Here is a 52,655-nt window from a genome sequence, read left to right on the forward strand (position 1 = left end):
TCGTACCTCGCCGCCACGGCCGCCATCGGCAATGGCTATAGCATTGCGCGATTTTGACGTATCGATTCCGACAAAGAACTCGGTATGATGACCCACGACTCGCCCTCCTTGTTTGAGGCTCTACCCGGTCCATCCGGGCAACCCTCGTCGCAACATCGAGGGTGAGTCGCCTCATTTTGTGGGGGGACATACAGTCTAGCAGACTCAAACGAGCGCTCACTTCGTGCCCGGTTCATCGGATCTGAAGCTTTTAAGCAATCGCCGCAACCAAAGCTAAACCAAACACGTAAGCGAGAAATTCACTCGCTCCTTCTACCCAAGGTCGCGGTCAAGGCGGGAGAAGTCGGCGTGGGTTGGAAGCTCTTTGCACTGCTAATTGTCGTGCTCACGGGTTGGAGTTTTGCGGACTCAGAACCTTACACTTCGACAGGACTTATCCACCTGATGATGAGCGCGCTATCGGCGGCCGGTCTTGTACTTATGGCATTTGAGATTGACTTTTTGCCGCGCAAATTCTGGCGCGCATTTTCCGTGGCATATGCAGCGTATAGCGTTGGCCTGATGGCCTTTTCCAGTCAGAACCTTTACAAGCAATATGCCGTTGATGGGCGGTCTCTGTCGGCAGTCGTCAGCGCATTCCTCATAATGGCCACCCTCCAGATCGCCATCAACATCGGACTTTGGGTAAACGCCTCTTCGCGTTTTTCAGCGCGAGGCAATGCCTGATGTACTTCCTCACTGCCTGCTTGATCGTAGGAGCCCTGAGTGCCCACGTATCGTCTCGTCGGTCCTGGAACTTGTTGCAGGACTTTCGGGTGGCCAGCGCTACTCAGCGGCTCGCGGCGCGGCGGCGTGCGCTTTTGCCGGTGCTCTGCTTGGGATTTTTTCTGCTGCTGCTGCTTCTATTAAGTCGCGTTCTAGGTTCGGAATTTACTGCCGTCACAGCGGACTGTTTGGTATTACTCGTTTCGATTTTTGCCGGGTTGTTTATCGGCGTATTTGGTGTCATCGCCGCGACGGACCGTCGTTGATATGATCCCGCGAAATCGGGCAGGCCAATGAAAGCTCATTAATGGGCACCATTTACGCGATGCTGATGATCACTACGTTCATTCTAGGGTTTATCGCAACCGTCCTGTGGGGGCCAGATTTCGAATGGCTTGGGCGAGATGTCGAGGATGCCTACATCTTCAAGATGGTTGGCATCGGACTGGTCGTGTTCTTCTTAATCGCAATTACCTTCCACCTCATCTGAGGTCCTACAAACTGGACGGTGTTGCGCCTAAACGTCAGCTTCTGGCCCATAGTCGACTCTCTAAGGTGGGCTGACCATGTCCGCTCCCAACTTGCGGCTATTCATCCAAATCGAATTTGTGAGCACCCGCTCACGGCGCCGGACACGCCGCTCCGGTCTTCACCCACGCCTCCACCAGCGCACCGGCCTGCGCTTGCGTGCCCGGCACGGGTGAGCGGCCGAAGCCGGGCTTCCAGGCCCAGCCGACGAGGGTGTCCTTGCCGATATGGTCGATCAGGTCTTCCACCTTGCGCCCGCCATTGCGCGCAGGATCCCTGATCTGCTCGCAGATCTCGCCGACGGTCTTACCCTCCCAGGCCATCTCGCGCGGGGCCAGATGCCAGTCGGGATGGCCGGGCATGCGGCCGGGCTCGAAATTGGCGCTCTGGTGGCAACTGTTGCAGCGCATCGCCTCGAGCCCATGGCCGTCGGCGCCGCGCGTGACCGGCGGCTGATGCAGGCGGGCATTGTCGCCCTGGTGCGGCCTGTCGCCGGCCGGATGACAATTGGTGCAGCGCGGATGCGTCAGTACCTTGCCGAGTTCGGTGAAGATTGCGGCCGAACGCTTCTCTGTGTCGCCGATCGAAGCAAAGCTCTCGGGTGAGGCGAGGGCGTGGCTTGCCGTCCCCGACGCCGCAAAGCCCGCAGTGAGACTGCCGGCAAGGGCGGCGACCACAGCAATCATCTTGAACCGCAGGTCGGAGATCATGATGCGCGTCACTTGGTGGCCATGAGGTAGCGCTTGGAGTCGGCGAGGATCACGTCGCGCACCGCCTCGTGATATTTGACGTAGCCGGTGCAGCGACAGAGATGACCGTCGAGCGCATCCGCGATGGTCTGCTCCAGTGCCTCGCGCGCCACCGGTGTCCGCGACAGGCGCTCCAGCAAGACCTGGCCCTCATTGAGGAAGCCGGCGGTGCAATAGCCGCACTGAAAGGCGAAATGCGCGATGAAGGCCTTTTGCAGGGTCGAGAGCTCGCCGTCCTTCGCGTGCCCCTCGACGGTGCGGATCGACTTGCCGTCGAAATTCACGGCGGGCGCGACGCAGGTCGGGCTGGTGGTGCTGGTGCCGTCGGGCGCGTCGACGATGACGGCGCAGCTCAGGCATTGCGCGGCGCCGCAGCCGAACTTGGTGCCGGTCATGCCCAGCATCTCGCGCAGAAAATCATTCATCGAGAGATCGTCGCGGACGTCCATCGGACCGTGCTTCTGACCGTTGATGGTGAGGCTGAGGGTCGTCACGCGAGCACTCCCTTCAATAGGCTTGCGGTGACCGGCAGCGCACGGAAGCGATGGCCGGTGGCGTCGTGGATGGCGTTGATCAGCGCCGGCACGATCGGGATCATCACGACCTCCGCCATGCCCTTCGGTGCTTCGTCTGCCGTCTGCGGCTTCAGCATCTCGATCTCGAGATCGCGGAGCGGCAGGTCGGAGCCGCGTGCGACCAGATAGCGCCCGAGATTCCATTCGCCGTTGCCCGGCCCGCCTTCGAACGGGGGCAGGGTTTCGAGCAACGCGTAGCCGACGCCCATGGCGAAGCCGCCCTGGGCCTGGCCCATCACCACCTCGGGCACGAGCGCGGTGCCGCATTCGAGCACGCTATAGGCCTTGGCGATGCGCAAGCTCCCGGTTGCGCGCTCGATCTCGACGCGAACGACCGTGCCGCACATCGAGGTGTAGGCGGTGCCGATCCGGTTGTTGTCGGTCGGCGGAAACTTGACGCTGGTGCGGTTGATCCGCTCGAACTTGCCGTTGCCTTTGCGGATCGCCAGTGCGTCGATATCGGCGCGGTATTGCTCGCCGGACAGCGGGAAGCGTGCCCGCGACCACGCCCAGCGCGAGAAGCTGTGCGCAACCGCACCGGTGACGAAGCCGCGCGAATGAGCTGTTGCCGAGAGCACGGAGAGGGCGAGCGGTTCGAGGCCGGGCATGGTGAGCTGGCCGTTCTTCCAGCTTGCGCTGGCCCATTGTCCCGCGCGCGGATCAGTCTTTGCGATGCGCCACAGCTCGAGCGCCGAGGGCCATAGTCCGAAGCGGAAAATGACGCGGGCGGCTTCCGCGGCGGAATGGGTGCCGACATGGGCGCCGATCGAGGAGCTTGTCGGCGAGCTGATCGCGGGCACCCAGCGCGGGTTTTTCTCCGCGGCATCCTGGGTCTTCTGGTCCATGGTGGAGGGATCGCCCGACGTGACCAGCCCGAGCACGTCATAGCTGTCGACGCGGGCGACCGAGACCTCGTCGGCGATGGCGCCGAGATGGCCGGCGACGCGGTTGGCCAGCGCCGTCCCGATGCCGTTGCCCATCTCGACATGATCGCAGAAGATCACGATCTTGCCGTCAGGTCCAAGCTCGACCCGGCCGAGCGAGCCGTCCGCGCCGGAGCCGTAGTCTTTCGTCACGCAGGCGACGCCGGTGCCGACCAGCCGATCCGACGAGGTCTGCTTGAACTGCGCCCGCTGCTGCCAGATCGGGTGCTTCTCGAGCTTTTCGAGGATTTCGGGCGTGCGCACCGAGACGATGTAGGGATTGCCCGTCATGGTCCGGCCGTTCTGGGGCAGCGCGTTGCGCCGCCGGAATTCGATCGGATCGTGCTTGAGCTCGGACGCGGCCTCGTCGATCAGGACCTCCAGCGCCGTCATGGCTTGCAGGATGCCGTAGCCGCGCATCGAACCCGCGCTTACGCCGCGCGAGTGCACCGCGACAGTCCTGACGTCGACGTTCGGAATGTCGTAGATGCCGATCGCGCCGGTGGCCGCGACGACGGCAACACTGGCCGAGAAATGGGCGATGCCGCCGCCGTCGAGCGCGTGATCGGCCGCGAACGCCTTGATCTTGCCGGTCGCGCGATCGATACCGATGCGCGAGCGCATCTTGATCGAATGGCGCTTGATGCCGGCCTGAAACTGCTGGTAGCGGTCATGCGCCAGCCGCACGGGCTTGCCGGGAAAGCAGACCGCCGCGAGCGCAACATAGAGAATGAAAGGCGTGTGATCGCGGCCACCAAAGCCGCCGCCGACATGGGCGAACTGCGCGTTGATGTGCGCCGGCTTGTAGGGCGCGCGGGCCTTGCCCAAGAGATGCGCGATCGATTCCGCCGCCTCGTAGGGCGACTGGACGCCCAACAGCAGTTCGAGATTGCCGCCCTTGCCGTCGTACCAGGCGAGCCCGCATTCCGGCTCCAGGAACATCGGGTCGACCGATTGCGTCTCGAACTCGCGGTCGAGCACAAGCATGGAGGCGTCATCCGCTGCAAGCTCGGCACGGATCTGCTCGCCATATTTCGCCGCCTTGGCGTAATCCGCGGGCATGTCCTTCGCGAGCGGCGACCACACTGGCAGCGCCGCGCTCTGGACCTTCTTGGGCGAGACCCAGCCGGCCTGGAGCGGCGAATAGACATCCGGCTTGTCAGGCGAGGGGCCTGCCACGCGGGTGAAGCGGAAGGCTCCGTAATCCGGGACGACGACAGGCCCGGTCTCTTCGCCGAAATGGACGAACGTGCCGTCGCGCAGCGCCAGACGCGCCTGGTCGAAGGCGTCGAACTTTTCGAAGATCAAAAGCGCGACCGGCTGTCCCAGATAAAGCGGCGTCTTGCCGATCGGGCAGAACAGGTCGCCCGCATAGAATTCCGGCACCTGGGTCCCGATCCGGTCGAGATCAGTCGCAGTCACCACCACCGACGGCTTGAGCGCGCCGCCGAGGCGGGCGAGGTCCAGCCCGGTATAGACGTGCGTGGCGTCGTTGGCGCGGACCAGGATGGCGTGCGAGGTGGCCTGCGGCCAGCCCGGCATGTCGTTGGCGCGGAAGTCGGAGGCGTAAAGCTTTGCGCCGGTGACCTTGGCGACGCCGTCGACACGGCCGGCGCCATTTGTCGCGGGATTGAACTTGCCGCGTCCAGGCAGCGTCTCGTGCGCTGCGAAGGGCACGCCCGCCGCGGACGCCAGATGTGACAGGCTGACCGAGATGCCTCCCGCCGACAACCACTTCACGAACTCGCGTCGCGAAGGCCCCATGATCATATCCTTGTACAGAGTTTCGAGAACATCGGGATGCGGCCAGCATGCAATGTCCGGAGGGCATAGGCCAGCGCCAGCGCGAATCCGTCACGATGCATCCTGCGACGATAGAACGGCTGAGGAGGTTTACAACCAATGAATGTGGTGCGCTTGCGCCTCGAATTGTGGTTTGGTGCTTGCTTTAGAGTCGAATCGAACGGAAGACGGTCCGGCAACAGGGGGCGCAATTCAAATGCAGCAGGATCCGAACGGTGCGTCTTCAGTCACCAGCACGATGGGCACGACGACGTTGTCGCGCCGTCAATTGCTGGATTGCGGTCTCAAAGCGGGCGCGTTGTCGCTGTTCGCAGGTGCCGCAAATGCCCAGCACGCCGTGCACGACCATGCGGGCATGTCCCACACCGCGGACATGTCGCCGAGCATGGGGATGGTCGCTGAAACGCCGGTTCCCGCCATGGACCAAGCGCTGGTCGAGCCCGAGGTGCGGCGGTCCGTCAATGGCGTGCTGAGCACGACCATGCGCGTCGGCTATGCCTATCGCCAGATCGGCGGCGTCAGGCTCTATGTCAGGTCCTATGAGGGCGGCAGCCCCGGCCCGACCTTGCGCATGAAACCCGGCGATACCCTGCGCATCAAGATGATCAACGATTTGCCGCCGAACCGCGATGGATTGCCGGCCGACATCAGCCATCCGCACCAGTTCAACAACACCAATTTCCATTTCCACGGCGCGCATACCAGCCCGAGCGGGATTTCCGACAACGTCATGCGCTCGATGGCGCCAGGCCGCAGCTACAACATCGAAATCACCCTGCCGGCCGATCACACCATGGGCACCTACTGGTATCACCCGCATCACCACGGCAGCGCCGACATCCAGATGTCCTCCGGCATGGTCGGCGCCGTCGTCATCGAGGGTGATTTCGCCGAAATTCCCGAGATCGCCACAGCCCGCGAACGGCTCATGGTGCTCACCCAGGTGGTCTACGATTCCAACGGCATGGTCGAGAATTTCGAGACGCTGTTTCCCGAGACCGCGACGCGCTTTCTCGCCATCAACGGCCAACGCCGGCCAATGATCGAGATGCGGCCCGGCGAGGTGCAGCGCTGGCGCATCCTCAATGCCGCCTATCAGGACGACATGCTGCTCGACCTGGAGAAGCACGATCTGCAAGCGATCGCCTATGACGGCATCCAGCTCGGCGCCATGCAGCCGCTCAAGCAGGTCCTGATTGCGCCCGGTCAGCGCGCGGACATTCTGGTGAAGGCAGGCAGCCCCGGCACCTACGCCTTCAACGCTACGCCCTACGATCAGGGGCATCCGTCGCCGGTCGGGCCCTTGGCGCGGGTCGTGGTGTCAGGTGCGCCGATGGACATGAAGCTGCCGCGCGCCCTGCCGCCGGCGCCGCTCGCGACCATCAAGGACTCCGAGATCACCAACCGCCGCAAGGTGGTGCTGTCGGCGACAGCGCCGGAGGCCGACGCCGCCGGCCATTGGCAGGAATTCGAGTTCTTCGTCGACGGCAAGAAGTTCGACCCCGGCCGCATCGATCAGCGGGTCAAGCTGGGCGCGGTCGAGGAGTGGACCATCGTCAACACCCATGAGCATGACGACCACGTCTTCCACATCCATACCAACCCGTTCCAGGTGATCTCGGCCAATGGCAAGGCGCTGGCGGTGCCGGAATGGCGGGATTCCGTGATCGTGGAGCGCAAGGGCGGCCAGGTCGTGTTCCGCTCGCGCTTCATCGATTTCACCGGCGTCTACATGCTCCACTGCCACATGATGAACCATGAGGAGATGGGCATGATGCAGACCGTGGAGGTCTACAAGGCCTAAGCTGCGGGTCGAATTGCGCGAATTCGGCGGCGCGCGGGGCTGATCCGGGTCCGGCCGGGCTTCCCCTGGGGGCCCGCATGGCCTATGACGCTGCAACGCAACAATCCCCCAAAAAGACCTCATGATCCGCCTCGACAACGTCAGCAAGCAAGCCGGCCACCAGATCCTGTTCATCGAAGCGTCCGCCGCTCTCAACAAGGGCGAGAAGATCGGGCTCGTCGGGCCGAACGGCGCCGGCAAGACCACGCTCTTCCGGATGATCGCCGGCGAGGAACCGCCCGATGAGGGGCAGGTCTCGACCGATCGCGGCATCACCATCGGCTATTTCAACCAGGATGTCGGCGAGATGGCCGGCCGCAGCGCCGTGGCCGAGGTCATGGACGGGGCTGGGCCGGTGAGCGCGGTGGCGGCCGAGCTGCGCGAGCTCGAGACCGCGATGGCCGATCCTGACAAGGCCGACCAGATGGACGAGATCATCGCGCGCTACGGCGAGGTGCAGCACGCGTTCGAGGAGCTCGACGGCTACGCGCTCGACGGCCGGGCGCGCGAGGCGCTGTCCGGCCTTGGCTTCAGCCAGGAGATGATGGACGGCGACGTCGGCAAGCTGTCCGGCGGCTGGAAGATGCGCGTGGCGCTGGCGCGCATTCTCCTGATGCGTCCCGATGTCATGCTGCTCGACGAGCCGAGCAACCATCTCGATCTCGAAAGCCTGATCTGGCTGGAAAAGTTCTTGCACGATTACGAAGGCACGCTGCTGATGACCTCGCACGACCGCGAGTTCATCAACCGCGTGATCTCGAAAGTGGTCGAGATCGATTCCGGCTCGCTCACCACCTACGCCGGCAATTACGAGTTCTACGAGCAGCAGCGGGCGCTAAGCGAGAAGCAGCAGCAGGCGCAGTTCGAGCGCCAGCAGGCGATGCTCGCCAAGGAGATCAAGTTCATCGAGCGGTTCAAGGCGCGCGCCTCTCACGCAGCTCAGGTGCAGAGCCGGGTGAAGAAGCTCGACAAGATCGAGCGGGTCGAGCCGCCGCGCCGCCGCCAGACGGTGGCGTTCGACTTTCCGCCGGCGCCGCGCTCCGGCGAGGACGTCGTTGCGCTCAAGAAGGTGTTCAAGGGCTACGGCAGCAAGCGGATCTATGACGGGCTCGATTTCATGATCCGCCGCAGGGAGCGCTGGTGCGTGATGGGCGTCAACGGCGCCGGCAAATCGACGCTGCTCAAGCTCGTCGCGGGCGCGAGCGAGCCGGACGATGGCACCGTGGCGGTCGGCGGCAGCGTCAAGATGGGCTATTTCGCGCAGCATGCGATGGATTTGCTGGACGGCGAGCAGACGGTGTTCGAGTCACTCGAATACGCGTTTCCGACCGCGGGGCAGGGCTCCTTGCGCGCGCTCGCCGGCTGCTTCGGCTTCTCCGGCGACGACGTCGAGAAGCGCTGCCGTGTGCTATCGGGCGGCGAGAAGGCGCGCCTCGTGATGGCGAAGATGCTGTTCGATCCCCCGAACTTTTTGGTGCTGGACGAGCCAACCAACCATCTCGACCTCGCCACCAAGGAAATGCTGATCACAGCGCTGTCGGATTTCGAGGGCACCATGCTGTTCGTCTCGCATGACCGGCATTTTCTCAGCGTCCTGTCGAACCGCGTGCTGGAGCTGACGCCCGAAGGCATCCACCAGTTCGGCGGCGGCTACACGGAATATGTCGCGCGCACGGGGCAGGAAGCGCCGGGGTTGCGGTCGTAGTGATCGGCGGTAGCCCGGATCGAGCGAAGCGCAATCCGGGGATCAATCTCCGCGTTCTCCGAAGTTGCCGCTTATCTCGCTGGATCCACCCCAATCGGGCGGCAGCACGCCTTCGCGGACGTAGCGATGGAGCGACGAATGCGGCCAGTCTATCGGTGACGCGACAAGGCCGTGCTTGACTGGATTGTAATGGATGTAGTTCGCGCAGCGTTCGAAATCGGCATCGTCGCGAATGGTGTGCTGCCAAAATCGCCGTTGCCACAACGCGAATTCGCCCCGACGTTGCGGGAGATGGGGGCACCTGAAACAGCCAGTTGATGCGTGAAGGAGCTCTTGATCCGCCACCATCGGCCGGAAAAGTCAGCGTCATTGTCCGGCAGCGTCATGATGACGTGCAGATGATCAGGGAGGACCACGATTGCATCGATCGTGAACGGCCTGTCGGCGCGCGTCATACGAAATGCGTCGCGCAGTTTGTGAACATGATCGACCAACGCGGATGATCTTCGATCATCCAGCGCCACCGTGAAGAAGAAGGTCCCGCCAGGGACGAAGTTGCGCCGGTAGCGAACCACGCGGGCACCTTCCCGGATTACGCTTCGCTTCATCCGGGCTACAACCAAATCATGTCTATTGCAATATACTCGCTCGCTTGCTCGTTTAGGATGCTCTCGCTACCCTCCCTAAAAATCGGGAGTGAAGCAGCCATGAAGCAACTGCGGATCGGCGACATCACCATCGATGCGGTGATTGAACGGGAAGGGCCGTGGCGGCGGCCGCAGGATTTTTCCCGGCCTATGACGAGGGCGTATTCAAGCGGCATTTGCCGACGATGGAGCCGGAGGTGTTCGACGCCGCGCGCGGCATGATGGTGATCACCTATCAGACCTTCGTGGTGCGCACGCCGCGCTATACCATCCTGGTCGATACCTGCACCGGCGAGGACAAGGGCCATCCGCCGCCGTTCGATTTTCCGGGCAAGGCGCGCTGGCGCAACGAGCTGTTCGCGCTCGGCATCGGCTTTGAGCAGATCGACTACGTGTTCTGCACGCACCTTCACATCGACCACACCGGCTGGAATACGAGCTTGCGCGACGGTCGTTGGGTGCCGACGTTCCCGAATGCGAAATACGTCTTCCACAAGGGTGAATATGCGACCTGGGAGGCCGAGCATGCCAAGGGCAGCAATCCGCCCGGCACCGTGTTTCGCGACAATTGCCTGCCGATCGTCGAGGCGGGACAGGCGCTGCTGGTCGATGACGACTACGCGCTCGACGACACCGTCACGCTGACGCCGACGCCGGGGCATTCGCCCTGCCATTGCTGCGTGAACATCTTCTCGAAGGGGCGCCGCGCGGTGGTCGCCGGCGACCTCATGCATCACCAGATCCAGTGCCGCGAGCCGGCCTGGTCGGCCAGACCGGATTGGGATCCGAAGCAGTCGGCGGTGTCGCGGCGAAAGTTCTTTGCTTCCGTCGCGGACACCGACACGCTGATCCTGCCGATTCATTTTCCGGCGCCGACGGTCGGGCTGATCAAGCCGCTCGGCGCCGCCTTTGATTACCGTTTCAAGCGAGAGTAGGGCTAGCTCAGTAGGTGTAGAACATCCGCTGGATTTCCTTCGTGTCGGTCGTCTTGGTCAGCGCCAGCATCAGCAGAATGCGCGCCTTTTGAGGATTGAGCGTATCCGAGACGACGAAGTCGTGCTCGTCGTCCTTGGCCTCGCCGTTGCGCGCGACGATGCCGTTGCCGACGCGGCTGCTGCGAACGATCACGACGCCCTTCTTGCGGGCCTCGTCGAGAGCTGGCTCGACCGCGGGCCTGGCCAGGCTGCCGTCGCCGACGCCGGCATGCACGATCCCCTTGGCTCCGGCGCCGACAAAAGCGTCGATCGCGACCCGGTTCATGTTGGCATAGCCGTAGACGATATCGACTTGCGGCAGGACATCGAGGCTGGAGACGTCAAATTCGGAGTCCGCCGTGTGGCGGCGCGTCGATTGACGATAGAAGTACGGCTTGTTGCCCTGCATGTAGCCGAGAAAGCCGAGTTCCGGTGTACGGAAGGTGTCTGCCGTCGAGGTGTTGTTCTTGGTGACATCGCGAGCCGCGTTGATCTGATCGTTGAGAGCAACCAGCACGCCCTTGCCGACGGCCTCGTCACTGCCCGCGAGGATCACCGCGTTGAAGAGGTTGATCGGCCCATCCGCGCTGATCGCCGTCGACGGTCGCATTGCGCCGACGACGACGACGGGCTTCTTGCTCTTGACGACGAGGTCCAGGAAATAGCTGGTTTCCTCGATCGTGTCGGTCCCGTGCGTGATCACGATGCCGTCGACGTCGTCCTGCGCGAGCAGCGTGTTGACGCGCTTGGCAAGCTTCAGCCAGTAGTCATTGTTCATGTTCTCGCTGGCGATCTGGAAAACCTGCTCGCCCTTGACATTGGCCACCGTTTTCAGTTCGGGGACGGCATTCAGGAGGGTCTCTATGCCCACCGTGGCTGCGGTGTAACCGACCACGGTGGTGCTGCTCGCCCCGCTGCCGGCGATCGTGCCGCCGGTTGCGAGCACCATGACGTTGGGCAGTCCCGGGCCCCGCGCGTTCGCGGCTTCAAGTCCGATGAGCAGCGCGAAGAGCAAGCTCATTGCCGCGATGAAGTGATGACGCACTCGAGGTTGCCACATCTTGACGTCCCTTTCCTAGAAAGCCTTGTCGATGCGCCCCGCTTCGCTCAGCACCACATGATCGGTCAGTCGAGAGCTCCTGTCTAGGGCGACGCTTTCGGATGATTTGGTCTGGAAGCCGGCACACGCAAACACACACGCGAATGGCCGGGACAAGCCCGGCCATGTGGCAGTTCGTCTGGCGATTGCTCGCTAAAGCAGCAGCGAATTCGCGGCGCCTTACGCGCCCATCTCGCACTTCTTCATAAAGCTGTTCTTGGCGGCGCCGGCGAGCGGCTTGCCCTCGGCGCTGACGGCCTTGGGCGCGCAGGCTTCGGCTTTGCACTTCTTCATGAACGAGGTCTTGGCGGCGCCAGCCAGGGCCTTGCCGTCCTTGCCGACGGCCTTGCTTTCGCAGGTGTCCTCCGCGAAGGCCGAACCCGCTGTAAACGTGGCAACGATCGCAGCCAGGAAAATCCGCTTCATCATGATTGTCTCCCTAAACCAGAAATGGCACGCGGATTGGAGCCGGGAATCGTGGCGCAATCAAGCTGGATGAGCGCCTGCCGTCCGGTCTTCCTGGCGATTTTTCGAACGCGGGTTCGACGGGGCCCACGGTCTGCTGCACTGCTCGCTGACCGGGACGGGCGATCCTGCTAGCTTCGGGCGAGTTTAGCCGAAGGGAGATCGTGATGGAGACCCTGATTGCGAACATGCCGGATGCCGCTTCTGACCGGCATTCTCACCTGGTTCGGCCGCAAGACATGGAATGGCAGAAGACGCGCTTTCCCGGCTGCGAGGCCAAGACGCTGCTGTTCGATCGCAGCAGCGGTCTGATGACGGCCTTGATGCGCTTTGCGCCGGGATCGGTGCTGCCCGATCACGAGCATGTCGGCGTCGAGCAGAGTTATGTCATAGAGGGCGCTCTCGTCGACAACCAGGGACCGGCCAAGGGGATTGCCTGCAAGGCCGGCGAATTCATCTGGCGCGAGGCGGGCAGCCGGCATGCGGCCTGGTGCCCGGAGGGCGCCCTGATCCTGGCGATCTTCCAGGTGCCGAACAAGTTCTTCGAAGCCGACGGCCGCGTCGTCGATGCCGCCGGTCAAGATTGGGACCAAACGTGGGGGCACACCAACGCGCAACGGGCGGGGAGGCCGCGATAGGCGGCTCTTCGCAGCTCAACTGCCGTCATCGATGCTTCTGACGAGCATGGTGACCTGAACGGCGATCAGCCGCCGCATCTCCTTGCCGTTCCTGGCGGTTTCGCGCAGTCCCCGCATGCCGAACACCAGGCATCGCGCCAGCACCTCCGGCTCGATCGCTATCCCGGCGGCCTTCACCTGATCGCGGATGAGGTCGGCGACCAGACACTGGAAGTTGTCGTAGACCTTCCGAACTGCGGGGAAACGGAGGTCGAACAGATCTGCCGAATCGGGATGCGCCTCGATCAGGTCGAAGCCATGCGATCCCCAGGATTTGCAGGCGTGGAGCAGCTTGGCGTGAAGGCCGTCGAGGCGCGCGATTGCGGCCCTGATCTCCCGATGCTTCTGCTCGTCCATTCGCTGGATCACCGCCGCGAACACGGCATCCTTGTCGGGGAAGAGCAAATAGAGCGCCGGCCGCGACATTCCCGCCTTGGCGGCGACGTCGCCCATCGTCGTGCGGGCATGGCCGTAGCGGGAGAAGACCTCCGTTGCAGCCTCGACGGCAAGCGCCTCTTTCGAAATGCTGGAACGAGCCATGAGCCTCACAAGCGTTGGAATTGAACGTCGGGTCATATTGACAAGATATCAATAATTGTCAATTTGACGGAAGCGGCATGAGGCCACGAGAGGTTCTGCGAGATGAACGATGAAGCGCGACTGAAGATATGGAACACCTATCAGGCGGCGTGGGGACCCATCGATGACGACGAGCGGCGTCGGCTGCTTGAGCAAAGCGTGGCCGCGGACTGCGTGTATACCGATCCGGGCTCGCAGATTGAGGGACGTGACGCCTTGATGGCGCGCATCGGTCAAACCCAGCTCAAGTTTCCCGGCGCGCATTTCAGGAATGACAGCTTCCTCGAGCACCATGATCAGGGGCTTTTTCGCTGGACGATGTACGACGGCGCCGGTCGCGTGTTCGTCACGGGCGAGAGTTTTGGCCGCTTCGGCGACGATGGCCGCCTCGTTCAGGCGACCGGCTTCTTCGACGTGCCCGCTGCCAAGGCCTGAACGCCGGCCGGCGCGGCGGTCGATCCTGCCGCTCCCGACATCGCCCTCAGGCGCCGCGCGCGAGAAGCGCTTTGAAGTCCGCGCGTGCGCGCTGTGCTTCGGCTCGCGCCACCGCGGAGGCGTCGCCGAAGCCGAAATAGCCGTGGATCAGGCCGGGGCCTTCATGATGCTTCACCGGCACACCGGCGGCTTCCAGCGCGCGTGCATAGGCTGTGCCCTCGTCGCGGAGGGGATCGAACCAGGCGGTGGTGACGATCGCGGGCGCGACGCCGGCGAGCGAGGCCGCGCGTAGCGGCGAAACGCGCCAGTCGGTGGCATGCGAGGGATCGGCGAGATAATGGCCGCAGAACCACTCCATCACGGCGCGCGAGAGGAAGTAGCCTTCGGCATTCTCGGCGCGCGAGGGGAAGTGTGCGTTCTCGCGCGCGTCCGCATAACTCCCGAGGACGTCGGTTACTGGGTAGACCAGGAGTTGTGCGGCGAGCTTGATGCCGGCGTCGCGGCAGGCGATCGCGGTGGTGGCGGCGAGATTGCCGCCGGCGCTGTCGCCGGCAACGCCGAGGCGTTTTGCATCGGCGCCAAATTCCGCGACGCGGCCAAACACGTCGCTGACCGCGGCAAAGGCGTCCTCGAACGCCCCGGGAAAGCGCGTTTCGGGCGGGCGGCGATAGTCGACGGAGACGACGACTGCGCCAGTCTCGATCGCAAGGTTGCGTGCCTGCCGGTCGTGAGTCTCGAGGTCACCCGCGACCCAGCCGCCGCCATGGAAGAACACCACGGTCGGCGCCGGCGTGGTGCCAACCCGGTAGATACGTGCATCGAGCGGTCCGGCGCCGCCTTTCACCTTGATATCCGCGACGATGTCCACCGGCGGCGGCGTTATGGCCGCGCGTGAGGCAGCCAGTGCGCGCAAGGAATCGCGTGCGCTCTGTGGCGTCATCGTCTTGGCATCGCGCATCGGCAGCAGCGGAATGATCTGGGCGATGACGGGATCGAGCGGTGCGGCCATGTTGGGATCCTCACAGGGTTCTTGGTCTTGCTTGCGGGTTAGCATAGATATGGCGCGCCGCATCGGCAACGGCTCGCAGTTGCATGCCAGGGTTTGCGATGCCATGGGATGAACGGGCAGGGAGGTCTTGAGGTGGAATTCGAAACGCTGGTCCAGTCGCGCCGCAGCGTGCGCGGCTTCAGGAACGAGCCGGTGCCGCGCGCGGTGATTGAGGCGATCATCGACAGTGCCAAACGTGCGCCGTCGTCGATGAACACCCAGCCTTGGCATGTCCACGTGCTCACAGGCGGGCCGCTGGATCAGCTGCGCCGACGCAACATGGAGGAAATGGTTGGCGGCGCCAAAGTTAAGCGCGACATCGTCAGCCATGGCGAATACCAGGGCGTGCACCGGACGCGGCAAGTCGACGTCGCCAAGAAACTGTTCGGCGCGATGGGGATCGCGCGCGACGACAAGCCGATGCGGCAGGACTGGGTGCTGCGCGGCTTCCGCCTGTTCGACGCGCCGGTCTCGCTGGTCTTGACCTATGACCGCGTGCTCGATCCCGGCGCGGTCTGCCATTTCGATCTGGGCGCGCTCTGCTACGGCATCGTGCTCGCGGCCTGGGACCGCGGTCTCGGTTCGGTGATCAACGGGCAGGGCATCATGCGTTCCGACATCGTGCGCGAGGTCGCGAACATTCCGGAGGACGAGGTGATCATGACCTGCGTCGCGATGGGCTATCCCGACGACAACTTTGCCGCGAACGCCGTTCGCTCCGATCGCGAGGGCAACGACGATTTCGTGCGTTACGTCGGATTCGCCGAGTAGCGCAGGCAGAGGAGATTATTCTCTCGCCGAATTTTTTTTGGTGCGGACCGCTTGGCGGCCTCTTGCATTCTCGATCGTGCGGGAGGAACAATGTGCGGACTGAAAGGTTTGATGCTGGCGCGAGGGAATTGACATGCGGCGGCTCGCTAGCCTGGTTCGACGGTTCTTCGGCCCGCGAGTGCGGCGTCCGATCGATGATGATCCAAGTCTTCCTTTCACCCCCGAAGAGTTCGGCCGGATGATCCGCAGCGGCCGGCACGAGGACATGAAGCTGCTGGCCGAAGGGCTGGCCTGCCGGACCGCTCCGCGCCGCACCAGACACCGCGCCGCGCACTAGGCTGGGGTCGAGACGGGTTGCTGCGCTCATCTCGTGAGTGCGACCTGTCTGAACGCGGTCAGCAGTGCCTTTTCCAGCTTTCCACTCATTCCGCAGAGAATGTTATAAGCCTCTGCCCGCGGCATCGTTGGCTTGTAGTGCCGGTGCTCGATCAGGGCAGCGTAGATGTCCGAGATCGTCAGGATGCGCACGATATCGCCGATGTTCCCGGCGCAGAGCGCATCCGGGTAGCCGCTGCCGTCGAGAAATTCGTGATGATGCCGCACGGCATCGAGGATCTCCGGCGAGATATTGTCGTGGTCTTTCAGAAAATCGTAGCCCGCCACCGGGTGCGTCTCGATTATGGCACGTTCCTCCGGATCGAGACGGCCGGGCTTGTCGAGGATGGCAAGCGGGATCCGGGCCTTGCCGATGTCGTGGAACATGGCCGCCGTGTATAGCCGCTCCAGATCTAACCTGCCGACGCCAAGGCTCAGGCCGAAATCGATGGCGACGCCGGTGACGAGGAGGCAATGCTGATAGGTCCCCTCGTGATGGCGCCGCACCGTCGTGAGCCATTCCGACAGGCCATGCTGGGTGATGCGATCGGCGATCTGGCGGCCGGCTTCTCTGGCGCCGTTGACGTCGATCGGCTGGCCCGATGTCACCGAGGTGAACATCGATTCGATCGCGGTCGCCGCGGTCTCGGCCGCATTGTCCGGCTGCGCCGCGTGACCTGAGGAACCAGACGCCTCTTCGGCGGGATCAGCCAGCGCTACCAGCAACTTGATCTTGTCGATCGTCCCGGGAAGGACGAGCGTGGCCCCGAGCGCGTAGGCCTGCGAGATACTCATGTGAGAGGGGTGTTCGACCAGGAAGATGCGCTTGGTTGCCTTCGCGAGCTTTACGCCTCGTTTCTTGATGGCCGCAATGGTGTGGACATCACGCAATTCCGCACGGATGACGATCGCGAACGGCACCTGGGACAGCTTGGCTTCCGCGTCGAGCCGTTCGCCTGCGACGGCAAACTGCTGCTCGAGCATCGAACAGACGCTCGACAATTTGTCTGAAGAATCAGCCAGCACATGCACGAACGGGCGTGCCGCTTCCTTCTCTCGGATGCCGCCGTCGCCCTTGACGCGGCGGGATATAATTCGCGCGTTCTGCACGGTTGACCTGAATTATGCTGAGTGGATGGGCTGATGAATCCTTGGGGCCTATTTGCTCTGAGCGGCAGTCTGCGCGGCGGCTGCCGGTTTCCTCTTGCCGTCTGCGGTGACGAAGTGCACGCCGGCGGTGGTGCCGTCGATCCAGACCAATTCGCAGCGCCGGTAGGCGAGCCCCGTCGACGACAGCAGCAGGAAGAATTCCTTGGCCCGCAGAACGTCGAGCGTGCCCTCGACTTCGATCTTCGCACCGCTTTGCGATATGTCGAGCAGAACGCAGCTGCGCCGCCACGTGCCGTCCGAGCCCATCAGATTGACCGGCTGCTTGTGATCCATTTTCACGCGCTGCGCTTTGCGACCGTCGAACTTCATCGGCTAACCCCCATCTTCGCGCCGCGATTTGCCGGATCGCTCGTGTTGGCGCTTGCCGCTATTTCCCCCCATCGCACTGTCCATTGGCTGGTGGACAGAAGCAGCGTCTCGAAGATCCGTTGCGCGCGCTCGCGCCCGGCATAGGAGAGCCTTTTCCCGCTGCGGTTGCTCAGGATGGTAAGGGTGGTCTGCCAGTTCAGCCGCGAGGCCCGGCACGCCATGACCAGCCCCTCGCAATCGTCGTCGCTCACGACACGCTCGATGATTCGAGCGGCGCCCCAGAAAGCACCGACAGCGCCGTGAATAGGTTGGCCGTCTCGCCGCGGATCGCAAAACGGTTCACCGTGGAATCGTTGAGCTTGCCGATGCGGTTGAGGACGACAATCTCCGGCCTCGCGCTGGCGTAGTCGGCCCTGCAAGGCCGCTTTGGCGGAGCCGGCTCCGTTTCCGGCACCGGCGACGCGGCGAGCGGGTTGGGCGTGGCCGGTGCCTTCCGGGCTGGTGGGGCGGAGAGCAGCTTGCGCACGACCAGGTCGGGCGTGCCGGGCCGGAGCACCAGCGCCTTCGCGATCTCGCCGTCCTGGTCGGCCATGGCAATCAGCGCTGCATAGGCTGCGTCGGAGAATTTCGTTCCCGGGTTCTTGATCAGGGCAAGGCAGATCGGGCCGCCGTGCTTGATCAACGCTTCGGTCACGGTCGGCGCGATGTCGCTGCGGGCGGCGATCGCGCGTCGATGCCATTCGCCACGGGAGTCAATGACAGCCTCGAGATCTGCCGCGGAAAGTGCGCGCGACTTGAGCAACACAGGACATGCCACGTCCGGATTATCGTGCGAGGCGAGACGCCACAATGTTTCGGGAGGCGCGATGTCAAGCTCGGCGAGCGCCATGCTGAGCTGAACCAGTGCGCCGGTCTCGACCCGTTCCGTCAATCGCAGCAGAACACCGTCGACCACGTTGACGAGCAATTCCCGGCACTGGCCGCGGCTACCAGTGAGCAACTGCACCATGCCGGAGAGAATGCGTGCGCAACGCTCCGCCGGGCACGTTGCGACCGTCTCTTCCAATTCAGCGAGAATATCAGCAGGCGAATTTGCCATCATGGCAGGGGCCTGACCTAAAATTAATTTGGACTATCGAACTGCTTCTATTCCGCTCGACAAACGTTAATTTGAAATTTTGATTTTGCTCGTCTAGGTATATGTGCACCGCTGGCCACACGGGAAACGCTATCGAAAATTGGCGAGATTTGATGCGCCGGCTTGTCCTTGGACTTCGACGCTCGCCAACTGGTCAACATAGTTCGAAGTGATTCTTTCAGACTTAAGGGACACCGGAACGGGGAAGTTGGGCCGGCATCGTCGCCGGACGCGCGTGTGTTGCGACGCGAAGTTTCACATTTGCCATGAACAGAACTGATGATGCGCCGACGCTAGCGCCGAAGGTATTTCGTTTCACCGACGTCGATGAATTTCGAAGTGCCATACGAGGCCTGAACTTCGAGTTCACGCCTTTCGTACGGAGGATTTCGGCCGAGCAGACCATTCTGTCGCTGCCCGGCTGCGACGTGAATTTGACGCGGGCATTTCCGCGGGTCGTCGACGCACAGCTCGTCGAGAATTGTACCGCGATCGGATTCACGATGGACGATTTGGACGTGCCGGTTCGATTCAACGGCACGCAGCGCACACGACCCGTCATCGTCATCGGCAGCGGCGGCGCAACCTACACCACCATCGAGGAAGTGCCGCGGCAAATCGGCTCGGTGGTGTTCAGGCCGGAGGTGACGGATCGCGGCTGGCCACAAGCAGCCCTCTGCTTCAACATCTTCGAAACGACCGCCGCGGGCTTGAACCGGCTCCGCGGTGTGGTTCGGGAGGTGCTGGCAGCCGCTTCGGAGCCGGTCGATGCGCCCGACGTGCCGCTGAAGGCGGCCGCCATGAAGGAGACCCTGCTGGGGACTGTGGACGCAATTTTCCAAAGTATGGGTCCCGCGCGATGGACCCTGCGCCCCAATGACGAGCGCAACTTCAAGGTCTTTCAGGACATCCGCGCGCTGCTTTCCGACGACCTCTCCCAGCCCATCTACAGCGACGAGATCGCGCGCAAGCTCGGCTTGTCCGTTCGCACCATGCACGACGTCGTCCGCCGCTATCGCGGCATGAGCCTGCACCGCTATCTACGTCTGCGGCGGCTGTGGCTGGTGCGTCAGCGGTTGCTCGCCGGTGCCGACAGCGTCAAGGCCGTCGCGCTGGCGTTCGGCTTCTGGCATCTCGGCGACTTCTCCAGAAGCTATCGTGACAGGTTCGGCGAGACACCGTCGCAAACGCTCGAGCACGGACGGCGAACCTAGCGCGTCAAAACGTTGAGGCCGGCCTGCTGATCCGTGCTATACTACCGGCCATGAGCAATCGCATCCTCGTCCTCTACGGTTCCTACCGTTCCGACCGCATGGGCATACGCCTTGCGAATTTCGTCATCGATCGCCTGCGCGGTCGCGGCGACGACGTCGTGTTCATCGACGCCAAGGCGATCGGCCTGCCGATGCTCGATCGTATGTACAAGGAATATCCCAAGGGCTCCGCACCTGAGGCGCTGGAGAAGCTGGCCGGAGAGATCCGCGGCGCCGATGGCTTTGTCTTCGTCACCGGCGAGTACAATTGGGGCATCCAGCCGGGCCTGAAAAATCTCACCGACCACTTCCTCGAGGAGTGGTTCTGGCGTCCGGCCGCGATCGTGAGCTACTCGGCCGGCCGCCTGTCCGGCGCGCGTGCCTCGACCGCCTGGCACGGCACGCTGTCGGAGATGGGTATGGTGGTGGTGTCGAGCACCATCGGCGTCGGCCCGATCGCACAGACGCTGTCGGAGGCGGGCGAACCGATCGGCGAAGGCGGCAAGGCGTTGGAACGCTCGTTCCCGCGCTTCGCCGACGATCTCGCGTGGTGGATCGAGGCCGCCAAGGCGCAGCGGGCGCGCAAGGCGCCGCCTTATTGACGGTCCCGTAGCCCTGATGGAGCGCAGCGCAATCCGGTGCCGTCGGTGTTTGCGGCACGATTCCCGGATTACGCTGCGCTCCATCCGGGCTACGAATTTGGATGCTACGCCGACCTGACCTCGCCGAGGAAGCGGTCGAACTGTCCGGCGAGATCGCGCGACTGGGTCGAGAGCTGCTCGGCTGCGCCCAGCACCTCTCTTGCGGCCGTGCCGGTATCGTCGGCGGCGCGCTGCACGCCTGAAATGTTGGTGTTGACCTCCTGGGTGCCGCGCGCGGCCTCCTGGACGCTGCGGGCGATCTCCTTGGTCGCCGAGCCCTGTTCCTCGATCGCGGCCGCAATCGCGGTGCCGATCTGGTCGATTTCGCCGATGACGTCGGCGACGTTGCGGATCGCGGTGACGGTCTCGTCGCTCGCGGTCTGGATCGCCGAAATCTGCTCGGAGATTTCGGTGGTGGCCTTGGCGGTCTGGCCCGCAAGCGATTTCACCTCGGCAGCAACCACTGCAAAGCCGCGGCCGGCGTCGCCGGCGCGGGCAGCCTCGATGGTCGCGTTGAGCGCCAGCAAATTGGTCTGCTCGGCGATGCTCTGGATCAGCGTGACGACGTCGCCGATCTTCTGCGCGCCCTCGGCCAGCGCACGGGCGGTGTCGCCGGTGCGGCGGGCGTTGTCGACGGCGCGGGCGGCGATCTCGGTGGATTGGGCCACTTGACGGCCGATCTCCGAGATCGAAGAGGTCAGCTCTTCGGTGGCGCTCGCAACAGTCTGCACGTTGCTCGATGTTTGCTGTGAGGCGGCGGCGACGACCGCGGCCTGGCTGTTGGTCTGGGCTGCCGTCGAGGTCATCGACTGCGCCGTGCTTTCCATAGTGGAGGAGGCTTTTGACAGTCCGCCGACGAGCTCGGTGACCTTGGCTTCGAACGCGCGGGTGATCCCGTCGAGCGCCTGTGCGCGGCGCATCTTGCCGTCGTTCTCGGCCTGCTTTTCGGCCGCGAGGCTGTCAGCCCGGATCATGTTGTCCTTGAAGACCCGGACAGCCGCGGCCATCGCGCCGATTTCATCGGAACGTTCGGCGCCGGGAATCTCTTCCGCGACTTCGCCGTCGGCGAGCCGCGACATCCGCGTTGTCAGATTGACGATCGGGGCGCAGACGCGGCGGCGGACCGTGACGATGAGGCCGGCGCTGGCGATCAGCACGGCGAGAAGGCCCGCGAGAGCGATGGTGAAGCTGGTGTGGGCCGCAGTGGAGGCACCGGCGAGAATGTGCTCGGCGTTGTCGTAGAAGGCGTCGCGGACCTCGATGATGGTGCCGAGGCCGCGCTGCGTGGCGGTGTAATAGGTGTCCATGTCGTGTTCGTACTTGCCGCTGACCGCACCCTCCTTCACCAGCTTGAGCTCGCGGCCGAACTCTTCGATGTAGATCGCGTTGAATTTCTCCAGTGCGGCGGCGATGTTCGCCGGCGTTGCGGGATTGCCGCGCAGCTCCAGCAGCGACATCACGATCTGATCGTTGCGGCCCTGCGAGCGGCTGATCTCGGCCTTCTCGGTATCGGTCGCTGGTTTCTTGCCCCCGACGAGGTTCTTGTGCAGGCTGGAGTTGAAGCCGCCGACGTCGCGCAACGTCATCGCGATGTTGGCGTAGCTGGCCTGCCGGTAGGCGTCGCCGTTGAGGATCGCCATGCGGCGGACCTGCTCGTTGAGCAGCGCAGTCACGCTGGCGTTGAGCACGGCGTTGTCGGCGACGATCTTCTTGGCGGCGTCCTTGCGCGCCTCAGGCGGGCCCGACATCGCCTTGTCGATGGCCTCGCGCAGCGACGTGAATTTCGAATTGATGGCGTCGATGTTGCCGCCGGTGGTGTTGCCGTCGTCGAACGGGCCCGGCAGGTCCTTGCGCAGCGCGTTCATCCTGTCGCGGGCGGCATCGGTCTGCTTGCGCAGCTTGTCCTGTTCGGCCAGCAGCGCCGGGTCGACGGCGGGAGGGCCATAGAGGATGTTGGTGGAAAAGCCGCGCTCGGGATTGAGGTAGCGCGGGATGTCGCTGACGGCGCGGACGATCGCCAGCCGCCCCTGGGCTTCGGTGATTCGCTCCATCGTCTGGTATTTCGTTACGGCGACGTAGACGGCGAGGCCGCCGCCCACGGTCGAGAGCGAGACGATCGCGGTGGTCAGGAGCGTACCGATTTTCATGAGTCTGTCCGGCAACTGGCGCGGGAAATAATTTGCACGGACAATAGGCAGGCGATGTTAATCCCGGGTTTACGCTGGTGGCCGCGGTCACTTGGGCTGTCGGTCGAGGACCGCGAGGATATCGAGCGTTGCCTGATCGCCCTTGCCCGAAAAATACCGGGCGAGCGCCTGGTCGAAAACGGGTTCGTCGGACGCCGCGTCGAACAGCGTCATCGACGAGCGGAATTTGGCATCATCGGGCGCGCCGAGGATCGCGTTGATGGTCCGGCCTTCGACGGCAAGCACGAGGCGGGTGCATTCGATCAGGCGCGGACCGAGGATGGGGTGGGCGAGATAGGCCTTGGCCTCCGCGCGGGAGGCGATGGCGTAGCGCTGCGACATGGCGCTGAAGCCGAGGCCGGCGACCTGCGGGAAGACGAACCACATCCAGTGGCTCTGCTTTCGGCCCCGGGTCAGCTCCCCCTGAACGTCGCCATAGACCGGGTCCTGGGCCCGGACAAAGCGTTCTAGATCGAACGGATCGGTCACAAGATACCTTGGGATACCCCGGAATGGCTTGCCGGAGCCTTGCCAGACGCCTGCCGGCCCCGATTATGCCTAACTTTTGGCTCCCAATGTGGTAGCTGGTATAGAGTCTCCGGGTGGGGGTGGGTCCCCCCGGGGGTCGATTTTGGGGAGCTGATGGTTTCCGACCGGGCACAAGCCGAGAGGCTATTGTCGCGCCGCCGTATTGGGCGAGCCGAGACGATATTGCTGTCTCTGGCCGCCGTCGCGCTGGCACTAGGCGCTGCCGCCTGGGTCGCGGATATCGGCGCTCCGGCCTCGCTGGTCACCGCCGCACTGCCGCCGGCCAATGCGCCTTCGTTCGATGATCGTTTCGCTTCGGCGTCCGGCAATCCGCCCGCCCGCGAGCTTGGGCTGCGGACGCTGGAGCGCTCCGCGGTGAGTGCAGTCCAGCTCAAATTGCGCGACGCCAAGGCGATGCTCGCCCAGAAGCTCCAGGGCGATGACTGGCGCTCCACTCTGACCGACGACGACCGGCATATGTCCGAGGAGACGAGACAATCGCAGCGTGCTGACGCCATCCCGATGCCGCGCTCGCGCCCGCCCCAGGCCGACATCTCCGCCCAGATCGCCTCGAGCCAGGCTTATGCGGAGACCAACCCCCGGGTCGACAACCGCAACTTCTTCGAAAAATTCACCGACAAGATCAGGCTGGCCTCGCTGACGCCTGACAGCGGCCTGTTCGGCAAGGCGCCGGATCTCGCCGCGCTCGGTTACGATTCGCGCACCGCGGTCTACGACATCTCGGCCAAGGCGCTTTACCTGCCGAGCGGCCTCGCGCTGGAAGCGCATTCCGGCATGGGCGCGCTGATGGACGACCCGGAGCACGTCGACCAGCGCATGGTTGGCGCGACCCCGCCCGCGACCTACGACCTGAAGCCCCGCGAAAAACTGTTTCACGGCGTCCGCGCACTGCGCTTGACTCCCACCGAGGGCACCAGCGCGCTCGGCCGCGTCGGCCTGCTCACCCACAATTACATGCTCGGGCCCCGTGGCGACTCCAACGGCTGCGTGTCGATCAAGGACTACGATCGTTTTATGAAGGCCTACGATAACGGTGAGTTCAACCGTCTGGTCGTGGTGCCGAAGTTGAGCCCATCGGCGACCGCCTCGCAGCGCGCGAGCACCGAGTCCTGATATCTGCTCCTGATATTTGCCTGCCACGGCGGGGCTGCCGTTTTCCCTTCGTTAAGCCGTCATCGTGCAGAAGCAGCCCATGAGTGATCCGCAAAGTGAGTGATCCGCAAAGTTCCGAGACCCCGCTGCGCACGACGTTCAAGATCAAGCTGAACGGCGACACGCTGGCGATTGCGACCGTCGGCCAGGCCTATCAATTCCTCACCAATTTCAAATCGGTCGAGTGGATGGAATTCCGCTCCTTGCATGAAGATGCGGTCGCAGCGCTCGAAGGCGCCGCCGAGAACGCCATGCTCGTGGTGCAGGCGACCAACGCCGTGCGCGCGCTGTTCGTGAGCGCCAAGCTGCTCTGAGAGTGACGCGGTAGATATTTGGGGGATCCCGGGATTGCGCTGCGCTCCATCCGGGCTACCGCTCACAACTTGAACTCCGCTATAGGAACGGCAATAGCTCGCGAAGATCGCGCTCAAGCCGAGACGTTGAAACATAGTTCAGGGAGAGACCATCATGAAACGCCGTACGTTCCTCAAGGGCGGCGCCATGGCCGGCGCGACGACGCTGGTTGCCGCACCTGCGATCGCGCAAGGCGCGCCCGAGATCAAATGGCGCCTGACCTCCAGCTTCCCGAAATCGCTGGACACCATCTACGGCACTGCGCAGACCTTTGCGAAATATGTTGCCGAGGCCACCGATAACAAATTCCAGATCCAGACCTTTGCGGCCGGCGAGCTCGTCCCGGGCCTGCAGGCGCTCGATGCCGTCAGCACAGCCTCTGTCGACATGGCTCAGACCCCGCTCTATTTCTACATCGGCAAGGAGCCGGCGCTGGCCTACGCGACCGGCGCGCCGTTCGGCATGAACCATCGTCATCAGGAGTCCTGGTGGCATTTCGGCGGCGGCGCCGACCTCACCAACGAGGCGCTGAAGCCATTCAAGGCGCACGCCATCCTATGCGGCAATTCCGGCACCCAGATGGGCGGCTGGTTCCGCAAGGAGATCAAGACGGTCGACGATCTCAAGGGTCTCAAATTCCGCATCGCCGGCATGGGCGGTCATGTGCTGGCGCGGCTCGGCGTGGTCCCGCAACAGATCGCGGGCGGCGACATTTATCCGGCGCTGGAAAAGGGCACCATCGACGCGGTCGAATTCGTCGGACCCTATGACGACGAAAAGCTCGGCTTCCAGAAGGTCGCAAAATACTACTACTTCCCCGGCTGGTGGGAAGGCGGCGCCATGCTGCACATGATCGTCAACGACGAGAAGTGGGCGTCGCTGCCGAAGCAGTACCAGGCGATCGTCAACCAGGCCGCGTCGGCCGCGGGCGCCTGGATGCTCGAGAAATACGACAGCGTGAATCCGGCAGCGCTGAAGCGGCTGATCGCCAATGGCGCGGAGCTGAAGGCGTTTCCGCAGCCGGTGCTGGAGGCCTGCTACGCCGCGACCCAGGAGCATCTGAACGAGCTCGCCACCAAGAGCGACCTGTTCAAGCGCACCAAGGAAAGCCACGACGCCTATATGAAGGAGCTGCTGTTCTACACGCAGATCGCGGAGAATTTTTACGATAATTATCTGCTCGGCAAGATGCGCAACAAGACCTGATCGCGCAAACTCCCGTAGGGTTGGCAAAGGCGCACTTGCGCCGTGCCCACCACTGCTTGCATGACTCGCCATGGTGGGCACGCTTCGCTTTGCCCACCCTACAGCATCTATCGTGCGGTGAATTAAGCCGCGCCCAGACCCAGCTTCTCGTAAATGCGCCTTGCATAGGCGCCGAACGCGTCCGTCGTCTTGAGCGGCAGAGCCCGCGGGAAGGGCAGGTCGATCGGAAAATAATCGGCCATCTTTGCCGGGCCGGCGGTCAGCACGGCGCAGTGCGAGGACAGGAACACGGCTTCCTGAATCGAGTGCGTGATGAAGATGATGGTCTTGCCGCTCTCGCGCCAGATCCGCAGCATCTCCAGATTCATCTGCTCGCGCGTCAGCGCGTCCAGCGCGCCGAACGGCTCGTCCATCAGGATCAGTTTCGGGTCGTGAATGAAGGCGCGCGCGATCGCGGTACGCTGCTGCATGCCGCCGGACAGCTCTCGCGGATATTTCTGCTCGTAGCCGGCAAGACCCACCAGATTGAGCAGATCGCGCGCCCGCTCGCGCGCGGCCCTCATGGGAAGGCCGACGATCTCCGCCGGCAGCAACACATTGTCCAGGATCGTCCGCCATTTCAGCAGCAGCGCCTGCTGGAATACCATGCCGATGTCGCGGGTCGGATCGAACGGGCTTTTGGCATTGCCGATCTTCACCGTGCCGCCGTCGGCGCCGTGCAGGCCGGCCAAGATCTTCATCACTGTGGTCTTGCCGCAGCCGGACGGGCCGACCAGCGAGACAAGCTCACCCTCCTGCACGTCCATGGTGACGTCGGACACCGCCAGGAATTCGGCGCCGCCGCTACGATAGATCTTGCGGACGCCTTGCAGGCTGATGAAGGGGTTTGAGCTCATGCCAGCCATTTGTTCAAGTTTGCGGCCACGAAGGCGTCGTCGCTGAGATCTGAATGCTCGCGAGTGACGCGGTCGATCTCGTCCTTCTGGCCGGGACTCATGCCCTCGTTCGGATCGAGGCACCACAAGCCCTGCATCAGGCCCTGCCGTCGCAGCACCTCATGGCAGCCGGCGATGCAACCGTGAAAATCGTTGGCGACGTCGAAGAAGGCGCTGTTGCAATCGGTGACGCGGGCATCGAGCGCGAGCAAATCGGCCGGGACGCTGTCCTTGTGCCGTGCCGCCTTGCAGCGCTCGAATTGCTTGATCGCGCTCGCCGTCCAGACCGACCAATGGCCGAGCAGACCCCCCTTGAAGTAGGTCCGCGTGGTGATGCCGTTGTCGCGGAGGTCGAACGGCAGCATCAAATCGAGCAGGATGTGGTCGTCATTGCCGGTATAGAGCGCAACGCGGTCGAGCGCGCCAGCCGCCGCGACGCCGCGCAGAACATCAAGGGTCCTGTAGCGGTTGAACGGCGCGATCTTGATCGCGATGACATTGTCGATCGCGGCAAAGCGCTGCCAGAACCGGCTCGACAGGACCACGCCGCCGACTGCCGGCTGGAGATAGAAGCCGACCAGCGGAATCTCGGCCGCGACCGCTGTGCAATGCGCGATGATTTCGTCTTCGGAGGCGCTCTTCATCGCAGCGAGACTGAGGAGCCCTGCGTGGTAGCCGATGTCGCGCGCGGTGAGGGCTTCAGCGGTGGCCTGCTGGGTCGGGCCGGCAAGGCCCGCGACCAGCGCCAGCGGACGCTTGGTCCAGTCCGCCGCCGTCTCGGCAGCGAGCTCCAGCACGGGACGATAGAGGCCGACATCGCGGATCGCAAACTGCGTGGTGTGCACGCCGACAGCAAGGCCGCCGGAGCCGGCGTCGATGTAATAGCGCGTCAGCGCGCGCTGATGCGTTTTGTCGAGCTGGCGTTCGGCGGTGAGCGCGAGGGGATGCGCTGGCAGCACGGTGCCGTCGGCGATCAGCTTGCGGATATCGCTGTTGATCTGACTGTGGTGCATGATGTCCTATCCGAATTCAGGGCCGGCGACGGCGAATGGCATGTCCTCACCCGCGGCTGTGGCGGGGCCGAACCGCATGCGCTGGAACGGCCGTTCGATGCTCCAGCCCGACGCGGTCAATCCGTCAGGGAACGCGGCTTGCGACGCGACAGCGTCGAGCAGCAGCGGCCCGGTTTCCGATCGTGCGATGGCATCCACCAGGGTCAGCGCTGCTGCCGTGTTGTCGGCAAATAGCGGGCCGATATGGCGCGCGGTGCGTCCGTCGCGAACCAGCGCGATGGCTCCGTTCGCGGAGACGATGCGTGAGCCGGGACGCCGAGCGAAGTTGGAGAGCAGGGCGGTTCGATCGAAACCAGTGGCGCGCCGGTCACGCATGCGGAGCGCGTCGAGCGTCGCGGATGAAGGTGCCTGCCCGGACATTGACGCGGGTTTCACCAGTTTGAGGCGGCGCAATTGCAGGGTCGGCGTGAACCCGAGCGGCCCATAGACGGCAGCACCATCCGGCGTTGCGTCAAGCCAGCTCGTCAGGCCGTTCCTGCGGGCGGTTTCCAGGCAGGCATCGACGAGGCGCGTTGCAAGGCCGCGGCGGCGATGGGTGCCTGATACCAGCACCATGCTGATCCAGGCATTTTTGCTGGAGTAGGGCAGCAGGGCCGCGGTTGCCACCAGCCGTCTGCCGTCACGGATGCCGAACACGATTCCATCGTGCAGGAAGATGCGCCAGTCCTCCTCGGTCTGGTTCCAGCGTGCTTCCGTCGACAGCACGAGCCCGGCGATCGCATCGTCGACGCCGAGCTTAATGATGGCCGGCTCGTCAGTAGCGTCCATCGCGCACCTCGTATTTGGTGGGCTTGCCGAGGCTCGGCATGGCGCGGGACACCCAATCCGCGGTCCAGGCGATCAGCTGCTCGGTGTCGACGACCGGCAGGCCGAACAGCTCGACGGCCTTGGACGTGTCCGTCAGCCACGCCGTCGGCTGTTCGTTTCCTGTCAGCACCGGCGCGCGGCCGAACCTGGCGCCGAATCGTGCTGCGAGGTCGCGTACCGCCAAGATCTCGTGGCCGCTGACATTGATCGGCGAGGTCGGCGTCGTGCAATGCGCGAGACAGCGCAGCGCCTGGGACGAGGCATCGCCCTGCCAGATGAAATTGACATGGCCGATGCTGACGTCGATCGGCGTGCCCGTGAGCACTTTCGATGCGATGTCGTGGAGCACGCCATAGCGCATGTCGATCGCGTAGTTGAGGCGGAACAGCCGCCCGGGCGTTCCGAATTTGCGCGAAAAAAACTCGAACATGCGCTCGCGGCCGACGCAGGATTGGGCGTATTCGCCGGGCGGGTTCGGCGCCATGTCCTCGCGCGAGCCTTTGCCGTCGACGGGGACGAAGGGATAGATGCAGCCGGTCGAGAACGCCACGATCCGCGACGAGGGGAAGGCCTGCGCGACCAGCGCCGGCACGTGCGCATTCATCGCCCAGGTCAGCGACAGATCGCCCTCCGCGCCGAATTTGCGGCCGGCCATGAAGACGATATTGGGCGCCTTCGGCAGCGTCTGAATCGCGGTCTCGTCGATCAGGTCGCAATTGATGGTCTCGACGCCACGCCCGTGCAGCCAGTCCTTGACGCCGGCGTCGCTGAAGCGGGCGACGCCAATGACGCGGCGATCGGGCGCTGCGGCTTTGGCAAGCCCCGCCAGCGTCGGCCCCATCTTGCCGGCGACGCCAAGGATCATGATGTCGCCCTCGACCCTGGCGAGGTCGTCGATCAATGCCTGGGTCGGCCGGCACAGGAGATCGTCGAGCGCAGCGATATCAGGGATGGTCTTCGGCAGTGTCTGGCGGGTCAGGAGCATGGTTGTGGTCCCTGGTCTTGGCTTTGCCGTTCAAGTCGGTGTTGCGTCGCCGACCACGAACATGCGTTCGAGGACGAGCACGAAGCCGTAAAGCGCGACGCCGAGCAGCGTCAGCAGCACGACGGCCATCACCATCGCGGGCGTGTCGAGCGACGACTGGACCTGGATCATGAGGTAGCCGAGCCCGCGCTCGGAGGCGATGAACTCGCCGACGATGGCGCCGGCGACCGCGAGGATGGCGCCGACCTTCATGCCGGAGAAGATGTAAGGCAGCGATCCCGGCAGCTGGATCTTGCGGAACAGCGTCCAGCGCGAGCCGCGCAGCGATTTGACCAGGTCGAGCAGATCCGGCTCGACCTCGCGCAAGCCCCGCGCGGTGGTGAGCAGGATCGGAAAGAAACAGATGCTGAAGGCGATCAGGATGTTCGGCACGATGCCGTAGGAGAACCAGACGATGAGGAGCGGGCCGAGCGCGACCTTCGGGATCATGTTCAGCGTCACGAACAGCGGCAGCAGCACGAGGCTGATCAGCGGCGCCCAGCTGAAGATGACGGCCAGCGCCACGCCGACGAAGGCGCCGAGCGCAAAGCCGCCGAGTATCTCGATCGCCGTCACCAGCGTATTGGCGCCCCAGGCGTAGCTCGCGGTGCCCAGCGTCTGGATTGTCGCGAGCGGCGAGGGCAGGATGAACTTCGGCACGTGGAAGGCATCGACCAGGACCTGCCAGAGCACGAGCACGGCGAGGTGCACGATCAGGACGATCGCAAAGCTGCGCGTATTGCGGGCGCCGTCTCCTGCCACCAGTTGCTCCCTGTTGCCAGCGGCCACCTTGCCGCTGGTCGCAAGCCTAACCGGCATCGAGGGAAGTTTCAACCAGTTGGTTGATTACGGCCGGAGCGAATGCAGCACGAGATCGGCGACGTGCCGACGGCGGGCGCGGCGCGCGGCCCGGCTCGACAGGTCCTTGCCGAAGATCGCCGAGAGCGTCGGTGTGTTGGAGAGATAAAAGTAGCTGAGGCCCGCGATGGAGATATAGAGCTGGATCGGGTCGATTCCCTTGCGGAACATGCCGGCGCGGACGCCCTCGTGAAGGATGTGGGACACGCTCTTCACCAGCGGTGAATGCATCGCCTCCAGCCGCGTCGAGCCGCGGACGTGGCGGGCACCGCCGCGGTTCTCGTCGTTCAGAAGCACGATGAAATCGGGGTTTGTCGCCAGGTAATCGAACGAGGCTTCGATCAGTTTCCGGATCGCCTTTTCCGGCGGCAGGCCTTCGAGATTGAGCTGGCGTTCCTGCTCGCGGATATCGGCGTAAACCCATTCGAGCACGGCGAGATAGAGCGCGTCCTTGTCGCCGAAATAATGGTAGACGAGCTGCTTGTTGACGCCGGCGCGCTCCGCGATCTCGTCGACGCGGGCGCCGGCAAAGCCGTGCCGGGCGAACTCCTCGCGCGCCGCGGTGAGCAGCTTCTTGCGTGTGGCGACCGGGTCGCGCCGCTGCGGCACGGTGTCGCCTGAACGTTTTGCGGGCATTTCCAACCAAACAGTTGACAAGTTGAGGGCGGCCTTGTTGCATTGGTATCCTCACAGGGGGAGAGCGACAAGCCGGGTCGCGGGCAACGAGGAGAGATGCGATGAAGCGTTTGCAGGCGGCGGGCTCGGCCCTGGCTGTGGCCCTGATGCTCGGATCACCAGTCGTGCCCGCGACCGCGGGCGAAGCGGTCAATCTGATCCTGAACTGGGCGCCGACGGCCGATCACTCGCCCTATTATTACGCCAAGGCGCAAGGCTGGTACGAGAAGGCGGGCATCGATCTGACCATCGAGGTCGGCAAGGGCTCCGGCGTCTCCGCCGCAAAGGTCGGCTCCGGTGGCTCGCCCTTCGGCGTCGCCGATCTCGCCACCATGCTGGTGGCGAAGAGCAAGGGCGCTGACGCTGTTGCCGTAATGAGCGTCTACGCCAACACCGGCCAGACCTTCTACTGGCTCAAGAGCTACGGCGTGAACGGGGTGAAGGATTTTGCCGGCCACAAGATCGGCAATCCGCCCGGGGACGCCTCGCGCGTGATGTGGCCGGCTTTCGCCAAGGCTGCAGGGCTTGCACCCGACTCTGTCGGCTTCGTCAATGTCGGGCCGACCGCGAAGATCGCCGCGCTGAAGAGCCATACCGTCGACATCATCAGCGACTTCTACAACGAGCACGATTTGAAGGTGATCGAGTTCGGAAGCGATCTCGGCTACGTCAACTGGAAGGACATCGGGCTCAACCCTTACGGCAATTCGCTGATCGTGAACGGCGGCTATCTGCAGAAGAATCCCAAGCTGGTCGAGGAGTTCGTGCGCGTCACGCAAAAGGCCTTTGCGACCTGCGTCGCCGACGCCGCACCCTGCCTGAAGGCGTTGCTCGACCAGGTCTCCGGTCTCGACAAGGAGAACCAGGAGCGCCAGTGGGAGCGCATCAAGTTTTTGATGACGGATGAGTTCACCACGACGAAGGCGCTCGGCTGGATCGACGGCGAGCGGATGAAGAAGGACTACGAACTGGTCCAGACCTATCTCGGCATGGAAAAGCCGTTCGACGTCACGACGGCGTTCACGACCAAGATGCTCGATCCCGCCGTCAAGATGGATGCGAGCAAGGTGAAGAAGTAGGGGGCGAAGAGCCGTCGCGCCGCCCCACACACCGGTGTCATGCCCCGCGAAAGCGGGGCATCCAGTACGCCGCGGCCCGTCGATTGACCCACAACCGTCTCGGAGTACTGGATCGCCCGCTTTCGCGGGCGAGGACAGTTGGGACGGGCACGTAACCCACGGAGAAATTAACCGGCCATTAACCATATCGGCGGCATCGTTAACCATTCAATAACAGGGAACGAGTCGGCCGCTATGGAGGCTGCAGTAAAACCTCAACGCCAAATGGTTCGCCTGCGCGGGCGCTCCTATGTGGCCTTCGTGTTCGTGCCGACGGTTCCCATCCAGGACTGGCTGCAGGAGATCGACACCACCATCGCGCGCTCGCCGGGCTTCTTTGCCGGCCGCCCCGTGGTGATCGACCTGTCCTCGGTCGATCTCAGCCAGTCCGGCATCGGGCATCTGCTCACCAGCCTTCAGGACCGCAACATTCGCGTGCTCGGGATCGAGGGCGTGGAGGAGGGCCGGTTGACCCCCATGATGCCGCCGCTGCTTTCGGGCGGGCGGAGCTGCGTCATCGAACCGAGCGCTCCCAAGAAGGTTGAGGCGAAGGTCGAGACCAAGCCGACCTCCTTGCTGCTCGAAAGCCCCGTTCGGTCGGGCCAGACTGTGATCTTCCCCGAAGGCGACGTCACCATTCTCGGCTCGGTCGGCTCCGGCGCCGAAGTCGTCGCCGGCGGCTCCATCCACATCTACGGCGCGCTACGCGGCCGCGCCATGGCGGGCGTGAACGGTCACACGAGCGCACGCATCTATTGTCAGAAGATCGAGGCCGAACTGCTTGCAATCGATGGCTTTTACCAGACCGCCGACGATATCGACGCGGCCCTGCGCGGCAAGCCGGCTCAGGCCTGGCTCCAGGGCAACACCATGCGAATTACTGCGCTGAACTGACCAGAAGGAGATTTCAGAGATGGCCAAGGTACTGGTCGTGACGTCAGGCAAGGGGGGCGTCGGCAAGACCACGACGACCGCCGCACTGGGGGCTGCGCTCGCGCAACGCGGCGAAAAGGTCGTGGTTGTCGATTTCGACGTCGGCTTGCGCAACCTTGACCTCGTGATGGGAGCCGAACGCCGCGTCGTGTTCGACCTCATCAACGTGGTGCAGGGCGTCGCAAAGCTGCCGCAGGCCCTGATCAAGGACAAGCGGTTGGAGAACCTCTGGCTGCTGCCGGCCTCGCAAACCCGCGACAAGGACGCGCTGACCGAAGAGGGCGTGGGCAAGGTCATCGATGATCTGCGCAGCCGTTTCGACTGGGTGATCTGCGACAGCCCGGCCGGCATCGAACGCGGCGCCTCCATGGCGATGCGCTTTGCCGACGAAGCCGTGATCGTCACCAATCCCGAAGTCTCCTCGGTGCGCGATTCCGATCGCATCATCGGCATGCTCGATTCGAAGACGGTGCGGGCCGAGAAGGGCGAGCGGGTCGAGAAGCACATTCTCATTACCCGCTATGATCCCTCGCGCGCGGCGCGCGGCGAGATGCTGACCATCGAGGACATTCTCGAAATTCTTGCAACACCCTTGCTCGGCATCATCCCGGAGAGCCAGGACGTGCTGCGCGCCTCCAACGTCGGCACGCCCGTGACGCTGTCGAACGCGGAAGGCGCACCGGCGCGGGCCTATATCGACGCCGCCCGCCGGCTGTGCGGCGACACCGTGCCGATGCAGGTGCCGACCGAGCGCAAGGGCTTCATGGACCGCCTGCTGCGACGGAGGGCCGCATGAGCATGGGTCTGCTTCGGCTTCTCCGCGGCAACAAGGCCTCTGCACCCGTCGCGCGCGAACGGTTGCAGATCCTGCTTGCCCATGAACGCGGACTGCGCGGCCAGCCCGACCTGCTCGGTGTGCTGCGTGAGGAAATCCTCGCGGTCGTTTCCAGGCACGTCACGCTGGACCCGACCAAGGTCATCGTCCGGCTCGATCGCGGCGACGAGGTCTCGACCCTCGAGGTCGATATCGAGGTGCCCAACGATTTCGAGCGCAAGCGCGCGGCGGCCGGCTAGGGACCTCGGCCGCGACGCTTCAAATTTGGGGTGGGTGAAAAGGCGGTCCGCTGGGCATAGCGGGCCGCCTTTTGCGCGCCGACGGGAACGCTGCGGAACGAGGTCAGGGCTCAATCGTTGTGAAAACCCGCGGCGGCGCGATGCACCGCGGTTTCGTCAAACGGGAGAACGCCCATGATGACCGAGGTCCAGGTCCACACCGTCGCGCGCCAGATGCTGGAACAGCATGGTTTTGCTGCGATCGCGAAGGCCGCCGAACAGGCCAGGGCTTGTGAGGACCGCGGCGAGGGCGATGAGGCCAAAGAGTGGCGTCACATCGCCGACGCGATGAAGATCATCCGCGGTCCGCACCAGAGCTGACACCCTCGCGCGTCAAGGTTCCCCGCCTTCAACGCTCCCCGCGGTCGGCGCCCTGCGGCGACGTGCGATGCTGCGTCTGCGGCTGTGAGCGCTCGCCGGTCTCCTTGCAGGGGAGCGGCTCCCACGAGCCGTCCGGCGCCTGCTGATAGGCGCTACACGATGAGGACGAGGTCGATTTGTCCTCGCCCTTCTGGGCGTCGGAATTCTTCGCCAGCACGGGCACGGTCGTCACCGTTGCGAGGGCAAACGCGACGGTAAGGAGGACATGGTTGATCCGCATGGGGCTCCCCTGTTCGAATTCGAAGAGAGCCGCATGCTGGCGAGGATTGTGACGATTATTGGCCGAAGCAAAAGTTCTGGCACAGCGTGCTTAACGCCGCGCGATGAGCGCTAACCGCCCTTGCTGCGGATCAGGCCGGCGAGGTTGGTCTTCTGGGCCTCGCACCAGCTGGGCATGCCGAGGCGGCGTTGGTTGAGGTCGGTCGCCTGGGTGGCCACCGCGACCTCGGCCATCAGATCGTCGTCCTGCTTCTCGCCCAACTTGCCGCCGGTGTGCATCCAGGCGATCGCCTTGCGGACCTTCTCGGTGGTGCCTTCGGGCAGCTGCATCTGCTCCGCCTTCTGCACCAGATCCTGGTAGACGATATCGGTGGCCGGACATTCGACCTTGGCGGCGAAGGCCTGCAAGACCAAGGTGACATAGGTCGAACGTGGATGGTCGGCCGCTTGGGCCGGCGCCGCCAGCAGCAACAGGGCCGTCATGAGAAAACCAGTCCGCATCCTTGGTACCTCCCCGAATTTTCGGGAAGGCTAGCGGCTGCCGCGCCGCTCCGCAATGGGGCTAGCGTGCGACCGCGAAGACGGCCGGCGAGCTAGCGCCGCCAGGCCGGCACCGGATCGAGCGGCGTGCGGTAGACCTCGTTGTGATCGCGGTCGGTGACGCGCACAGCGCAACCCTTGCTTTGCAACTCGGGCTTCACCTGCGACAGCTCGGTGGCCAGTTGGACGGCGCGATCGGAGGCGACCTCGATGTCTTCGAGGATGATACCGCCCTGGTTCTTGAACTCTTCACCAACCACGAGATCGAAGGAATAGTAAGGCATCCGAATTCCCCGGTGTGACGAATTGAGCTTCGGCTTTCAACACATGAGCGATGGTACCACTGAGTCGATGTTTATCGAATGAAAGCCGCGCGCAATCTCTGTGCTTATGGCGCAGAAATGATGTGCAGCATTCAAGCGTGTTAAGATTTTATTAAATATGTCGGCGTGATCATCAGGCATGGAATTGCAGCAGAACCGGGCTCCGGGAACCGGCAGCTGCAAGAGAAGGCCGCCGGCATAGATCCCGACGGCCTTTTCTCTTCATGGGAAACGATGGAAGCATCGCTTCCCCGTAGTCACCCGGATTCAACACGCCACATCGACTCGGACACCATCGCTGGCGCGACGCGTCGTGTCCTCGCGTGACGATCGTTCAGCGCAGCGGCATTGGCGGGCGTACGACAGGTCCATCGTCGTCGGCAACGGCTTGCGTCGTTGTCACAGGTGCAGCTGGCGGTGGGACCGCGGCAGCCTGCGACGGCGGCGGCGGAGCGAGCGGCGCGGGCGAATAAGCCGGCATGTAGGTGTGCGACACGACCGGCTTCGGTTTGCGAACCGGCGCCGTCGCAGGCCGCGGCGGCAGCACGGACATTTGCGCGCGCGGATCGACGCGCGGCTTCGCATCGGCCACCGGCTTCGGCGCGGGCGGCTTCGTCATCTCGCGTGCCATCTGCTCCTGCCCGGCCTTCAACTCGGCGATGTTGGCCTTGAGCTGCTCGATCTGTTGCGCCATCGCGGCGAGATCGCGCGTCATCGACTGCACCGATTGTGCAGGATCGGATTGTGTTGCCGTGGGCACCGCTGCTGCAACCTGGGTTGCGGGCGGAGCCGCAGATTGATCTGTCGGTTGATCCGTTGCGGCCTGATCCGTTGCGGCCTGGTCCGCAGGTGGCGCGGCCTGCGCGGCGGCGACCGGTGCCGTCTGCGAGGTCGAAGGCAGCAGCGACGCCAATACCGGCGTCCATTCGGCGAGCATCTGTCTTGCGGTGTCGCCGTGTTTCTCCCAAGCGATAGTGGCGGCCGCACTTCCGCCCGCAAACAGCATCGTGACGAACGCGCCGCGCAGCCATTTGCCAGCCGAGGAGCGCTTCTGCCGGCTGAGACCATCACCGGCCGCGACGCGCACGGCAGTGTCGACCGAGGGCGCTGCCGCCTGCGGCTCCGCGACGGGACTGAACTTCGGCTCCGGATTCATTCTGGACTTCAGCGTGAACGCCGGATCTATTTTGGGTTCCGGGCGGGCCGTGATCTCAGGCGCGACGCTGAGAGGGCGCGAGGCCAGCACAATGTCAGGCGAAATCTGCACCGCGTCGTGCGGGTCGTTGTTCGTGACCGTGTCCTTCACGATCTCATCGACGATTTGCCGAGAGTTCAGCGTCGCGAGCATCGCAGCTCCTTTGAAGCCCGGGTGTTTTGAAGCCCGGGCGTTGAGTAGTTGAAGTGTTGGCCGTCCGCATTCGCGCGAGCAGATCCGTTGAGGTGAGCCCGTCCAATTCCCCGAGGCCCAAGCCATGACGCACGAGTCCAGCCGGGTTTGACCAAAGCAAGGCGAGGGGATGGAGACTGTGCGACGCTCTTGCGCCCTTTGTGGTGATGGAACCCGCCTCAGAAAACACGCGTACGTGTTCCACAATGCCTTGTTTTCAGCACGATTTTGGCAGCATCTGGTGTTGCTGGGGGTGCTGCTATCGCTATCGGGGCCGGCGGTGCCAAGATCCTTATTCGTTCTATTCGTTGTTGCCATGCTCCCGTTGGGCGGCTGCATGCAGACGACGCTTTCGCCATCGACGGACGCGAGCATGACGCCGCGCGACCGGCAGTTACTCGCGCATACGCCGTACGCGCAAGCGAACGTGCCCGAGCAATATCTTCGTCATATCGTCGATTATCCGCGCAAGGAGCAGCCGGGCACGATTCTGGTCGATACCGATGCGCGCTATCTCTATTTCGTGCTGCCCGACGGCAAGGCGATTCGCTACGGCGTTGCGGTCGGCGAGGAAGCCATGGCGTTCTCCGGTGTCGCGCGGGTCGGTCGTCTAGCGGAGTGGCCGGACTGGGTTCCGACGGCGGACATCCAGGCGCGGCTCGGACCCTATCCGGCGCGCGTGCCCGGCGGTCCCGCCAATCCCCTGGGTGCGCGCGGCATCTATCTCTATGCCGGCAACAAGGACACGCTCTACCGCATCCACGGCACCAACCAGCCGGAATATATCGGGCAGGCGATCTCGTCCGGATGCATCCGGATGCGCAACGAGGACGTGATCGATCTCTATGACCGGGTGAAGCTCAATTCAACGGTCGTGGTGCTGCCGCCCGGACAGAACGCGCAAGTCGAAGCGCAGCCCAGCTGGCGCGGGTAGGTCGCCCTAATTCTCGGGACGGGCAATGCGCCATTGCAGCGTCGTGGCATTGCCATTGGCCTCGCCCGGCGCCTTGTCGGCCGGCGAGGTGTAGAGCGGGCGATAGCGATATGCCCACATCTTGCTGCCGTCGTTACGGTTGATCACGGTGAAGTCGCCGACCGCCTTGGCATCGGCCGTTGCGGGCAGCGGCACCCAGCTCTCGACACATTTGCCGTTGCAGTTCGACGTCTTGCCGGTGGTATCGCGCTCGTAATAGTAGAGCGTCATGCCGTTGAGGTCGACGAGCGTGGGGCCCTGCTTGGTCAGGATGACTTTCGCCGGTGAGGTCGCGGGCTTCGGCGGAGGAGGGGCATCGCCGCCGCCATGGCCATTCGCGAGCGCCGGAGCGGTCGAGAGCGCGATGGCCGCCGCCGCAATGAGGAACCTGAACATCCGAAACTCCAGACCGGCAAAGTTAATCGCGCGTTAAACGCCGAATGCGGCGGACCCTAACAGCCGAAGGTTAGTTCCAGGTTTCGCGACATTGCGACAACGACCGGTACAATTACGGGGGTTAGGCCTGCGCTTCGCGCAGCGGGGCGCGGCTGAGCTCGTTGCCGGCGGCGATGGCCTTGTGCAACAGCCGCATCAGATCCTCACTTTCTTTCGCGCTGAGGCCGCGCAGCATGATGCGTTGCGCGGATTCGACGGCCGGCGTGATCTTGCGCAGCGTGCGGCGGCCTTCGTCGGTGATCTCGAGCTCGCGGGCACGACGGTCGCGGCGCGAGGCGCGGCGCTCCGCGAGCCCCTTCTGCACGAGGCGGTCGATCACGCCGGTGATGGTGGTGCGGTCGTAGGCGATCAATCCTGCGAGCGTCACCTGGTCGAGGCCCGGGTTGGCCTTGATGGTCGCGAGCGCGGCGTATTGCACCGGCGTGAGGTCGAATCCGGCATCGCCGACCTCGGCCAAAAACACCGCCACCGCGATCTGCTGGAACCGGCGCGCCAGATGTCCGGGCATGTCGTTGTTGTCTTTCACCGAATTTCTCCGTTGGGGCAGGACGGCCGGGATCGTTGACAAGTATACTGATAGTCAGCATACTGAGCAATATCCAAACAGAACGTTTCCGGGAGAGGTGCTCATGCAATTCCATCTCAATGGATTTCAGCCGGGCGACCCTGAAATCGCCGATCCCGCCGCGCGCATTCAGGCTTCGGGCGCAACGGGGGGCGTTCCTGACGAGGTCGATGTCCTCATCGTCGGCTGTGGCCCTGCGGGCCTGACGCTCGCTGCCCAGCTTGCGCAGTTTGCTGACATCAAGACCTGCATCGTCGAGCAGAAGCCGGATCGCTTGCTGGTCGGGCAGGCCGATGGCATCGCATGCCGCACCATGGAGATGTTCCACGCCTTCGGATTCAGCGAGCGCGTCCTGAAGGAAGCTTGTTGGGTGAACGAGACCACGTTCTGGAAGCCGGACGAGCGGATGCCGGAAAACATCGTCCGCAGCGGCCGGGTGCAGGACGTCGAGGACGGTTTGTCGGAATTCCCGCACGTCATTCTCAACCAGGCGCGCATCCATGACGGTTTTCTCGACGTCATGCGCAAAGCGCCGGCCAGGCTCGAGCCCCATTACAGCCGGCGCCTGCTGGACCTTCAGGTCCATTCCTCCGCGGGGCCCACCGACCATGCCGTGACGGCGCGGCTCGAACGGGTCGACCCCGAGAACGAGGGCAAGATAGAGACGATCAAGGCGCGCTACGTCGTCGGCTGCGACGGCGCCCGCAGCATGGTGCGCAAATCGATCGGTCGCGAGTTGCTCGGCGATTCCGCCAATCATGCCTGGGGCGTCATGGACGTGCTGGCGGTGACCGATTTTCCCGACATCCGCTTCAAGGCCCTGATCCAGTCGGCGAAGGACGGCAGCCTGCTGATCATTCCGCGCGAGGGCGGCTATATGGTCCGCCTCTATGTCGAGCTCGCAAAGCTCGACGTCGGCGAGCGCGTCGCCAATCGCAACATCACCGCCGATGACGTGATCGCGAAGGCGCAGCGGATCCTGAAGCCGCATATGCTCGATGTGAAGGAGATCGCGTGGTGGTCGGTCTACGAGATCGGCCAGCGCCTGACCGACAAGTTCGACGACGTGCCGGAGACCGAGATCGCAGCGCGTCTGCCGCGGATCTTCATCGCCGGAGATGCCTGCCACACCCACAGCCCGAAGGCGGGGCAGGGCATGAACGTCTCGATGCAGGACGCCTTCAATCTCGGCTGGAAGCTCGCTGCCGTTTTGCGGAAGCAGTCTGCGCCGAGCCTGCTGCATTCCTATTCGGCCGAGCGCCAGGCGGTTGCGAAAGAGCTGATCGATTTCGACCGCGAATGGGCGGGAATTCTCGCGTCCGCCGCCAAGGCCGGCGGCGCCGATGCCGCCAGGACGCAGGACTATTTCGTGAGGCACGGTCGCTACACCGCGGGCACGGCGACGCATTACCGCCCGTCGGTTCTGACCGGAGCGACGTCCCACCAGCATCTCGCGCAAGGCTTCGTCATCGGCACGCGCTTTCATTCCGCACCGGTGATCCGGCTTGCGGATGCCAAGCCGGTGCATCTCGGTCACGCCGCGCCGGCGGATGGCCGCTTCCGCATCTACGCTTGCTCCGGCGCTGAGGATCCGGCAGCAGCCGGCTCGGCCATTCGCGCCTTGTGCAGTTTTCTCTCCGACGCCCGGGAGTCGCCGGTCCGGCGTTACACGCCAGCGGCCGCCGACATCGACAGCGTGATCGACCTGCGGGCGGTCTTCCAGCAGGATCATCGCGAGCTCGCCATGGAGGCGATGCCCGCGCTGCTGCTTCCGCGCAAGGGCCGGTACGGCCTGATCGACTACGAGAAGATGTTCTGTCCGGACCTCAAGAATGGTCAAGACGTTTTCACCATGCGCGGTATCGATCGCAAGGCCGGCTGCATGGTCGTGGTGCGGCCGGATCAGTATGTCGCGACCGTGCTGCCGCTCGATGATTTTGCTGCGCTTGCTGCGTACTTCGACGGTTTTATGCAGCAAGTGAACTGACGGGACGGCAGCGCACACCCTCTCTGCGCGCGGTGTCGATGAACAGCCAATGAATATTGAACCGCGCGCGGCATCGGTCTCGATCTTTCGACGAATGAGACCTTCGTACGCGGAACGCCCGTTCCGCTGGCGCGTTCCGACTCGAAAGAGGAGGACTACGCCATGAAATTCCGAAGCGTGTTGTTAGCCGCATTGCTGCTTGCCCCGACGGCCGCGCTGGCCGCACCGGGCATGGTCACCGTCTCGACCGGCCTGCGCGCCGGGCCGGGTCCGGGCTTTCCGCTGGTCGATCGCATCCCCGAGGGCGCCCGCGTCGACATCCATGGTTGCCTGCGCGGCAACGCTTGGTGCGACGTGAGCTTCTCGGATGACCGCGGCTGGGTGTCGTCGCAATATCTCGAATATCTCTACCGCAATCACTACGTCTATCTCCCAGACTATGTCGACGAGATCGACGTGCCGATCGTCCCCTTCGTGCTGACCTCGTACTGGTCGAGCTATTATCAGGGGCGGCCCTGGTATCGGCGGCATGCCCACTGGAATAGCTACTGGACTTCGCATCAGCGCGACGCGATGCGGATGACGATCGATCCGCGCGCGGCTCGCATCGGCCGCGCGGCAACGCGCGATGCGGCAGTCGCACTCGGGCACAACGGTGCGAATGCCAAGCAAAGTGCAAGGGAAAATGCGAAGGAAAGCCTTAGAGGCGCGGCCGCGGTCTCGGGCCGTGATGCCGCGACTTCACGGCACGACGCCGCGATCGCCAGGCGCGAGACTGCGGTGACGACGGACCGGGCCCGCGCGGGACGAAGCGACCGCATCGCGCATGAGCGGACCAATCTGCAGAGCCGCAATCCGCGCGATGCACAAGCCCGCATCATGCACGAGCAGGCCGCACACCGCGCGGCTGTTCCTGCGCAACCGATGGCACGCGCACACGAGGCGCCGCGTGTCTCAGCCGCTCCCGCAAGCCGGCCTGCGATGCCGCATGTGGCCCAGCCCAATGTGAGCCACGGCTCGCCGATGAATGCTCATGCCCAGATGCCGGCGCCGCGCGCGGCTGCGCCTGCGATGCCTCATGGCGGTGGCGGCGGCGCTCCTCACATCAACGCCGCGCCGCATGGCGGCGGTGCGCCGGCCGGCGGTCCCGGTGGCGGGCACCAAAAGCACTAGAGTTGCCAACGAAAGCCCGGCCCTCGCGCCGGGCTTTCTGCTCGGGGCGGACCGGGTTCCGTGCGCGTACAATTTAAGAAGCTTCTTCGCGGGCAGATTTCATCGATCGTAATATGTCTACTCAAAGCTGTAAGCATTCCACTCGGGGCAGCGGGGCACGGGAGGATGACGACGATGAGACAGAACCAGGCGGAGACGCGCCGCCATAATGTCGCGAAGCGGTCGATGACCAAGGAAGCCAAGCAGCTGTCGGGCCTGATTGCCGGATTGCGCCAATCTCTCGAGGTGATTCACAAGGAGCGATCGAGCACCAAACTCTCCGGCGCCGAGATGGGCCTTCTCGACGAACGCCGCAACAATTTGTTGCTGACCATCGCAGCCCTCGATGACCGCCTCTCGGCGGTGCAGGGGCTGATTGATCTCGGCCGTCCCCATATCATTCGCGTCCACTGATCGGAGCGCAGACCTGATGCTATCGGCTTCGTCGCGGCGGCGACGGAACCGGGCTCAGCTGCCGGCTCGGCGTGGCATAAGGATTGGCGTAGCACTGGGCGGACTGCCCGGAGGCGGTCGCGGCGCACTGCGCGATTGTCGCAAAACTGCAATCGATGCTGCGGCCGTCGATCGTGTAGATCTCGATGCAGACGGGATGGCGCGGATCATAGGTCTGCGCGGCTGTCGGCGTCACGCCGAGCAAGCCCGCACCAGGCCAGCCCGCTACAAGCAGAATCGCATTCATGATGCGGCGCACGATCCATCTCCATCGTTCGGCCGGAACCAGGCACAATGCTGCCTTGGATGGCATCAAATTGCCACGCTCCCGGCGAATTGCCGCCAAAGCCCGCTGCCACGACGAGAGCGGGTGCAGGGGCAACGCAAGGGGATGCGCATTGGCCTACAAGATGGTCGCAGAACGCGACAACGAGAAGTGCAGTTTTGCCCGCGAGAGCCGTTTGCTCATCGTGGCGAAGGCGAAGGTTTGGGCAAGCGAGGGGTGGAAGGTCGTCATCACCGACCAGGACGGCAAGGCCTACGCGCCGCCCGAATTCGATCAGCTATTGGCGGCCTGACCGCAAGACGGGGCAGGGGACGACATTGATTTCGCACTTTCGACCGGGGCGCGACCTGATCACGCCCCTAGTGACTCTTGCAGCCGCGGCCGTCCTGACGACGACATTTTCCGCCGCGCAAAATCTCGATGCCGGCAAGTCGCCGCAAAAGCTTTTCGCCGATGGTTGCGCGACCTGCCATCGCAGCCCCCGCGGCCTTGCCAAGGGGCGCTTCAACCTGACGCTGTCCTGGTTCCTGAAGGACCATTACGCAACCAGTTCGGACACGGCCAGGGCGCTTGCCGCCTATCTGGAATCCGTCGATACGGCGTCCCCGCGAGCTGCGGCCAAGCCGGGCACAAAGCGATCCGGGCCGCGTGCTCCCAAGCCGTCGCAAAGCCAGTAGGCGGGAGCCGGCTGCCGCAGGGCGTCGCGAAGCAAGGCCTGCCGGTGAACACCGTGCTTGCCGGCATCAATGCACCGTGCTCGCCGAGAACAGGTTGATGACCACGACTCCGGACACGATCAGCGCGATGCCGACGAAGGCCGCAGCGTCGAGCATCTGGCGAAACAGCACGAAGGAGACCGTTGCAGTCAGGATGATGCCGACCCCGCCCCAGATCGCATAGGCGATGCTCAGGGGGATGACCCGGATCGCGACCGACAGAGCGTAGAACGAGGCGACATAGAACAGCACCATCGCCAGTGTCGGCCACAGCCGCGTGAATTGCACGGATTGCTGGAGGAAGGCGGACGCCGTGACCTCGAGGACGATAGCGAGGGCAAGCGCTGCGTAGGCATTGAAGGCGGAAGTCATCACGGGCTCGGGCGTGTTGTGCAAAGAAAGATACCGCGCGGTACGGGGAATATGACGTTTGCCCGGGTCCAGCTATCACGTGTCAGTGACGAGCCTGCGACACGGCGGAGCGCGGCACGAAACCGCCGCGCGATGGTTGCGCGGCGGCCCATTGGGGGCGCGCTTGCTCGATGTGGCGGGGCGTCAGTTGATCCGCACCGAGAGTTCGACGTCCTCGGCAAAGGCCGTGGACATGTAGCCGTTTCCGGGCATGCGCATGCGCGCCAGATAGTCGGGGCTGTCGTCGGCGTTGTCGGCGACGATGATCGCGCCCGGCCGGAGATGGCCTTCGACCAGATCCAGGATATCGGGGTAGAGCGCCTTGGCGCCGTCGAGCAGCACGAGATCGATCGTATCAGGCAGATCGACTTGAAGCATCTCCAGCGCGTCGCCTTCGCGGATTTCGACGAGGTCCAGCAGCCCGCCGGCCGCGAGGTTCTCGCGCGCCCGGGCCGCCTTGGACGGTTCGAATTCGGTGGTGATGAGGCGGCCGCCGCCATTGTCGCGCAAGCCCGCGGCAAGGTGCAGGGTCGAGATGCCGAACGAGGTGCCGAACTCGACGATCGCTTTGGCGCGGGAGCTGCGTGCGAGCATGTAAAGCAGGTGACCGGTCTCGCGGGAGACCGCGAGCGGTGCGTCCTTCAGCCGCCCGTAGAGGTCGCGGTAAGCGGTCTTGCTCCGCATCATCCGTGCGCGGTCGGCGTCGGTCACATCGGCGAAGGCGGCTCGCATCGCGCCGCGCGCCGCTTCGTCCTGGTCGAACAGACGATCGAGCAGTGGCGCAAGTGATGTGATGGTCGGGATGCTCATGTGTCGTCTCCAGATGTCGCCGCGAGGCGAGTGCTTGCGTGACAATGGAAATACGACTAATTCGTCGCATTCGCTATTCGCATTGCTCGAGGGCGCCATGGCCGATCGCCGAAGCCGTTCAGTTTCCACACGAAAACAGCCGCAGCAGGCCCGCTCGAACGACCTGGTGGCGGCCATTCTGGACGCGGCTGTTCAGGTCCTGGCCAAGGAGGGGGCGCAGCGTTTCACGACGGCGCGGGTGGCCGAGCGGGCCGGGGTGAGCGTCGGGTCGCTCTATCAATATTTTCCGAACAAGGCGGCGATCCTGTTCCGCCTCCAGAGCGAGGAGTGGCGGCGCACGAGCGAACTCTTGCGCGGCATCCTGGCGGACCAGGCGAAACCGCCACTGGTGCGACTGCGCGCGCTGGTCCGCGCCTTCATCCGCTCCGAGTGCGAGGAGGCTGCGATCCGCACGGCGCTCAGCGACGCCGCGCCGCTCTATCGCGATGCGCCCGAAGCACACGACGCGCGGGCCGCCGGTAAGGGCATCGTCGCGGCCTTCATGCGGGAGGCCTTGCCCGAGGCGCCGGATGCGACGCGGGAGCTTGCCGGCGAGCTGATCAAGACGACGCTGAGCGAGGTTGGCAAGCAGTTCTCGGAGACACCGCGCAACGAGGCGGAGATCGCGCGTCATGCGAACGCAATGGCCGACATGTTTTGCGCCTATATCGATGAGCTTGCGCGGCGGCGAAGTCATTCCTGACATCCGCGTTTGCGGGCCAATATCGTTTCCGACTTGACTGGATCATGAGTTAGCCTCGGTTTGTCCTCCAGCCTGTCGACGAGCGCCCCGCCATGCATGTCCTCCGCCCCCAATTCCGCATCGAGGAGCAGCAAGCGCTGGAATTCGCAAGCCAGCGCGGCTTCGGCATGATCGTCGCGGCGGATGAGCGCGGCCCGCGCGCCTCGCATGTGCCGTTCGTGCTGGAGCAACGCGAGGGGCGTGCGATCGTCCAGATCCATCTCACCGCCAGGAATCCGCTCGTTCCGCTCGCGGACGGCACGCGGCGCTTCCTGCTGATCGTTGCCGGCGACGACGCCTACATCTCCAATGACTGGTATTCTTCGCGCGACAACGTCTCGACCTGGCTTTACGAGGCCGTACACCTGTCAGGCGTGGCGCATCTGGGCGGGCTCGATGAGAACCGCGGGCACGGCGATGCGCTGCTCGCGGTCGCCGAAGCGCGAATGCCGAAGGCGCCCTGGGACCTGACACAGATGGAGCCAGACAAGCGCGAAACCATGTTGGCCGCCATTCGCGTCATCGATCTCGTGGTGGATACCGTCGAGGGGCAGGCCAAGCTCAACCAGCACAAAAGTGATGTGGATCATGTCGCGGTCGTGGACCGGCTGGCGCGGTCGGAGGAGAACGGGCATCGGCGGCTGGCGCGGAAGATGCAGGCTTTGCGGCCCGGGCTTGGGTATCACGGTTCGTGATCCGGGCTACTCTTGCGCCCTTCGGCATTTGACCCTACGGACCTCTTTCATGCTCGTCATCTCCATTCAAAGCCAGGTGGTCCACGGCCATGTCGGCAACAGCGCCGCCGCCTATGCCATGCAGGCGGAGGGCGTGAATGTCGCGGCGGTGCCGACAACGCTGCTGTCGAACCATCCGCGCTATCCGACCCTGCGCGGGCGGGTGCTGGAGACCGAGCTCGTTGCAGATCTGCTGAGAGGCGTCGAGGAGCGCGATCTTGTCGACGAGGCCGCGGTCCTCGTCACCGGCTATCTCGGTTCGCCCGGCAATGCCGCTGTCATTGCCGATTTCGTCGAGCGGGCGCTGACCCGCAATTCAAAGTTGGTTTATCTCTGCGACCCCGTGATCGGCGATGATGGCCGGGTCTATGTCGCGGACGGCATCCTGGATGTGGTCCGGCACCGGCTGCTGCCCGCCGCCAATCTGACCACGCCGAACCAGTTCGAGCTCGGGCTGCTCGCGGGCCTCGACATCTCGGATGCGCAGGGTCTGCGCGCTGCGTGCGCGACGCTGGCCGGGACCGGCCGCATTGACGTGGTCGCCACCGGTTGCACGCTCACTGATACGGCGGAAGGGCAGGTGGAAACGATCTTGTGCGCCGACGGTCAGTTGTCGCGCTTTGCGACGCCGCGCCTGCCGATCCGCCCCTCAGGCACCGGCGATCTCCTCACCGGCCTGATCGCGGCGCATCTGGCCAAGGACACTGCGACCGAGGCGGCGGTGCGGCTCGCAGTCGAAACCATCTTTGCAGTGCTGGTGCGGACGCAGGAGACAGGCACCGCGGAGATGCGGCTCGTGCCGCTGCCGACGCCGGGACGGTAGACCGTCACACTCAGGTCGCGCGCTTCGCGGCCGATTGCGCTGATTTCTGCGGCTTCGCGGGGACCTTCTGCTCGCGCGTCGCCTGTGCCTTCGCCTTTGGCAGCTTTGCGCTTGCCACGGCCCGCGCTTTCCTCGGCTTGACGTTGGCTTCCTTGCGGTCCGACGTGCCTCGGCGCGAGACATATTCCGTACCGTCGACCGGGCCGACATGCGGGGGATCGCGGCCGAGATAGGGTCGGCCGATGCCGAGCGCCTTGCCATTGGCATCGACCCACTTCCACAGCACCTCGGTCGAGACCCAGCGCTGCGCGCGGTTGTCGCCCTTGGTGCTGACGATGTCGGCCGCCATGCCGTGGCCGTAGCCGCCGCGCGTGCTGCCGCCGTGATAGGAGCGGTCGGAGGCGGCCTTCAAGCCGCTCGCGATCGACTGGCGATAGTCGTCGCGGAACGCGCTGGTGATACCCGGCGAAAGCCCGGCAGCCTCAGCCGCGAGCAACGTGCGAAACAGCTTTTTCTTGAAACTCTTGTCCATGCCGCCGATGACGTAGTCCATCATCGACATGCCGGCGCGGTCGGCCGCCTTCGGATCCTTCCAGCCAAAGTCCTCGTCGACCAGTTTCGTGAAGCTGCGCATCACGGTCACCATCTTGCCCTTGCGCTTGACGGTGACGGCGCGGCGATCCTCGACCTTGATCGAGTCTTCCTTGGGCGTGCGCTGGTAGAGCGCCCAGAGATAGCGGTCGATGCAGGCTTCCATGACGTAGCATTCGTCGAGCACCGCGGTCGTGTCCGCAGACGGCGAGGCCTTGCTCGCCGCGGGCGCGGGGCCGGTCGCGATCGTCGCGGGCGACAGCGCCTCGGTCGTCACGATCTCGGTGGGATCGGCGGATGCGAGCTTTACCGCGGGCTCCGGCGCCGGAGCCGGAGCAACCTCGCTGGCGATTGGTGTCGGATCAGGCGAAATCTGCGGCGCGAGTGGCGCTTCGGTCGGCAAGATCAGCACTGGGTCGGCCGAGGCGAGCTTGATGGCCGGAACTGGCGCCTCGGGCGCTGCCGCTTCAGCGGTGACCGCGCTTGGTGTCGCAGCGACCGCGGCGGCGATATCCGCGGTCAGGGCGACGCCGTCCTCGATGGCCGCAGCGTGCGGGATGTCGGCGAGGTCGAGCCGACCAAGATCTTTTGCGCGCGAGACGGCAGAAGCATTGGCGCCGCTGTTTTCGATCAGGGCAGGGGCGTAGGCGGACAAAGAGAGCGCCAGCCAGCCGGCGAGAACCGCCGAGGGGCAGGAGACCGCCACCAGAAGAGACCGCCGATCATTCATGATCCCTGCCTCCAAACGGTTCTATTGAACCTCGTCTTCTCCGAACAGTCTGACCAGACAGTCTTGCCCAAACAGTCTTGGCCAAACAGTCTTGCACGAAAAGGCACGCCGCGCGCCGATTGTTCGGGGGACGGTGTGGCAGCGCAATGGCGCAATTCGGCGAAAGCGGGCTTTTCGACCAGGTGTTGCGCGGCGGCAACGCGGGTTCCCCTCGCGGTTCCACCGGCGCTTGCGCGCGGGCGGTGTAGAAAATTCGATAAAGACGAATATTTTGGCGCCGGCCGGCGTAAGGGTGTTTCGCCCACACGTTGCGCAACCTTGTCACGGTCGGCGCGTTAGGCGCCCATGACGCACTCCTCGCTTCGTCCGATGGACGCCTTCGACCCCACCGAGCCCGCCATCCTGCACGACCAGCTCTCCGATACGATCATCACCTGGACCGCTGAGCAGGCCGATGATTTCAGGCGGGCCAGCCGGCCAGGCGGTGACGGAACCGTGATCTGGAAGGACTACGTTTTCGACGGCTGGGGTCATGTGCTCGGCGGCTGACCGCCGCTCATAACAGCGTCATGTCGCGCCGGGGCGCGCATTAAACATATTGCCATGCACTCGGCGCGTTGTTGCGTTGCAGCAGTGCATGTCGCAATGCAGCAAAATGCGCTTAGATGTGCTCCGAACGTTTTATTCAGGAGCATCACCCATGAACAAGAAGACTCTGTCGATCGCCGCCGCCATCCTGACGATCGCTGGCAGCACCGTGGCTTGCGCCGCCGAGCTGCCGACTTACGAGGCCAACGGTTTTCCGGTGTCCCCGATGCAGGTGCGCGTGCTCGGTGCCGCGCATGTCGAGCAGCAGGCCTCGGCGCCCACCACGATCGCTTCGGTCCACCAGACCCGCGTTCTGTCGCCGCGCAAGATGAAGACCGCTGATGTCACGACGGGCAGCGCCCGCTGATTTGGGGGCGCTACTAGCCAACATCAAGTCAACGTGATGCAGGCTCGTTTTCTCCGAGCCTGCCCGGACCGCGTTCCCTTTCGGGAGCGCGGTCTTTTTTTTGCCGCAGCGAGTGATGATCACGTGCCACTTGTGTACGGCCGTTCAAAGCGAGTGTGATCTCTTTAATAGTTGCTTTGCAGATCGGAGCGCTTGATGCGGCCGCCGCTTATTGAGCAGCCAAGAATCATTTTTCATAATGGAGTAGTCATGCCCATTGCACAGAAAGCCGTTGTTGCAAGCGTCTCGCCGCGCGCGTTCATTCTCAGGCATCTCGCGTTGTTCGCAGCTGCCGCGCTGTTCGTGTTCGTGCTCAGCCTGACGTATGGGCTCGATCTCAGCCCCGGGTTTTTCTGACGGGCTACGCATGCTTCGATAAGCGCAGGCTCGACGGCGAGCGGCCGTAGAGCTCTGCGAAGGCGGCGTTGAAACGGCGCAGGCTGCCGAAGCCGGCCTGGAATGCGATGTCAGTCATCGTGTGATCGCCGGCATCGAGCAGGCGTTTTGCGCGCTGGACGCGCAGCGTCTTCGCAAGCTGCTGCGGCGTGGTGCCGACGTGACGCTCGAACAATCGCGCCAGATGACGCGAGGAGATGCCGAGCCGCATCGCGAAAGACACCACCGAATCCTCGTCGAGCGCGCCCTCATTGATGAGCTTCACCGCGCGTGCGACCGTCGAGCGCGTGCCGTTCCAGGCCGGGCAGAACGGTGCGGTCTCGGGACGGCATCGCAGGCAAGGGCGGAAGCCTGCGGCTTCGGCCGCGGCGGCTGACGGATAGTAGGAGACGTTGCGCGTCAGCGGCTGCTTGGCCGGACAGACCGGGCGGCAATAGATGCCCGTGGTCTTCACCGCCGTGAAGAAGCGGCCGTCATAGCGGGGATCGCGGCGCAGGCGCGCTGCATTGCAGACATCAAAGCTCAGCATGGCCTGATGATAGCGCATGGCCGCGCAGGCGAAAGGGCCGCGGGATGACCGAGTCCGATTGCGGCGAGCCGCGATGGGCAGGGCGGCTTAGAAAGCCGCCCTCGACGCAAGCCCCCCTGCGATGCCAGTCTTGGAGCCCGGCGTGACCAGCCCGAAAGACACCGTCCTCAACGCCTGGAAGATTGTTTCAGTATGCGACTCGATGCGCATCGCCGCGCTGTTCACCGACGACGCTGAGTGGATCGCGCCGAAGGGCAACGCCACCGCGGTCGCGCTCGATTACACCGACCACATGATCCGCGCGCAAGCGATCGCGCGCTTCATCGCAGGAGATGCACAGGATGTTCTCCGGGATCGATATCGGCTTTCGCGGCGTCTATGCCGACGGCGATGTCGTGATCGTGGAGGAGCGGATGCGCGCTACACTTGCCGGGGGAGCGCGTTACGAGAATGACTATAGCTTCGTGTTCACGGTGGCCGGCGACAAGATCCGCGAGGTGCGGGAATACGTGGACACGCGCAAGAGATGGCGGATGGTGTTCGGCGAGGAGGCTCGATGAGCAGGCATATTTTCCGCCGCGTGCCAGCCCTGCAACCGCATGGGTTGAGCCTCGTCGCTTGCTGACATAAGGCATGCTCCATGGATCAGCGAACGAGCGCCGACGCTCTCATTCGGAGGAACGATCAGGCGCCGGCCCTTGTCGGCGTGCTCTGCGGCCTCGCCGCGGCGGTGTTCTGGGCGCTTGGCTTCGCCGGCACGCGGCACGGCCTCAAGGTCGGCTTCACGCCGGTCGATCTGCTCGTGCATCGCTATGTCTGGTCCGGCATCGCATTCCTGCCGTTGGTGGTACGCGGCGGAATCTCCGATCTCTGCGGCATCGGTTGGGGCAGGGGCCTTGTGCTGATGGTGCTCGGCGGCCCGGTGATGTCGCTGATCTCCTACACTGGTTTTCTGTTCGTGCCGCTCGGCCATGGCAGCGTGATCCAGCCCTCCTGTGCGACGCTCGGCGGCCTGCTGCTCGCGGCCCTGTTCCTGAAGGAGCATGTTTCCGCGTCGCGCATCGCCGGCGCTGTCGTCATCGTCGGCGGGCTTGGTGTGATCGGCGCGGAATCGATCGGCCATATCGGCGTCGACGGCGTGCTCGGCGATCTGACCTTCGTGCTGACCGGATTGATGTTCGCAAGTTTCGGCGCGCTGCTGCGCCACTGGCGTGTCTCCGCCGTGTCGGCTGCGCTCGTCATCAACGTGCTGTCGCTGCTGCTGTTGCCGATCTACCTCATGACCGGCGGGCTCGCGCGGATCGCGGCGATCGGTATCGGTGAGAACGCCATTCAGGCGCTGGCGCAGGGCGTGCTTGCAGGTCCCGCTGCGCTTTATCTGTTCGCCGTCTCGGTCCAACGCCTCGGCGTGGCCCGCGCCGCCGTTGTCCCCGCCTGCGTGCCGGCGCTGACGGTGCTCACCGGCTGGCTCCTGCTCGGCGAGCCACCGACACTATTGCAGACGGCGGGATTGGTGACGGTGCTGTGCGGATTCTATCTGGCGCAGCGGCAGCGATAGATTGCGGCCTCCGCACGGCGCTTACCATTCGATGGCGGCAAACTTGACGCCGCGACAGGTCAGCTCCCGCCCGAGCCGCTCGGCGCGTTCGCTGGCGGATTTGCCCTGGCGAGTCCGGGGCCTCGGCTTACGCCTTCCTCACGAACTCCGATTTCAGATTCATCGCGCCGATGCCGTCGATCTTGCAGGCGATGTTGTGGCCGTCGGTGGCGTCCTGCAGGCGGATGTTGCGGACCTTGGTGCCGCCCTTGACGACGGAGGACGAGCCCTTGACCTTGAGATCTTTCATCACGATGACGCTGTCTCCATCGGCGAGCGCATTGCCGTTGGCATCGCGCACGCCGG

The 52,655-nt window shown here is 64.2% G+C and carries 62 protein-coding genes and 3 pseudogenes (1 of these 65 running past the window's edge); 34 read left to right on the forward strand and 31 right to left on the reverse strand.

Annotated elements, in window-relative coordinates:
- Window positions 1-348: 348 nt before the first annotated feature.
- The 3 genes from AC0L3A_RS04435 (at window position 349) to AC0L3A_RS04445 (ending at window position 1,255) form a co-directional block, all read left to right on the forward strand.
- On the forward strand, window positions 349-726 hold the full coding sequence (locus AC0L3A_RS04435; RefSeq protein ID WP_275169727.1) for a hypothetical protein: 378 nt from the start codon (window positions 349-351) through the stop codon (window positions 724-726).
- Between the two features lie 89 nt (window positions 727-815).
- Complete coding sequence (locus AC0L3A_RS04440) at window positions 816-1,031, forward strand: hypothetical protein (RefSeq protein ID WP_473253683.1); 216 nt, start codon at window positions 816-818, stop codon at window positions 1,029-1,031.
- Window positions 1,032-1,072: 41 nt separating this feature from the next.
- Window positions 1,073-1,255 carry a hypothetical protein gene (locus AC0L3A_RS04445; RefSeq protein WP_473253684.1) on the forward strand — a complete coding sequence of 61 codons (183 nt, stop codon included), beginning with the start codon at window positions 1,073-1,075 and terminating at the stop codon, window positions 1,253-1,255.
- 130 nt (window positions 1,256-1,385) lie between these two features.
- Here AC0L3A_RS04445 and AC0L3A_RS04450 read toward each other — a convergent pair whose 3' ends face one another.
- From AC0L3A_RS04450 to AC0L3A_RS04460, 3 genes are read right to left on the reverse strand one after another with little or no spacing between them, the layout of a single operon-like run.
- Window positions 1,386-2,003, reverse strand: a complete 618-nt coding sequence (locus AC0L3A_RS04450; RefSeq protein WP_473253685.1) for an Isoquinoline 1-oxidoreductase subunit — start codon at window positions 2,001-2,003, stop codon at window positions 1,386-1,388.
- Window positions 2,004-2,011: 8 nt separating this feature from the next.
- On the reverse strand, window positions 2,012-2,536 hold the full coding sequence (locus tag AC0L3A_RS04455) for a (2Fe-2S)-binding protein (protein ID WP_007591800.1): 525 nt from the start codon (window positions 2,534-2,536) through the stop codon (window positions 2,012-2,014).
- A complete protein-coding gene (locus tag AC0L3A_RS04460; protein WP_473253686.1) occupies window positions 2,533-5,304 on the reverse strand; it encodes a xanthine dehydrogenase family protein molybdopterin-binding subunit in 2,772 nt (923 codons plus the stop codon). The genes AC0L3A_RS04455 and AC0L3A_RS04460 overlap by 4 nt, the downstream gene beginning before the upstream one ends.
- A gap of 235 nt (window positions 5,305-5,539) precedes the next feature.
- On the opposite strand from AC0L3A_RS04460, the gene AC0L3A_RS04465 reads away from it, so the two are divergent.
- Window positions 5,540-7,147, forward strand: a complete 1,608-nt coding sequence (locus AC0L3A_RS04465; protein WP_007591797.1) for a multicopper oxidase family protein — start codon at window positions 5,540-5,542, stop codon at window positions 7,145-7,147.
- Between the two features lie 121 nt (window positions 7,148-7,268).
- Window positions 7,269-8,891 (forward strand): ABC-F family ATP-binding cassette domain-containing protein, encoded by a 1,623-nt coding sequence (locus tag AC0L3A_RS04470; RefSeq protein WP_473253687.1) that lies wholly within the window; start codon window positions 7,269-7,271, stop codon window positions 8,889-8,891.
- A gap of 42 nt (window positions 8,892-8,933) precedes the next feature.
- Here AC0L3A_RS04470 and AC0L3A_RS04475 read toward each other — a convergent pair.
- A pseudogene (locus AC0L3A_RS04475) lies at window positions 8,934-9,466 on the reverse strand (REP-associated tyrosine transposase).
- A gap of 132 nt (window positions 9,467-9,598) precedes the next feature.
- Here AC0L3A_RS04475 and AC0L3A_RS04480 point away from each other — a divergent pair.
- Window positions 9,599-10,473, forward strand: a pseudogene (locus tag AC0L3A_RS04480) (MBL fold metallo-hydrolase).
- A gap of 7 nt (window positions 10,474-10,480) precedes the next feature.
- On the opposite strand, the gene AC0L3A_RS04485 reads toward AC0L3A_RS04480, so the two are convergent.
- The gene (locus AC0L3A_RS04485) at window positions 10,481-11,572 is read right to left on the reverse strand and encodes a type II asparaginase (protein WP_354128143.1); all 1,092 of its coding nucleotides are present in this window, start codon (window positions 11,570-11,572) and stop codon (window positions 10,481-10,483) included.
- Window positions 11,573-11,791: 219 nt separating this feature from the next.
- Complete coding sequence (locus AC0L3A_RS04490; protein ID WP_473253688.1) at window positions 11,792-12,040, reverse strand: hypothetical protein; 249 nt, start codon at window positions 12,038-12,040, stop codon at window positions 11,792-11,794.
- 203 nt (window positions 12,041-12,243) lie between these two features.
- On the opposite strand from AC0L3A_RS04490, the gene AC0L3A_RS04495 reads away from it, so the two are divergent.
- Window positions 12,244-12,714, forward strand: coding sequence for a cupin domain-containing protein (locus AC0L3A_RS04495; RefSeq protein WP_007591784.1), 471 nt, complete (start codon window positions 12,244-12,246; stop codon window positions 12,712-12,714).
- 15 nt (window positions 12,715-12,729) lie between these two features.
- On the opposite strand, the gene AC0L3A_RS04500 is transcribed toward AC0L3A_RS04495, so the two are convergent.
- Complete coding sequence (locus AC0L3A_RS04500; protein WP_007591783.1) at window positions 12,730-13,293, reverse strand: TetR/AcrR family transcriptional regulator; 564 nt, start codon at window positions 13,291-13,293, stop codon at window positions 12,730-12,732.
- Window positions 13,294-13,395: 102 nt separating this feature from the next.
- Between AC0L3A_RS04500 and AC0L3A_RS04505 the strand changes: the two genes are divergently transcribed.
- The gene (locus AC0L3A_RS04505; RefSeq protein ID WP_473253689.1) at window positions 13,396-13,767 is read left to right on the forward strand and encodes a nuclear transport factor 2 family protein; all 372 of its coding nucleotides are present in this window, start codon (window positions 13,396-13,398) and stop codon (window positions 13,765-13,767) included.
- 46 nt (window positions 13,768-13,813) lie between these two features.
- On the opposite strand, the gene AC0L3A_RS04510 is transcribed toward AC0L3A_RS04505, so the two are convergent.
- Window positions 13,814-14,776, reverse strand: a complete 963-nt coding sequence (locus AC0L3A_RS04510) for an alpha/beta hydrolase (protein WP_473253690.1) — start codon at window positions 14,774-14,776, stop codon at window positions 13,814-13,816.
- A gap of 132 nt (window positions 14,777-14,908) precedes the next feature.
- Here AC0L3A_RS04510 and AC0L3A_RS04515 point away from each other — a divergent pair, with 132 nt between their 5' ends.
- Both AC0L3A_RS04515 and AC0L3A_RS04520 read left to right on the forward strand, forming a co-directional pair.
- Window positions 14,909-15,586, forward strand: a complete 678-nt coding sequence (locus AC0L3A_RS04515; RefSeq protein WP_473253691.1) for a nitroreductase — start codon at window positions 14,909-14,911, stop codon at window positions 15,584-15,586.
- Between the two features lie 133 nt (window positions 15,587-15,719).
- Window positions 15,720-15,923: a hypothetical protein gene (locus tag AC0L3A_RS04520; protein WP_473253692.1), complete on the forward strand. Its 204-nt coding sequence runs from the start codon at window positions 15,720-15,722 to the stop codon at window positions 15,921-15,923.
- Between the two features lie 26 nt (window positions 15,924-15,949).
- Here AC0L3A_RS04520 and AC0L3A_RS04525 read toward each other — a convergent pair whose 3' ends face one another.
- The 3 genes and pseudogenes from AC0L3A_RS04525 to AC0L3A_RS04535 form a co-directional block, all read right to left on the reverse strand.
- Window positions 15,950-17,071, reverse strand: coding sequence for an HD-GYP domain-containing protein (locus AC0L3A_RS04525; protein ID WP_473253693.1), 1,122 nt, complete (start codon window positions 17,069-17,071; stop codon window positions 15,950-15,952).
- 48 nt (window positions 17,072-17,119) lie between these two features.
- Window positions 17,120-17,440 carry a PilZ domain-containing protein gene (locus tag AC0L3A_RS04530; protein WP_007591767.1) on the reverse strand — a complete coding sequence of 107 codons (321 nt, stop codon included), beginning with the start codon at window positions 17,438-17,440 and terminating at the stop codon, window positions 17,120-17,122.
- A pseudogene (locus AC0L3A_RS04535) lies at window positions 17,437-18,542 on the reverse strand (DUF2336 domain-containing protein). Before AC0L3A_RS04535 ends, AC0L3A_RS04530 begins: the two are co-directional and overlap by 4 nt.
- Before the next feature lie 302 nt (window positions 18,543-18,844).
- Between AC0L3A_RS04535 and AC0L3A_RS04540 the strand changes: the two are divergent.
- Entirely contained in the window at window positions 18,845-19,792 is a 948-nt protein-coding gene (locus AC0L3A_RS04540; RefSeq protein WP_219683899.1) for an AraC family transcriptional regulator, read from the forward strand.
- A gap of 50 nt (window positions 19,793-19,842) precedes the next feature.
- Window positions 19,843-20,433, forward strand: coding sequence for an NADPH-dependent FMN reductase (locus AC0L3A_RS04545; RefSeq protein ID WP_007591764.1), 591 nt, complete (start codon window positions 19,843-19,845; stop codon window positions 20,431-20,433).
- A 104-nt stretch (window positions 20,434-20,537) separates the two neighbouring features.
- On the opposite strand, the gene AC0L3A_RS04550 is transcribed toward AC0L3A_RS04545, so the two are convergent.
- On the reverse strand, window positions 20,538-22,619 hold the full coding sequence (locus AC0L3A_RS04550; protein ID WP_473253694.1) for a methyl-accepting chemotaxis protein: 2,082 nt from the start codon (window positions 22,617-22,619) through the stop codon (window positions 20,538-20,540).
- Between the two features lie 87 nt (window positions 22,620-22,706).
- Window positions 22,707-23,147 carry a DUF1810 domain-containing protein gene (locus AC0L3A_RS04555; RefSeq protein WP_473253695.1) on the reverse strand — a complete coding sequence of 147 codons (441 nt, stop codon included), beginning with the start codon at window positions 23,145-23,147 and terminating at the stop codon, window positions 22,707-22,709.
- Window positions 23,148-23,369: 222 nt separating this feature from the next.
- Here AC0L3A_RS04555 and AC0L3A_RS04560 point away from each other — a divergent pair, with 222 nt between their 5' ends.
- The 3 genes from AC0L3A_RS04560 to AC0L3A_RS04570 all read left to right on the forward strand — a co-directional run bounded on the left by AC0L3A_RS04560 (window position 23,370) and on the right by AC0L3A_RS04570 (window position 25,919).
- Window positions 23,370-24,320: a DUF2778 domain-containing protein gene (locus AC0L3A_RS04560; RefSeq protein WP_219683901.1), complete on the forward strand. Its 951-nt coding sequence runs from the start codon at window positions 23,370-23,372 to the stop codon at window positions 24,318-24,320.
- A gap of 95 nt (window positions 24,321-24,415) precedes the next feature.
- On the forward strand, window positions 24,416-24,673 hold the full coding sequence (locus tag AC0L3A_RS04565) for a hypothetical protein (RefSeq protein ID WP_007609546.1): 258 nt from the start codon (window positions 24,416-24,418) through the stop codon (window positions 24,671-24,673).
- Window positions 24,674-24,827: 154 nt separating this feature from the next.
- Complete coding sequence (locus tag AC0L3A_RS04570) at window positions 24,828-25,919, forward strand: TRAP transporter substrate-binding protein (protein WP_219683902.1); 1,092 nt, start codon at window positions 24,828-24,830, stop codon at window positions 25,917-25,919.
- 122 nt (window positions 25,920-26,041) lie between these two features.
- Here the strand turns inward: AC0L3A_RS04570 and AC0L3A_RS04575 are convergent, their stop codons facing one another.
- The 6 genes from AC0L3A_RS04575 to AC0L3A_RS04600 all read right to left on the reverse strand — a co-directional run bounded on the left by AC0L3A_RS04575 (window position 26,042) and on the right by AC0L3A_RS04600 (window position 31,252).
- Window positions 26,042-26,824, reverse strand: a complete 783-nt coding sequence (locus AC0L3A_RS04575; RefSeq protein WP_473253696.1) for an ABC transporter ATP-binding protein — start codon at window positions 26,822-26,824, stop codon at window positions 26,042-26,044.
- Window positions 26,812-27,867 carry a dihydrodipicolinate synthase family protein gene (locus tag AC0L3A_RS04580; protein WP_473253697.1) on the reverse strand — a complete coding sequence of 352 codons (1,056 nt, stop codon included), beginning with the start codon at window positions 27,865-27,867 and terminating at the stop codon, window positions 26,812-26,814. The genes AC0L3A_RS04575 and AC0L3A_RS04580 overlap by 13 nt, the downstream gene beginning before the upstream one ends.
- Before the next feature lie 6 nt (window positions 27,868-27,873).
- Entirely contained in the window at window positions 27,874-28,695 is an 822-nt protein-coding gene (locus tag AC0L3A_RS04585; RefSeq protein ID WP_473253698.1) for a GNAT family N-acetyltransferase, read from the reverse strand.
- Entirely contained in the window at window positions 28,682-29,719 is a 1,038-nt protein-coding gene (locus AC0L3A_RS04590) for an NAD-dependent epimerase/dehydratase family protein (protein ID WP_473253699.1), read from the reverse strand. Before AC0L3A_RS04590 ends, AC0L3A_RS04585 begins: the two co-directional genes overlap by 14 nt.
- Before the next feature lie 30 nt (window positions 29,720-29,749).
- Complete coding sequence (locus AC0L3A_RS04595; RefSeq protein ID WP_473253796.1) at window positions 29,750-30,520, reverse strand: ABC transporter permease; 771 nt, start codon at window positions 30,518-30,520, stop codon at window positions 29,750-29,752.
- Window positions 30,521-30,604: 84 nt separating this feature from the next.
- Complete coding sequence (locus AC0L3A_RS04600) at window positions 30,605-31,252, reverse strand: TetR/AcrR family transcriptional regulator (protein WP_007591743.1); 648 nt, start codon at window positions 31,250-31,252, stop codon at window positions 30,605-30,607.
- Window positions 31,253-31,353: 101 nt separating this feature from the next.
- Here AC0L3A_RS04600 and AC0L3A_RS04605 point away from each other — a divergent pair, with 101 nt between their 5' ends.
- The 5 genes from AC0L3A_RS04605 (at window position 31,354) to AC0L3A_RS04625 (ending at window position 34,776) form a co-directional block, all read left to right on the forward strand.
- Window positions 31,354-32,370 carry an ABC transporter substrate-binding protein gene (locus AC0L3A_RS04605; protein ID WP_007591742.1) on the forward strand — a complete coding sequence of 339 codons (1,017 nt, stop codon included), beginning with the start codon at window positions 31,354-31,356 and terminating at the stop codon, window positions 32,368-32,370.
- Window positions 32,371-32,604: 234 nt separating this feature from the next.
- Entirely contained in the window at window positions 32,605-33,303 is a 699-nt protein-coding gene (minC, locus tag AC0L3A_RS04610; RefSeq protein ID WP_007591741.1) for a septum site-determining protein MinC, read from the forward strand.
- A gap of 19 nt (window positions 33,304-33,322) precedes the next feature.
- Window positions 33,323-34,138, forward strand: a complete 816-nt coding sequence (minD, locus tag AC0L3A_RS04615) for a septum site-determining protein MinD (protein WP_007591740.1) — start codon at window positions 33,323-33,325, stop codon at window positions 34,136-34,138.
- Complete coding sequence (minE, locus tag AC0L3A_RS04620) at window positions 34,135-34,416, forward strand: cell division topological specificity factor MinE (RefSeq protein WP_007591739.1); 282 nt, start codon at window positions 34,135-34,137, stop codon at window positions 34,414-34,416. The genes minD and minE overlap by 4 nt, the downstream gene beginning before the upstream one ends.
- A 174-nt stretch (window positions 34,417-34,590) precedes the next feature.
- Window positions 34,591-34,776: a hypothetical protein gene (locus AC0L3A_RS04625; RefSeq protein WP_007591738.1), complete on the forward strand. Its 186-nt coding sequence runs from the start codon at window positions 34,591-34,593 to the stop codon at window positions 34,774-34,776.
- 28 nt (window positions 34,777-34,804) lie between these two features.
- Here AC0L3A_RS04625 and AC0L3A_RS04630 read toward each other — a convergent pair whose 3' ends face one another.
- The 4 genes from AC0L3A_RS04630 to AC0L3A_RS04645 all read right to left on the reverse strand — a co-directional run bounded on the left by AC0L3A_RS04630 (window position 34,805) and on the right by AC0L3A_RS04645 (window position 37,266).
- The gene (locus AC0L3A_RS04630) at window positions 34,805-35,056 is read right to left on the reverse strand and encodes a hypothetical protein (protein ID WP_473253700.1); all 252 of its coding nucleotides are present in this window, start codon (window positions 35,054-35,056) and stop codon (window positions 34,805-34,807) included.
- A 110-nt stretch (window positions 35,057-35,166) separates the two neighbouring features.
- Window positions 35,167-35,556: a hypothetical protein gene (locus tag AC0L3A_RS04635; RefSeq protein ID WP_473253701.1), complete on the reverse strand. Its 390-nt coding sequence runs from the start codon at window positions 35,554-35,556 to the stop codon at window positions 35,167-35,169.
- Between the two features lie 92 nt (window positions 35,557-35,648).
- Window positions 35,649-35,879 carry a DUF6894 family protein gene (locus tag AC0L3A_RS04640; protein ID WP_354167448.1) on the reverse strand — a complete coding sequence of 77 codons (231 nt, stop codon included), beginning with the start codon at window positions 35,877-35,879 and terminating at the stop codon, window positions 35,649-35,651.
- A gap of 373 nt (window positions 35,880-36,252) precedes the next feature.
- The gene (locus tag AC0L3A_RS04645; RefSeq protein ID WP_473253702.1) at window positions 36,253-37,266 is read right to left on the reverse strand and encodes a hypothetical protein; all 1,014 of its coding nucleotides are present in this window, start codon (window positions 37,264-37,266) and stop codon (window positions 36,253-36,255) included.
- A 355-nt stretch (window positions 37,267-37,621) separates the two neighbouring features.
- On the opposite strand from AC0L3A_RS04645, the gene AC0L3A_RS04650 reads away from it, so the two are divergent.
- Window positions 37,622-38,239 (forward strand): L,D-transpeptidase, encoded by a 618-nt coding sequence (locus AC0L3A_RS04650; RefSeq protein WP_198288227.1) that lies wholly within the window; start codon window positions 37,622-37,624, stop codon window positions 38,237-38,239.
- 6 nt (window positions 38,240-38,245) lie between these two features.
- On the opposite strand, the gene AC0L3A_RS04655 is transcribed toward AC0L3A_RS04650, so the two are convergent.
- Together AC0L3A_RS04655 and AC0L3A_RS04660 are read right to left on the reverse strand one after the other, a co-directional pair.
- A complete protein-coding gene (locus tag AC0L3A_RS04655) occupies window positions 38,246-38,674 on the reverse strand; it encodes a COG4315 family predicted lipoprotein (RefSeq protein WP_007591722.1) in 429 nt (142 codons plus the stop codon).
- A gap of 121 nt (window positions 38,675-38,795) precedes the next feature.
- Window positions 38,796-39,260, reverse strand: coding sequence for a MarR family winged helix-turn-helix transcriptional regulator (locus tag AC0L3A_RS04660; RefSeq protein ID WP_007591720.1), 465 nt, complete (start codon window positions 39,258-39,260; stop codon window positions 38,796-38,798).
- A gap of 103 nt (window positions 39,261-39,363) precedes the next feature.
- Between AC0L3A_RS04660 and AC0L3A_RS04665 the strand changes: the two genes are divergently transcribed.
- The 3 genes from AC0L3A_RS04665 to AC0L3A_RS04675 all read left to right on the forward strand — a co-directional run bounded on the left by AC0L3A_RS04665 (window position 39,364) and on the right by AC0L3A_RS04675 (window position 42,912).
- Entirely contained in the window at window positions 39,364-41,286 is a 1,923-nt protein-coding gene (locus AC0L3A_RS04665; RefSeq protein WP_473253703.1) for an FAD-binding monooxygenase, read from the forward strand.
- A 162-nt stretch (window positions 41,287-41,448) separates the two neighbouring features.
- The gene (locus AC0L3A_RS04670) at window positions 41,449-42,459 is read left to right on the forward strand and encodes an SH3 domain-containing protein (RefSeq protein ID WP_473253704.1); all 1,011 of its coding nucleotides are present in this window, start codon (window positions 41,449-41,451) and stop codon (window positions 42,457-42,459) included.
- A 174-nt stretch (window positions 42,460-42,633) separates the two neighbouring features.
- The gene (locus AC0L3A_RS04675; RefSeq protein WP_027517641.1) at window positions 42,634-42,912 is read left to right on the forward strand and encodes a hypothetical protein; all 279 of its coding nucleotides are present in this window, start codon (window positions 42,634-42,636) and stop codon (window positions 42,910-42,912) included.
- Window positions 42,913-42,931: 19 nt separating this feature from the next.
- Here AC0L3A_RS04675 and AC0L3A_RS04680 read toward each other — a convergent pair whose 3' ends face one another.
- On the reverse strand, window positions 42,932-43,210 hold the full coding sequence (locus AC0L3A_RS04680) for a DUF3551 domain-containing protein (protein ID WP_007591714.1): 279 nt from the start codon (window positions 43,208-43,210) through the stop codon (window positions 42,932-42,934).
- A 139-nt stretch (window positions 43,211-43,349) separates the two neighbouring features.
- Here AC0L3A_RS04680 and AC0L3A_RS04685 point away from each other — a divergent pair, with 139 nt between their 5' ends.
- Both AC0L3A_RS04685 and AC0L3A_RS04690 read left to right on the forward strand, forming a co-directional pair.
- Window positions 43,350-43,529: a hypothetical protein gene (locus tag AC0L3A_RS04685; RefSeq protein ID WP_035992796.1), complete on the forward strand. Its 180-nt coding sequence runs from the start codon at window positions 43,350-43,352 to the stop codon at window positions 43,527-43,529.
- A gap of 70 nt (window positions 43,530-43,599) precedes the next feature.
- Entirely contained in the window at window positions 43,600-43,914 is a 315-nt protein-coding gene (locus tag AC0L3A_RS04690; RefSeq protein ID WP_035992793.1) for a hypothetical protein, read from the forward strand.
- Window positions 43,915-43,980: 66 nt separating this feature from the next.
- Here the strand turns inward: AC0L3A_RS04690 and AC0L3A_RS04695 are convergent, their stop codons facing one another.
- The gene (locus tag AC0L3A_RS04695) at window positions 43,981-44,325 is read right to left on the reverse strand and encodes a DMT family transporter (protein WP_007591712.1); all 345 of its coding nucleotides are present in this window, start codon (window positions 44,323-44,325) and stop codon (window positions 43,981-43,983) included.
- A gap of 183 nt (window positions 44,326-44,508) precedes the next feature.
- Entirely contained in the window at window positions 44,509-45,174 is a 666-nt protein-coding gene (locus tag AC0L3A_RS04700; protein WP_473253705.1) for an O-methyltransferase, read from the reverse strand.
- A 97-nt stretch (window positions 45,175-45,271) separates the two neighbouring features.
- Here AC0L3A_RS04700 and AC0L3A_RS04705 point away from each other — a divergent pair, with 97 nt between their 5' ends.
- The 3 genes from AC0L3A_RS04705 to pdxY all read left to right on the forward strand — a co-directional run bounded on the left by AC0L3A_RS04705 (window position 45,272) and on the right by pdxY (window position 47,512).
- The gene (locus AC0L3A_RS04705; protein WP_219683934.1) at window positions 45,272-45,916 is read left to right on the forward strand and encodes a TetR/AcrR family transcriptional regulator; all 645 of its coding nucleotides are present in this window, start codon (window positions 45,272-45,274) and stop codon (window positions 45,914-45,916) included.
- Between the two features lie 92 nt (window positions 45,917-46,008).
- Entirely contained in the window at window positions 46,009-46,650 is a 642-nt protein-coding gene (locus AC0L3A_RS04710; protein ID WP_473253706.1) for an FMN-binding negative transcriptional regulator, read from the forward strand.
- Window positions 46,651-46,699: 49 nt separating this feature from the next.
- On the forward strand, window positions 46,700-47,512 hold the full coding sequence (pdxY, locus tag AC0L3A_RS04715) for a pyridoxal kinase (RefSeq protein WP_473253707.1): 813 nt from the start codon (window positions 46,700-46,702) through the stop codon (window positions 47,510-47,512).
- Window positions 47,513-47,522: 10 nt separating this feature from the next.
- Here the strand turns inward: pdxY and AC0L3A_RS04720 are convergent, their stop codons facing one another.
- Entirely contained in the window at window positions 47,523-48,833 is a 1,311-nt protein-coding gene (locus AC0L3A_RS04720) for a M15 family metallopeptidase domain-containing protein (protein WP_473253708.1), read from the reverse strand.
- A 345-nt stretch (window positions 48,834-49,178) separates the two neighbouring features.
- Between AC0L3A_RS04720 and AC0L3A_RS04725 the strand changes: the two genes are divergently transcribed.
- The 3 genes from AC0L3A_RS04725 (at window position 49,179) to AC0L3A_RS04735 (ending at window position 50,184) form a co-directional block, all read left to right on the forward strand.
- The gene (locus AC0L3A_RS04725; protein WP_219683912.1) at window positions 49,179-49,382 is read left to right on the forward strand and encodes a hypothetical protein; all 204 of its coding nucleotides are present in this window, start codon (window positions 49,179-49,181) and stop codon (window positions 49,380-49,382) included.
- 151 nt (window positions 49,383-49,533) lie between these two features.
- The gene (locus tag AC0L3A_RS04730) at window positions 49,534-49,788 is read left to right on the forward strand and encodes a hypothetical protein (RefSeq protein ID WP_473253709.1); all 255 of its coding nucleotides are present in this window, start codon (window positions 49,534-49,536) and stop codon (window positions 49,786-49,788) included.
- Between the two features lie 249 nt (window positions 49,789-50,037).
- Window positions 50,038-50,184, forward strand: coding sequence for a hypothetical protein (locus tag AC0L3A_RS04735; RefSeq protein WP_007591703.1), 147 nt, complete (start codon window positions 50,038-50,040; stop codon window positions 50,182-50,184).
- A gap of 4 nt (window positions 50,185-50,188) precedes the next feature.
- Here AC0L3A_RS04735 and AC0L3A_RS04740 read toward each other — a convergent pair whose 3' ends face one another.
- Window positions 50,189-50,770 (reverse strand): bifunctional transcriptional activator/DNA repair enzyme AdaA, encoded by a 582-nt coding sequence (locus tag AC0L3A_RS04740; protein ID WP_246649236.1) that lies wholly within the window; start codon window positions 50,768-50,770, stop codon window positions 50,189-50,191.
- Between the two features lie 323 nt (window positions 50,771-51,093).
- Here AC0L3A_RS04740 and AC0L3A_RS04745 point away from each other — a divergent pair, with 323 nt between their 5' ends.
- Window positions 51,094-51,312 carry a nuclear transport factor 2 family protein gene (locus AC0L3A_RS04745; RefSeq protein WP_245285861.1) on the forward strand — a complete coding sequence of 73 codons (219 nt, stop codon included), beginning with the start codon at window positions 51,094-51,096 and terminating at the stop codon, window positions 51,310-51,312.
- Between the two features lie 80 nt (window positions 51,313-51,392).
- Window positions 51,393-52,310 carry a DMT family transporter gene (locus AC0L3A_RS04750; protein WP_473253710.1) on the forward strand — a complete coding sequence of 306 codons (918 nt, stop codon included), beginning with the start codon at window positions 51,393-51,395 and terminating at the stop codon, window positions 52,308-52,310.
- Window positions 52,311-52,437: 127 nt separating this feature from the next.
- Here the strand turns inward: AC0L3A_RS04750 and AC0L3A_RS04755 are convergent, their stop codons facing one another.
- Window positions 52,438-52,655, reverse strand: partial view of a zinc ribbon domain-containing protein YjdM gene (locus AC0L3A_RS04755; RefSeq protein ID WP_007591698.1) — the 3' portion only. It continues 133 nt past the right edge of the window; the window shows 218 of its 351 coding nt (coding positions 134-351); its start codon lies off the right edge, out of view — the gene reads right to left on this strand; the stop codon is at window positions 52,438-52,440.

It is taken from the genome of Bradyrhizobium sp. MI1.3, assembly GCF_055811695.1.

What these genes read in the sequence shown, in the direction of transcription:
- AC0L3A_RS04655 (WP_007591722.1), bottom strand. Translation starts at nt 38,674, where the DNA reads ATGTTCAGGTTCCTCATTGCGGCGGCGGCCATCGCGCTCTCGACCGCT.
- minD (WP_007591740.1), top strand. Translation starts at nt 33,323, where the DNA reads ATGGCCAAGGTACTGGTCGTGACGTCAGGCAAGGGGGGCGTCGGCAAG.
- minC (WP_007591741.1), top strand. Translation starts at nt 32,605, where the DNA reads ATGGAGGCTGCAGTAAAACCTCAACGCCAAATGGTTCGCCTGCGCGGG.
- AC0L3A_RS04735 (WP_007591703.1), top strand. Translation starts at nt 50,038, where the DNA reads ATGCCCATTGCACAGAAAGCCGTTGTTGCAAGCGTCTCGCCGCGCGCG.
- AC0L3A_RS04710 (WP_473253706.1), top strand. Translation starts at nt 46,009, where the DNA reads ATGCATGTCCTCCGCCCCCAATTCCGCATCGAGGAGCAGCAAGCGCTG.
- AC0L3A_RS04465 (WP_007591797.1), top strand. Translation starts at nt 5,540, where the DNA reads ATGCAGCAGGATCCGAACGGTGCGTCTTCAGTCACCAGCACGATGGGC.
- pdxY (WP_473253707.1), top strand. Translation starts at nt 46,700, where the DNA reads ATGCTCGTCATCTCCATTCAAAGCCAGGTGGTCCACGGCCATGTCGGC.
- AC0L3A_RS04500 (WP_007591783.1), bottom strand. Translation starts at nt 13,293, where the DNA reads ATGGCTCGTTCCAGCATTTCGAAAGAGGCGCTTGCCGTCGAGGCTGCA.
- AC0L3A_RS04485 (WP_354128143.1), bottom strand. Translation starts at nt 11,572, where the DNA reads ATGTGGCAACCTCGAGTGCGTCATCACTTCATCGCGGCAATGAGCTTG.
- AC0L3A_RS04550 (WP_473253694.1), bottom strand. Translation starts at nt 22,619, where the DNA reads ATGAAAATCGGTACGCTCCTGACCACCGCGATCGTCTCGCTCTCGACC.
- AC0L3A_RS04730 (WP_473253709.1), top strand. Translation starts at nt 49,534, where the DNA reads ATGAACAAGAAGACTCTGTCGATCGCCGCCGCCATCCTGACGATCGCT.
- AC0L3A_RS04750 (WP_473253710.1), top strand. Translation starts at nt 51,393, where the DNA reads ATGGATCAGCGAACGAGCGCCGACGCTCTCATTCGGAGGAACGATCAG.
- AC0L3A_RS04585 (WP_473253698.1), bottom strand. Translation starts at nt 28,695, where the DNA reads ATGGACGCTACTGACGAGCCGGCCATCATTAAGCTCGGCGTCGACGAT.
- AC0L3A_RS04740 (WP_246649236.1), bottom strand. Translation starts at nt 50,770, where the DNA reads ATGCGCTATCATCAGGCCATGCTGAGCTTTGATGTCTGCAATGCAGCG.
- AC0L3A_RS04665 (WP_473253703.1), top strand. Translation starts at nt 39,364, where the DNA reads ATGCAATTCCATCTCAATGGATTTCAGCCGGGCGACCCTGAAATCGCC.
- AC0L3A_RS04490 (WP_473253688.1), bottom strand. Translation starts at nt 12,040, where the DNA reads ATGATGAAGCGGATTTTCCTGGCTGCGATCGTTGCCACGTTTACAGCG.
- AC0L3A_RS04630 (WP_473253700.1), bottom strand. Translation starts at nt 35,056, where the DNA reads ATGCGGATCAACCATGTCCTCCTTACCGTCGCGTTTGCCCTCGCAACG.
- AC0L3A_RS04705 (WP_219683934.1), top strand. Translation starts at nt 45,272, where the DNA reads ATGGCCGATCGCCGAAGCCGTTCAGTTTCCACACGAAAACAGCCGCAG.
- AC0L3A_RS04460 (WP_473253686.1), bottom strand. Translation starts at nt 5,304, where the DNA reads ATGGGGCCTTCGCGACGCGAGTTCGTGAAGTGGTTGTCGGCGGGAGGC.
- AC0L3A_RS04445 (WP_473253684.1), top strand. Translation starts at nt 1,073, where the DNA reads ATGGGCACCATTTACGCGATGCTGATGATCACTACGTTCATTCTAGGG.
- AC0L3A_RS04520 (WP_473253692.1), top strand. Translation starts at nt 15,720, where the DNA reads ATGCGGCGGCTCGCTAGCCTGGTTCGACGGTTCTTCGGCCCGCGAGTG.
- AC0L3A_RS04450 (WP_473253685.1), bottom strand. Translation starts at nt 2,003, where the DNA reads ATGATCTCCGACCTGCGGTTCAAGATGATTGCTGTGGTCGCCGCCCTT.
- AC0L3A_RS04640 (WP_354167448.1), bottom strand. Translation starts at nt 35,879, where the DNA reads ATGCCTTACTATTCCTTCGATCTCGTGGTTGGTGAAGAGTTCAAGAAC.
- AC0L3A_RS04625 (WP_007591738.1), top strand. Translation starts at nt 34,591, where the DNA reads ATGATGACCGAGGTCCAGGTCCACACCGTCGCGCGCCAGATGCTGGAA.
- AC0L3A_RS04600 (WP_007591743.1), bottom strand. Translation starts at nt 31,252, where the DNA reads ATGCCCGCAAAACGTTCAGGCGACACCGTGCCGCAGCGGCGCGACCCG.
- AC0L3A_RS04675 (WP_027517641.1), top strand. Translation starts at nt 42,634, where the DNA reads ATGAGACAGAACCAGGCGGAGACGCGCCGCCATAATGTCGCGAAGCGG.
- AC0L3A_RS04590 (WP_473253699.1), bottom strand. Translation starts at nt 29,719, where the DNA reads ATGCTCCTGACCCGCCAGACACTGCCGAAGACCATCCCTGATATCGCT.
- AC0L3A_RS04700 (WP_473253705.1), bottom strand. Translation starts at nt 45,174, where the DNA reads ATGAGCATCCCGACCATCACATCACTTGCGCCACTGCTCGATCGTCTG.
- AC0L3A_RS04580 (WP_473253697.1), bottom strand. Translation starts at nt 27,867, where the DNA reads ATGCACCACAGTCAGATCAACAGCGATATCCGCAAGCTGATCGCCGAC.
- AC0L3A_RS04495 (WP_007591784.1), top strand. Translation starts at nt 12,244, where the DNA reads ATGGAGACCCTGATTGCGAACATGCCGGATGCCGCTTCTGACCGGCAT.
- AC0L3A_RS04725 (WP_219683912.1), top strand. Translation starts at nt 49,179, where the DNA reads ATGACGCACTCCTCGCTTCGTCCGATGGACGCCTTCGACCCCACCGAG.
- AC0L3A_RS04540 (WP_219683899.1), top strand. Translation starts at nt 18,845, where the DNA reads ATGAACAGAACTGATGATGCGCCGACGCTAGCGCCGAAGGTATTTCGT.
- AC0L3A_RS04575 (WP_473253696.1), bottom strand. Translation starts at nt 26,824, where the DNA reads ATGGCTGGCATGAGCTCAAACCCCTTCATCAGCCTGCAAGGCGTCCGC.
- AC0L3A_RS04570 (WP_219683902.1), top strand. Translation starts at nt 24,828, where the DNA reads ATGAAACGCCGTACGTTCCTCAAGGGCGGCGCCATGGCCGGCGCGACG.
- AC0L3A_RS04545 (WP_007591764.1), top strand. Translation starts at nt 19,843, where the DNA reads ATGAGCAATCGCATCCTCGTCCTCTACGGTTCCTACCGTTCCGACCGC.
- AC0L3A_RS04645 (WP_473253702.1), bottom strand. Translation starts at nt 37,266, where the DNA reads ATGCTCGCGACGCTGAACTCTCGGCAAATCGTCGATGAGATCGTGAAG.
- minE (WP_007591739.1), top strand. Translation starts at nt 34,135, where the DNA reads ATGAGCATGGGTCTGCTTCGGCTTCTCCGCGGCAACAAGGCCTCTGCA.
- AC0L3A_RS04720 (WP_473253708.1), bottom strand. Translation starts at nt 48,833, where the DNA reads ATGAATGATCGGCGGTCTCTTCTGGTGGCGGTCTCCTGCCCCTCGGCG.
- AC0L3A_RS04605 (WP_007591742.1), top strand. Translation starts at nt 31,354, where the DNA reads ATGAAGCGTTTGCAGGCGGCGGGCTCGGCCCTGGCTGTGGCCCTGATG.
- AC0L3A_RS04505 (WP_473253689.1), top strand. Translation starts at nt 13,396, where the DNA reads ATGAACGATGAAGCGCGACTGAAGATATGGAACACCTATCAGGCGGCG.
- AC0L3A_RS04695 (WP_007591712.1), bottom strand. Translation starts at nt 44,325, where the DNA reads ATGACTTCCGCCTTCAATGCCTACGCAGCGCTTGCCCTCGCTATCGTC.
- AC0L3A_RS04650 (WP_198288227.1), top strand. Translation starts at nt 37,622, where the DNA reads ATGCTCCCGTTGGGCGGCTGCATGCAGACGACGCTTTCGCCATCGACG.
- AC0L3A_RS04530 (WP_007591767.1), bottom strand. Translation starts at nt 17,440, where the DNA reads ATGAAGTTCGACGGTCGCAAAGCGCAGCGCGTGAAAATGGATCACAAG.
- AC0L3A_RS04470 (WP_473253687.1), top strand. Translation starts at nt 7,269, where the DNA reads ATGATCCGCCTCGACAACGTCAGCAAGCAAGCCGGCCACCAGATCCTG.
- AC0L3A_RS04635 (WP_473253701.1), bottom strand. Translation starts at nt 35,556, where the DNA reads ATGCGGACTGGTTTTCTCATGACGGCCCTGTTGCTGCTGGCGGCGCCG.
- AC0L3A_RS04745 (WP_245285861.1), top strand. Translation starts at nt 51,094, where the DNA reads ATGTTCTCCGGGATCGATATCGGCTTTCGCGGCGTCTATGCCGACGGC.
- AC0L3A_RS04670 (WP_473253704.1), top strand. Translation starts at nt 41,449, where the DNA reads ATGAAATTCCGAAGCGTGTTGTTAGCCGCATTGCTGCTTGCCCCGACG.
- AC0L3A_RS04510 (WP_473253690.1), bottom strand. Translation starts at nt 14,776, where the DNA reads ATGGCCGCACCGCTCGATCCCGTCATCGCCCAGATCATTCCGCTGCTG.